This is a genomic window from Candidatus Stoquefichus sp. SB1, from assembly GCF_001244545.1.
GTDB lineage: Bacteria > Bacillota_I > Bacilli_A > Erysipelotrichales > Coprobacillaceae > Stoquefichus.
Map to the genome: position 1 here is coordinate 692,057 of NZ_LN852696.1, position 57,671 is coordinate 749,727.

Below are 57,671 nucleotides of genomic sequence, written 5' to 3' on the forward strand. Positions count from 1 at the left end.
GGTGGAAATGAGAATATTATAAGTATTATGAGTTGTTTTACACGTGTTCGTATAGAAGTAAAAGAAAAAGATAAAGTGAATGAGGATATGATTAAGAAGCTAGATGGTGTTAAAGGGGCAACCTTCTTTAACAATACTTATCAAATTATTTTTGGTGGAAAATGTAATGATGTTTATGATGCTTTGGCAAAGATTGTTACAATTAAGGAAGAACAAATTCCAGTAAAACAAAATGAAAAATTTGGTTGGAGAACAGTATTTGATTATATTACTGGTTCAATTCAGCCTATTATTCCTGTGTTAATTGGATGTGGACTCATCCAAGGAATCCTTGCATTGATGTCGTATATTGAAATAGATGCAACAACATATGGATATCAACTTATTAATGCGGCTGGAACTGCGGGATATTACTTTTTACCTATATTGTTAGGATTTAGTGCTGCTAAGAAATTGGGAGTAAATCCATATATTGGAGCAACTTTGGGAGGAATATTAGTTTATCCTACTGTTATTGAATTAGCAGGACAAGGAGCAACTGCATCCTTTTATGGATTACCAGTAAAACTTGTGACTTATTCTTCTACAATGACACCAATCCTTTTAACGATGCCAATCGTTTATTGGGTAGAAAAATTTGCTAAAAAGATTTCTCCAACACTGTTAAAGTCTGTATTGATTCCAGCAATTACAATTATTGTGAGTTTACCAATAATGGTTGTTGTAACGGCTCCAATTGCTCAAGTGATTTCAGAAGTTTTAGGTCAAGGGATTCAATATATCTATAGTCATTTTGCGATTCTAGGAGGTCTTATTATTGGTGCAACATGTCCATATTTTGTTTTAACAGGAATTCATCAAGCAACAGCTATTCCAATTGTTTTAAATGAATTAGCAACTGTTGGATATTCAGTTGTCTTCCCAATCTTAGGTTTTGGAAATGCTGCAGTTGCTGGTTCCGCCTTGGGGGTTGCTTTAAAAACAAAGAATAAAAGTTTAAGAAGTGAGGCATTCAGTTCTACAATTATTGGTGCGATTGGAATTACAGAGCCAGCTTTATATGGTGTATTATTACCAACAAAAAAATCTTTAATTGCTCCTGGAATTATGTCAGGTATTTGTGGTGCCCTTTCTTTAACATTTGTTGTTAAAGCAATGGGACTGGGATTATGTGGTTTAGGTGGTATTCCATTATTTTTAGGTGAGACATTCTTTATTTGGTGTATCTTAATGGTTGTTGCTTATTTAGGTGCAGCTGCTATCACTTATTTTATTGGTTTTGATGATATCCCAGAATAAAAGGGGGAATACATGATGAGTTTTTCTAAACAATATCCACATCTTTTTGAACCATTGCAAGTCAATCAGATGATGATACCAAATCGTATTATATCAGCTCCATTAGGGAGTTTAACAGATAAATCATTAAGTGGAATTGGGATGATTATTCGTGGAACGAGTGGTTCAGTACCTGGACCACGAACACGAATGGCACCAGGACCATATTGTTTTGCCAATATGAATGAGAGTCAGAAAGTTCGTGAACAAGTTGTGACAATTCAACAAAGAGGAGCAAAGGCTGAATTTGAACTTTGTCATGTTGGACAATATGCTTATGTTGAGTCAGGTGATTATGCTATTGGACCAGTTGGATTTATTCGTGAAGATGGGGTTGAAGTCAAAGCGATGGATGAAGAAATGATGAATGAAGTTGCTGATGCTTTTGCAAAAGGTGCAGTAGATGCCAAAGAGTATGGATTTGATATGGTCATGTTACATTTTGGACATGGTTGGTTGCCCACACAATTTCTTTCACCGCATTTTAATAAACGTACTGATGAATATGGTGGGTGTTTTGAAAATCGAGTGAAATTCCCAATACAAATTATTGAAAGAGTAAGGCAGGCAGTTGGAGAAAATTATCCATTAGATATGCGTATTAGTGCTTTTGAATATATTGAAGATGGGACACCTCCAGAGGAAATCATTCGTTTTATTCAACTTGTAGAAGATAAAATTGATATGGTTCATATATCATGTGGATTAGAAAGAGAACTGAAAGCCATGACCAAAATGTCTTCAACACCATATTTTGATCATAAAATAAATGTCAAATGGTCACAAAAGATTAAAGAAAAGGTTCATATTCCAGTAGCTGTTGTAGGAGCTATTATGACACCTGAGGAAGCAGAAGGTATTCTAGCAAGTCAACAGGCAGATGCAGTCGTGATTGGACGACAAATTATTGCTGATCCATTTTGGACAACAAAAGCAAAACAGGAAAAGAGTGAAGATATTGTTCCCTGCTTGCGATGTATGAATTGCTATAATCAATACGCTAGAAATAAGGATATGCATTATGGTATGAAAAGTATTACCTGTTGTGCTGTGAATCCTAGATATTTACATGAAGATTATGTTCCTGTCCACTTGGATAAAAGTGAAACTGTAAAGAAAGTCTATATTATAGGAGGAGGACCAGCGGGTTGTAAAGCTGCTTTGACCGCTTATGAACGAGGACACAAGGTTATTTTGATGGAAAAAAACAATTATTTAGGGGGGCAATTGTATTGTTCTGAGTTTGATGAAAGTAAACAGGATTTAAAAAGATATAAAGATTATTTGATAACGCAAATCCAAAAGTCAGATATTGAAGTGAGATTACAATGTGATGCACTTGAGTGTAAAGAAGAAATAAAAACTGGTGATAGTTTAATAATTGCAGTTGGAGCGAAACCAGTACCATTAAATATTGAAGGTATTCAGCAAGAACATGTTATGGATGCATTGTATGCATATGAACATCAAGATGAAATTGCTCATCATGTTTTAATTGTAGGTGGTGGTTCTATTGGTGCTGAATTAGCAAAATTATTATGTCATTTAGATAAGCAAGTGGCTATTGTGGAAAAGAGTAATCAATTATGTTCCAATGTTAATGAACATATTCAAACAGGGTTACTTGAAAAATTATCTGAATGTGAAAATTTAAAAGTTCTTATAAATTCTGAATGCCTTTCTATTCAAAATGAGACAGTTACTGTTAAAAATGGTAAAGTACAGCAGGAAATAAAAGCACAAAGTGTGATTATTGCAGTTGGTATGCAATCAAGGCTAGATATTGTTAATCAGTTTTATGGTCTTGTTTCAGATATTAATGTTATTGGTGATGCAAAACGTCCTGGAACAGTTGCACAAGCAACACATGATGGTTATTATGCGAGTGCATCTTTATAAACCTTTTACCAAATAAATATGATTTATTTTGATTTGTAATTATATATTTTATTATTATAATCAAGTTAATGAAATCGAATTTCATTAACTTTTTGTTTTAATGAAATCGAATTTCAAAACGCAATAATCATGTGTAATCGTTTTCTCAAATCGTATAAAATGAGAGTATCAAAAGGAGGAAATGAATATGTTAGTTGTTGCGTATATTGGATTTGGGAATAGTGTGTGTCGTTACCATTTGCCATATGTTGAAAGAAGAAAAGACACAATCAAGGTCAAATATATTTATCGAAGAAAGGAGGATAGAGTAGGGGATGAAGAAAGAGAAACATGGTATCCAAATATAACATTTACATCAGATATTGATAAAGTAATGAATGATTCAGAAGTGAATTTAATTGTTGTGAATACACCTGATGCTTTCCATGTAAGTTATACAATGCAGGCATTAGAACATGGCAAAAATGTTTTATGTGAGAAACCATTTGCGATGACAGCCAAAGAAGCAAAAGAAGTCTTTGCATATGCAAAATCAAAAGGCTTGGTTGCCATGTCTAATCAAAATAGACGTTATGATGCAGATATGAGAACGGTCAGAAAAGTGATTGAATCTGGTGTGTTAGGAGATATTGTGGAAGTAGAATCACATTATGATTATTATCGCCCTAGCATTGTGGAACATCAAGGATTTGGAATTCTATATGGTTTAGCAGTTCATCCAATTGATCAGATCATCGGACAATTTGGTCAACCTAAAAAAGTTGTTTATGATTGTCGTAGTATTGATAATCCTGGTCTTTCTGATGATTACTATGATATTGATTTCTTTTATGAAAATGGCATGAAAGCAATTGTCAAAACAAGTTATTATGTGAAATTAGATTATCCTAGATTTATTGTTCATGGTAAAAAAGGAAGTTTCTTAATGCCTGCTTTAGGACATCAAAGTGCATTGAAACCAAAACCTGGACCAATTGAAATTAGTTTTGATCCATTACCAGAAGAAAAATGGGGAACATTATCTTATATTGATGATGAAGGAAATGATGTAACTAAAAAAGTGCCTACTGAAATTGGAGATTATGGCATTATTTATGATAATTTATATGATGTTATTTTTAATAATGGAGAAAAGATTGTTAAAGATGAAGAAGTGGTAGAAGTCTTAAAAATTATTGAAGAAGCAACCAAGATAGCAAAGGAGGCTAAATAATATGAAATTAGGAATTACAGGATGTGGGATGATTGTTCATGATTTGTTTCGTTTTATACATGATGTCGAAGGTGTTGAATTAACAGCGATGGCTTCTATTCCTGCTGAATATGAAAAAGTACAAGCATTAGCAAAAGAAAATCATGTTCAAAAAACTTATGAATGTTATGAAGATATGTTAAAAGATGATGAAATAGAAGTGATTTATTTAGGTGTTCCTAATCATTTACATTATGTAATGTGTAAACAGGCATTAGAAGCACATAAACATGTGATTTGTGAAAAACCATTCACATCACATATTCAAGAATTAGAAGAATTAAATCAATTAGCTAAAGACAATCACTTACTTTTATTAGAAGCCATTTCAACACAATATTTACCTAATGTTTTAAAGATGAAAGAACTTTTAAATGAAGTCGGTAATGTTAAAATTGTAAGTGCTAATTATTCTCAATATTCATCACGTTATAATGCATTTAAAGAAGGAAATATTTTACCAGCTTTTGATTATACAAAATCTGGTGGTGCTTTAATGGATTTAAATATCTATAATATTCATTTATTAGTTGCTTTATTTGGAGAACCACAAAATGTTCAATATCAAGCTAATATTGAAAAAGGTATTGATACTTCTGGAATCATCACCTTAGATTATGGTCACTTTAAAGCAGTCTTAATTGGTGCAAAAGATTGTAAAGCACCTATTATGACAAGTATTCAAGGTGATCAAGGATGTATACTTGTGACGACACCGGCTAATGGTATTACTGATTTTAAAGTGATTAAAAATGATAATACTGAGACCCTTTATAATGAACAAAATGGGCAACATCGTATGTATTTTGAATTTGTTGAATTTGTTAAGATTATTGAAAATAAAGATTATCAAAAAGCTGATGAAATGATGAAGAAGAGTTTAGCAGCTATGAAAATTGCGACTAATGCAAGAAAGTCAGCAGGAGTTGTCTTTTTAGCAGATCAAAATATAAATAATGATTAAAAGTATGTTTTAAAATACGATTAAGGAAATAAATGGAGTTACATGAAGACATTCATGACAAGGAATAGATTTAAAAAGAAAACAATATTAACAAATATGTAAAAAGGGAGTGGATGAAATGAGTTTTCCTAATAATTTTTTATGGGGTGGAGATATAAGTGCTACACAGATTGAAGGAGGCTGGAATGAAGGTGGAAAATCACCAGTTGAACCGGATTATTATTTAGGTGGAAATAAGAATAAGTTAAGATATGCTTATTATCAAACAGAAGATGGTCAAATTGGTCAAGTGATGCAGTATAGTGGACAATTGCCTAAAGGTGCTAAGTATATATTAAAAGAGGGTGAAAATTATCCTAATCATTATGCATCAGATTTTTATCATCATTATAAAGAAGATATTGCAATGCTTGCTGAAATGGGATTTAAAGCACTCAATTTAACGATTTCATGGGCAAGAATCTTGCCTCATGGTATAGATGGTGGTGTCAATCAAGAAGGCATTGAATATTATCGAGATGTATTTAAAGAGTTAAAAAAATATCAAATTGAACCTATTGTCACAATGTATAAATATGATATGCCAGCATTTTATGTTACTGATTTAGGCGGTTGGTCAAATCGTTTATTAATTGATGAATTTGTTGAATTTAATCGTATTTGTCTTCAAGAATATCAGGGATTGGTTAAATATTGGATTACATTTAATGAATTAAATGTCTTAAAGATGTTTATGGATGGGAATCCTAAAATGACTCAAGATGATAAACAACGTATTTTTGAAGAATCACACAATCAAATGGTTGCTGCTGCAAAGGTTGTGAAAATGGCTCATGAAATTAATCAAACTTATAAAGTTGGTTGTATGATTGCTGGTCAATGTGTTTATCCTTTTACATGTGATCCTCAAGATGTCCATCTAGCACAAAAGAAAATGCAAGATAATTTTTATTTCTTTGGAGATACTATGGCAAGAGGAAAGTATCCATCATTTAGTCAAAGAGTTTTTGATGAATATGGTGTTCAACTTCATGTATCTCAAGAAGATAAAAAGATATTAAATGAAGGAAAAGCAGATTTCTTTGCTTTCTCGTATTATATGTCAAGTTGTGCAACAACACATCAGGATAAAACAGAACTAACTAATGGAAATTTATCATTAGGAGCAAAAAATCCATATTTAGATGCTACAGAATGGGGATGGCAAATTGATCCAACTGGATTAAAGTTCTATTTGCATGAATTGTATGATCGTTATCAGATCCCATTATTGATTGTTGAAAACGGTATGGGAGCGATTGATCAATTAGAAGAAGATGGAACAATTCATGATCCATATAGAATAGAATATCATCAAAAACATATACAAAAGATGAAAGAAGCAATTGAAGAAGGTGTTGATTTAATAGGATATACAATGTGGAGTTGTATTGATTTGGTTTCTTTTTCAACAGGTGAACTGCGTAAACGATATGGATTTATTTATGTAGATGTTAATGATGAAGGACAAGGAAGTATGAAGAGATATCGTAAAGATTCTTTCTATTGGTATCAAAAAGTTATTGCTTCTAATGGTGAGAATTTGGATTAAGATAAATAATTATAGAGAATATATTGTTATGTATATAAAAGATAAAAATAAACAAAGAAGCTGTACACTTGCAAAGTGACAGTTTCTTTGTTTTATAATTAATATTGATAATTTGACATTGGTATAATCATAAGAGAGAAAATATTTTGTTAAGCATTTTTTAATCACTTAGTTTTTTTAAAGTTAAAGTTGTTGTTACTCCCACTCCTAATGTGAGTGTTAAATCAACAGCTGATGAGACAACTAAATCTATCATATCCCCAGCATCTAAAAATTCAATAACACTACCAGAAAAAATGGATTGTGTAGCAACAGCTAATAAATGATTTTCTTCTGTACTAGGAATAAGCATTCCATTACGTCGAACAGCTAAATTTAATGAAGCACCAATAGATGCTGATGCATTGAACATATAATTAATTTCATAGACACCTGATTCAAATACTCTTAATGCATCAGTAGGAGTTAAATCCACATTCAACGAAGGCATATCTACTGTTAAAGGAAGAATTTCTTGTGAACCAAGAACAAGTGAGAGTGTCATAGGAATATCACTATATTTACCACCATATGTGGTAATATTGCCACCGCCACCTGGACCAGTATCACCACGTGGTATAACAAATTGTAGTTCGATTCCATCCGTCGTTTCATGATAAAAAACATCAGCTTCACTACCTGGCTCCGAAGTAATTGTCGGTCCAATTGTGACAGTTGGAGTTGCTCCTGTTGGACCAGTTTCGCCTGTTTCGCCAGTTGGCCCAGTCGGTCCAGTATCTCCAGTTTTGCCAGTTGGTCCGATTGCACCTGTTGGTCCAGTGATTCCAATGCCTGTTGGCCCAATAGGACCTGTGTCTCCTGTTTTGCCAGTTGGTCCAGTTGGTCCGATTGCACCATTAGCTCCAGTTGGACCTATTTGTCCAGTTGCACCTCTAGCCCCTGTTTCTCCTCTAGGTCCAGTAGGACCAGTTGCACCTGTTACGCCTATGGGGCCGGTTGGTCCAATATCTCCAGGAATACCTTGAGGACCGATAGGCCCTATCTCTCCAGTAGGACCAGGATATCCTTGTGGGCCCATTGGACCTCTGGGTCCTGTTGGCCCAGTTGCTCCAGTTGCGCAATTAATAATGATAGGAGGGCAGCATCGGCTACCAGGATACCACATACAACCGTGACAGTTACATTCATTTTGACAGTTATTTTGACAATTGTTTTGATGACTCATTGTATTCATATTGTTACACATATTTTCAAAAAAATTATTCATTGTTTTCACCTCCTTTCATTGTTCTAAAATAATATATGCACAAATAAAAAGGTGCTCTATGGATTTATCACTCCTCATGTGCATCATTTTTAATAAAAGAAATGATATATAAAAAAACCTATATTTTGATAATGAGTATCAAAAATAGGTTTAAAATATCCTAAAGGATTTTATTGAAATATTGCTTGTTATAGAGGTAAGCTTTATCATTAGGTTTACATTGACCAGCCATTTCATTATAAAAACGGGCTGTTTCATGATCGCCAATTGCATCATAGCATAAGCATAACTGTATATAAGGAATATAATCATAACATTCAGGCAATATAAATGCTCCAGATTGATCATTTCTTTGGCATGATAGAGCAGTTATATACCAAAATATAGCTTGTTCATAACATTTGAGTTCGAAAAAATATTTGCCAAGGTCACAACATATTTCAGCACGGGGAAGATCGTAGCATAGACTCGTTAATAGCCAACGAATGGCTTCCTGCATTTCTCTTTTATGATAATAACAGTATCCTAAAAACTGACAGGCAGAAATAGCATTTTCTTTCCAGCCTTTTTGTGAATTTAAAAATCTTTTGAATTCAGCAATAGCCTCATCAAAGTATTCATGGTTATACAATTCTCTTGCATAATAGAACATTTCACGGGGAGAAAATAAAACACCTTCAGCTTGCTTCTTTTGGAATATTTTTAAGTTACGATGAGGATTAGATTTCATTTTAAGATGTGTAATAGCAATTTCGCTATATACAATTTTTCCGCTGGGACTGATAACCTCATGAACAAATCCAACCCATTGAAAACAATCTATTCTTCTTAACAGTCTTTCACGATAATAAGTAAAAGTAGGTTGACCATTTTCATTAAAATTTGTATTATATCTCATCATAACAACAGACGTATCAGGAGACAATGTTGCTTTCAATTTTCTCAATTCATTTTGATCATCCTCTAATAGGACATCATCAGCATCTAACCACATACAGTAATCTTGAGTTGCTTTAGAAAAAGAATAATTTCTTGCTTTAGAAAAATCATCACACCATTCAAAATCATAAATCTTTTGTGTATACTTTTTAGCAATTGATTTCGTATTATCAGTTGAACCTGTATCAACAATAATGATTTCATCAGCAATATCTTGAATAGAAGAAAGTGCTCTTTCTAATACATCTTCTTCATTTTTGACAATCATACAAACACTTATTGTTATCATATATTTCACCAATATAATATATGATAACAATTCATTTGTGTTCTTATTAATATGGGAGTTTTATCTTTTTTTGCATGAGTGTAATAATTAATATATCTAGTATGTAATGAATAGATAACCCATATAACATGATACTACTAGGCAAATGATGCAAAGAAGCATCAATATATAAACTTTCATTACAGATCAATGATAATGTTGGATCAAGAATTCCAGTAATCGCAATGACTCTTGATCTCTTTTTTCGTAAATAATAAGCAGCATCAACCATTGTCTGGTTTTTACCTGAATGACTCACAACAAATGATAAAACATCTTGAGCTTTAAATGTTTCAACATAATGTTGACTAAGAGTATTAAAAGCTTGAGCATGTATCCCAATCGTATTTAATTTTAAACAGGCAGATTGAACTTCAGAATAATTATTATCATTAGCATAAAAATCAATCTGTTTTGCCTGTAACATATAATTAATTGTTCTTATAAATGTTTCTTTTTTCATTAATTGTTGTGTTTCTATAAATACATGATTATATATTTGTGGTAGAGCCTGAATAATATCATCAATGGAGCTATCTTGTGATAATTGAATATTACTTTGATGATGTAAATTATATTCTTTAACATAAGTTAATTGAAAATCTAGATATCCATCAAAACCAAGTTTTTTCGTTAATCTGATAATTGTTGGTGAACTCACAGAAGTAAGTTCTGCTAATTCTTTAGCATTATGATTAATAATACATTCAGGAAATTGTTGAATATATTCAACAATACGTTTTTCTTGATTTGTTAATGGGGTTGTTTCAAATAATTCTTTAATCATCCATCATCACTCCTTTTGTTTTATTTTATCATGTATTTCATATGAATGAAATTAGATTTCATATATTGTTTTGGGGAATGTAATGATTCATCACTCATTTTAAAAATGAGATGATATCATGCAATATCATCTCTGTTGTTTAAGTGTTTTCGAGTTTGAGAATTGTGAGAGTGACTTGTCCTTCAGTATGAGAAGTATTTGAACTAAAAGTGAGACTAAAAACTGTTGGTGTCTCTACTTGAATCATGAAAGTACAACTTCCCTCAGCTGTTTCTTTAGCTAATCCTGTACGTGAATATATCCCAAATTCAATATGAGCTGCTGAAAGGTAATAAGGGGTTATTTGCATATAACCATCAGTAGCTAAAAGTGCACTTGCTTCATAATTAATGAGATAATATCCAGGTTGTAATTGGATTCTTTTGATATCAAGTGGAGAAATATTTTGGGTTGGATCTACAATTGAAGGATATAAGGGGATTGTCTCATTGTTTGCAAATTGCATTGCATAATTGGCAAACGATGCAAATGACTGATTCGTTATTCCAGAGGAACCAGTTGGACCTGTGGCACCAGGAATTCCTTGAGGACCAGTAGGCCCAGTTGGACCTGTTGCTCCCGTTGCTCCCGTTGCTCCTGTAACGCCAGGAATTCCCTGAGGTCCTGTAGGACCGACTGGTCCTGTTGCACAGTTAACAATAATAGGAGGACAACAATTGTTTTTTGGATACCAACAATGACAAGCATCACAATTTCTATTTTGTTGTGAATTATTTTCAAAGAAACTATTCATATTATCACTTCCTTTACATAGTTTCTATTTAGTATATGATATATTGTCTTAAACGAATAGATAAAAAGCCTCTTATCCCTTATGATTTGAGGTTTCTCATGAACCCATGCAATTATAGATGTATTTTAGATAGTTGATTATATATAATAGAAAATAATGTATTTAAAAAGCATTTCAAAATCATACAAATGTATATATGAAATGCTTTTCTTTAAATTTTGGTGCAAACTTATAGATATTGATTAATTTAAGTTTTTTTTAATAATTTTTTTGTTTCTTGGAAAATAATTATGCATAAAAAGATTATTGTGAAAAATAGTAGTAATGCAGATAATTGTATTAATAGATTAGATTCATTTTCTAAAAAATAGAAATATCCAGAAATTGTCGTTATTTCTTTATTTGAAAATCCTAGACAAAGAATAAATGAAATGAGTGAAACAGAAAAATAAAAATCTGATCTTTTCATATGAAATTCAATATATCCAGTTGATAATGTTGAATTAATTTTATTTTTAAAATTTGTTTCACTAGAAAAATTCTTTGTTTTATTGCTTTATTATATCTGATTATTAAATTACTATGACTTTGTACTAATTGACTAGTAATATAATATTTTAAATTATCTGTTGTTGTTGGATACAAACCAAAACTCGATATAAATAACCTTGGTAAAATAGTTACAGAAATTTTTTTGTTTTTCATAAATAAAACTCCTCCCTTATTTTTTCTTTTTAATTAATATACCTATAAGCAATAGAAAAACAACAACTAAAATAATCACACCTATCCAAATATAAATAAAATTAGGCATAAATGAGCTCTCCTTTCAAACGATTTTCTAAAAGTCTATTTCACCTGGTTAAAAAGACTTATTAATAACACATCAAGCAATCTATTGTAAACGCTTTCTTATCTATTTTTAGTATATATGATTTTCGTACGTTTGTAAATAATTACATTTTAATTCTATGTATTGAAATTAAAATTATATATATTTATAATAAGAAATAGGAGGTGCATATGTCTAGACCAGCAAATAATTTCTTTAAATTAGAAATGTTGTTATTAAAAATTATAGATCAACAAGATTGCTATGGTTATCAAATTACACAATTAATCAGTCAATTATCCAATAAAAAAATAGAGATTAAAGAAGGAACTATGTATCCTGTTTTATATAGATTAATGGATAATGGATATATCAGTGATAAAAAGGTATTAGTTGGGAAGAGATTAACACGTGTATATTATCATATTGAACCTGAAGGTAAAAAATATCTTCAAGACTTATATGAAGAATATCTTCAAACAATTGATAATATTAATAGCATTATGCTGTGGGAGGGGAAATATGATGAATAATGATGTTACAAAATATTTAAAGGATTGTAAGAAAGTATTTCCATTTATTGGAGATAAAGAAAAAGAGTTTTTGAAAAGATTTCAGAATAGTGTTGAAAGTCATTTGGTTGAAAATGAAAATTTAACTTATGAAGATTTAGTGAAACAAATGGGATTACCAAAAGATGTCATGATTTCATATATTCAAGATTGTGATAATGAATACATTATTAATAAGATGAATACTAAAAAAGTCCTAAAAAGAGTATCTATTATTGTTTGTACTCTATTAATTATTGGTTTATCTATTATATCTGTTTTAGAATTAATCACTATTCAAAAGGTTCAAGAACAAAAAATCATTACTGAAGAAGTTATCATAGAACAAGATTAGGAGTAGAATATGAAGAAATAATAATAAGTATAGTTGTAGTGTAGTATGTCTTATCAAATATAAATACTTTATTTGCATATGAAACAACAGTAATAAATGATGGTTATATTGACACTATTTATGATGATGGATCATATATCGAGATAAGTTTAGAACAAGATAGTCATTTTACAAGAGCATCATCAACAAGTGGTAAAAAAACAAGTACTTATAAAGATTCAAATGGTAAGATTTTACGGAGTGTTCAAGTTGAGGGGAGTTTTACATACACAGGAAGTAGTGCTACTTGTACAAGTTCATCTATTACAACAACTTGTCCAGCAAGTAATTGGAAATTAAGTAATAAAACAAGTTCTAGCTCTGGTGCTACAGCTATTGCGTCAACTACAGCTAAAGAGTATACTTTTTTAGGAATATGTACGAAGACTATTAACGAAACTGTCAGATTAACATGTAGTTCTAATGGTAGATTGTCATAATAAAAATATATAAGTTGATTTCTTTAATGGTTTCTTATTTTTGTATAATAATGAAAAAGGAAGAATTAATGTTATTGATAAACTCAATACTTTTAAATCTTCCTTGTTTTTATTATATATATTAATGAATTGTATGAAAATTTAGTAATCATTAACTATTATGATATATCATTTTATTGTACTATAGATATGAAAATATAAAAAAACCCATGCTGTTACAAGGGTTTGATTAACTATATGGGGCGGTCGATGGGAATCGAACCCACGAATGCCAGAGCCACAATCTGGTGTGTTAACCACTTCACCACGACCGCCATATCTACCTTAATTAGGCAAGTAAGATTATATAAGATTTGCATGTTTTTGTAAAGATATTTTTTCAAAAATTTATAAATTTGTTAAAGAATGTTTTTACATAAAGTATTTATTTACAAACATACCTACCAATATTATACTATAAATGAATAAAGATGCTTATAATGATATGATTTCTAATACTGTCTTAAATTAACTTATCAGGTGTAAAAAATTATAGGAGGAGAGCATGAAAAAATATTTAAAAATTTTAATATGTTTTATAGTTTTTATCTTTATTGGTTCAATGATACTACATTCATTCAATCAAAAATCTTTTCCAGACAAATATGAAAGCATATGTAATTCTTTCTTTGAAGATTGGAAAATAGAAGAAATTGTACATGATGATATTGCCTTTCCTAAGAAATATCTTTCAAAGGTATGGAAAATAAATTTTGATGCTCAATTGAGTAAAGAGACTTTTATAGAAGATGAAATGGGGTTCTTCTTAGCATTACAAAAGACATATGTTCAACAAAATATGAAATATATTCAAGAAGAACTTGGCGATAAAAATATAAGAATAGATTTAAGAAATGCCTATGATCGTTTGCTTGATAAAACGTATGACAATGAGTATATTGCTGAAAATGATAATCAAATAATGAATAAGTATACACAATATTATCCAAAGAAATTTAATGTATATGAAGAAAATACAATTTTAAACTTATTTGAACAAGGGAATACTCCTCTCTATTATGTATTTATATGTAACAACCAGGAAACTGCGAATAAATTCATGAGTCAATGTAAAAATTTAAATGCGATTATTAGGATTATAGGAGAAAATGAAGATATTGATAGTATACAGATAGAAGATGCATATTTGGCAGATAATCCCAATGATTATATCTTTATATACAATGGGCAAATAATTAACAATGCAAGTACAATTATGTCTGTAAATTATGATGAAAAAGATGATAATGATAGTTACCAACATGGAACGATTATGTATAATTTTAATAAATTTATACAAGATCAATTAGAAAAATAATCATTGCTGTTAAAAATGATTGACGAGATTCCCACCTAAGTCTAAACAAAAGCATATCATTATATATATTTGTATATCGTGATATGCTTTTTAAATAACTTAAATATGTTATATTATATATAATTGACTATTTCAAATAATCAATCATGCTTTTACAATTCATTAGTAATAAGAGACTGATTTTATGTGTTTGATAGTGTTTTAATATTTTTAAATATATTATTTAATATTTTTTTAATATTGTTAAAGTTATATTGAATAATATTAAATACGATGATATAATAAAAATAGAAAAAGGTTAGCACGATAAGGTAATTATATGAACTTCATATAAGAATAAATTGGTAGTACCAATCAAGGGGGTATAACTTTTTTACATAAGTATTGTTATTTTGCTTTCTTACAATTTGAGATAAAACATTGGCATTAATAAGGCAAAGAGATTGGAGGTTTTAATAATTGAAAACTGAATATAATAGTGAATTACCTCAATGGGTGTTAAATATTGAAAAAGAAGATTTAGAATTTATTAAAGAATTTGTACTTGCATCTGGTTCACTTAAAGATATTGCAAAGTTTTATGATGTTTCTTATCCAACGGTTCGTTTAAGGTTAGATAGACTAATTGAAAAGATTAAATTAGTTGATCAAGAAAAAGATGATTCGCTGATTTCTTTAATTAAATATTTAGCTATAGAAGAAAAAATAGATATCACTGTAGCAAAATTATTGATAGATACATACAGAAAGGAGAAATAGAAAATTATGTTTTATACATTTGAAAATTTAATGATGATACTTATTATTTCATTGATTATTATAATATTGATGTCTCTTTTAAGACGGTCTTTTCAGAAATATTTAAGGTTTATTGTTATAGCGAGTATTCTTATCTCAATAGTTTTTCTGCTTAAAAATTTAAATGTTATGAATATATTATTTGATTCGAAGATGACTATTGAATTTATTGCAATATTTATGATTAATATATTCATTTCTTTGATTCCCATTGTTGTTTCTTTATTATTTTATTATCAGTATAAAAAGGACAATCAATATAAAAATGAATATAGTAAAATGAAAATTAAAGATTTATAAATCACATTTATTTCTTCTTTTTTATAAAAAAATGAAACAAAAGCATATCATGGTATACAAATCTGTATAATGATATGCTTTTTATTATATATGATGTTTGACACGATCATGTTCTTCAGCTTTTTTAGCGTCATTGAAACGATCAAGTGTTCCTACTAAATAACCAGTAATACGACGTATTCTTTCAATTGGTTGAGGTTTAAGATGATAATGCATATCTACATAATCTCCATCAATTGTTAATGTTAAAGAGAGGAGGGTTTCATCTGGATATTGTTCCTTGACATGGGAAATATAAGCTTTGATTTCTTCTTCATCCATCTCTCCATTTAAAACGTCTACATCTACATTGTCTATTCTCATAATTTGTTCACCTCTATTTCATTATAAAGAAAAGTAGGAATTAAGCAAATGATATGTATGATTCATGGTGATGAATGTATATCAAAAAATAATGGTTGATTTTATTGCTGGAGTGATTGGTAAAAAAGTTAGATTCTTTTATAATATATGAAAAATAACAGTCATAATGACCGTTATTTTTAGTAAAGATGATAATGTAAAATCATTAATAAAATGGTTAATAATAAAATCGAGAGAACACGATTTACTCTTTTAAACATATATTTCATCTGATCACCTATTTTCATTATATGCAAATGATGCAAAACTCTTTTCATCGTGATGAAAAAATGTTAATATATTGCAAGTGATGAGGTGATATCATGTTGAAATTGACTAAAATGGAAGGAATTGGCAATGATTATATCTATTTTGATGGAATTCATCAAAATATTCCTATGGATAAAACATTTATTTCTCGATTAAGTGATCGTCATTATGGAGTTGGCAGTGATGGTATGATTGTCATTTTGCCTTCAGAAAAATATGATTTTAAGATGCGTATGTTTAATTTAGATGGCAGCGAAGGAAAAATGTGTGGTAATGGGATTCGCTGTTTTGCAAAATTTGTTTATGATCATCATTTAACTGATAAAACTTATTTAGAGATTGAAACAATGGGTGGTATAAAAAAAGTATGGCTAACACTAAAAAATCATCAAGTTCAAAGTGTTAGGGTAGATATGGGAAAACCAATTGTAGAAACAGCATTGATTCCTTGTCTTTTTGAAAAGCAACAAATGATTAATGAGCCTATTGTTGTGAGGGGACAAACATATAATCTAACATCTTTGTCAATGGGAAATCCTCATACTGTTATGTATGTTGATCATCTTGATTTTGATATTTCTAAGATTGGTCCCTATTTTGAACATCATCCACTGTTTCCTGATTTAGTCAATACTGAATTTGTTGAAGTTGTGAATCGACAATATTTGAAAATGCGTGTTTGGGAACGTGGTTCAGGGGAAACGATGGCTTGTGGCACAGGTGCTTGTGCAGTGATGTATGCGAGTTATCTTAATGGATTATGTGATGAACATGTTAAAGTAGAATTATGTGGTGGTATTTTGGATATAAGTTATGAAAATGGTCATATTTATATGGAAGGACCAGCACGTACAATTTTTGAAGGAACAATCAATGAGGAGGATTTTTATGGATAAAACAGCTCAAGAGATTATTGAATATATTGGTAATGCGAAAAAACAAACCCCTGTTAAGGTTTATGTGAAAGGTCATGATTTACCAGAAAGTGATGAATTTAAATCATTTGGTGATGCATCGACGAAAGTATTAATTGGTGATTTAACAGTGATTCAAAAATATTTAGAAGATCATCAACAATTGATTATCGATTCTTATTTAGAACAAGATCGTCGTCATAGTGCAATTCCAATGTTGGATTTAACGAATATTAATGCACGTATTGAACCAGGCGCATTGATTCGTGATAATGTTGAAATTGGAGATAATGCAGTGGTGATGATGGGAGCGATTATTAATATTGGTGCCAAAATAGGTGAAGGTTCAATGATTGATATGGGAGCCATCTTAGGTGGACGTGCGCAAGTTGGTAAACGATGTCATGTTGGAGCAGGTGCTGTTTTAGCAGGTGTTATTGAACCACCAAGTGCAATGCCTGTTATTTTGGAAGATGATGTTTTAGTTGGTGCTAATGCAGTGATTGTTGAAGGTGTACATATTGGTCAGGGAGCAGTCATTGGCGCTGGAAGTATCGTTTTAAAAGATGTTCCAGCCGGGGCAGTTGTGGCTGGAAATCCAGCAAAAATTATTAAAACGGAAAAATCTGATCAAACCAAAGAAAAGACACAATTAATGGATGATTTAAGAAAATTATAAGGTGAGAATATGGAAGAGTTAAAAAAATGGCGAAGAGATTTACATCAGATTCCTGAACTCGGTTTACAGGAGTATCAAACGGCTGCCTATATACGTCATGAATTAGAGATAATGGGTTATCAATGGGAAGCCATTGTGGAAACTGGTACAGTTGTTTATATTGATTGTCATCAAAAGGAAACAATTGCATTTCGAAGTGATATTGATGGTTTGGCTATTCATGAACAAAATCAGATTGATTTTATATCCAAATATCCAGGTTATATGCATGCTTGTGGTCATGATGGTCATATGAGTGCTTTATTGGGACTGGCGAAACGTATTCAGGAATCCCATTTTAACTTTTCCTATAATATTCTGCTTATTTTTCAGCCGGCAGAAGAATCACCCGGGGCAGCACGACAAGTTGTGGCATCAGGGTTATTTGAAAAATATCATGTGAAAGCTATTTTTGGTATGCATTTAATGCCTTTTATTGAGGAAGGCAAAATTGCCTGTAAGAAAGGTCCACTAATGGCTATGTGTGGAGAAATAGATGTGCGTATTCAAGGAAAAGGGGCTCATGCTGGGTTGCCACAGGAAGGTATTGATAGTATTGTCATCGCAAGTGATGCCATTCATCAATATCAATCATTATTAACCCGACAAGTTTCACCTTTTGCACCAGTTGTTCTGAATATTGGCAGTATTCATGGTGGAACAGCGCGTAATAGTGTTGCGAGTGAAACGGTGATGCATGGGACATTGCGTTGCTATGATGAGCAGTTGTTTAAAGATATCACAGCGAAAATGGATGCTATTCATTTTGGTTTAGAGAAGAATTATGGCTGTCAGATTGAATGGTCTTGTCCGCCACTATATCCACCTGTTATTAATGATGAACATTTGTACCATAATTTTTGTTCATTGGTCAAAAAAGAAGATTTTATTTCATTAAAAGAACCATTCATGTTAGCAGAAGATTTTTCATTTTATCAAAAAGAAATACCAGGAATTTTCTTTTTCTTAGGTACCAAATGTCAGGACTATCAAAGTGGTTTACATACAGAAACATTTAATTTTCATGAAGAAGTATTAGAAAAAGCAGTGGATTTGTATTATACTATTGCATGTCATATGAAGGGAGTGTAAATGATGGATTTATATACAAGAGGGGAAAATGCTTTTTTAAAAGCTTATGGTAGATATGATATTCTTTTAGAAAAAGGTGAAGGTGTCTATTTATATGATACGAATGGTAAAAAATATTTAGATTTTTATTCTGGAATTGGGGTTAATTCCTTAGGACATGGGTATCCACCTTATGTCAAGGCATTACAAAAACAAATAGAAACACTTATGCATGTTTCTAATTATTTTTATACACCTGTTTCTATTGAAGCAGCAGAAGCGGTCAAAAAAGCAACTCAGTTAGATGCTGTATTTTTCTGTAATTCTGGTGCAGAAGCAACAGAAGGTGCATTAAAATTGGCAAGAAAATATTACTATTTAAAACATGGAAAAGCTGATAGTGAAATTATTTCATTTCATCATTCTTTCCATGGACGTTCTACAGGTTCCGTGAAATTAACAGGGAATCCTCATTATCAGGAAGCTTTTGGTCCTTTGATAGAAGGTGTTCAGTATGCTACGCTTAATGATTTACAAAGTGTTGAAGCACTACTTAATGAGCGTACATGTGCTATTATTGTTGAACCATTACAGGGTGAGGGTGGTTTAAATCCTTGTCAGCAAGACTTTTTAAAAGGTCTAAGACAACTATGTGATCAACATGATATTTGTCTGATATTAGATGAAGTGCAATGTGGAATGGGCAGAACAGGAACAATCATGACTTATTTCCAGTATGATATTTTACCTGATATTGTTTGTTTAGCAAAAGGAATCGGTTGTGGGGTACCCGTTGGTGCTTTTGTAGCCAATAAAAAATTTGCTGCAGCCATGCAGCCAGGTGATCATGGCAGTACTTATGGTGGAAATCCACTTGTTTGTGCAGCAGTTAAAACTGTTTTTGACATTATTGAAAAAGAAAACTTATTAGATCATGTTCAAAAAATGTCTCAATATTTATTAAAAAGGTTAGATGAACTGGTTAATGAATTTGATATCATTCAAGAACATCGTGGATTAGGTTTAATGCAAGGATTGGTTTTTGATCAAGATGTCAAACCGATTGTGAAAGCATTATTAGATGATGGTGTGATTGTGGTGACTGCAGGAACAAATGTTTTAAGAATGTTGCCTCCATTTATCATTAATGAGGCTAATATTGATGAATTTATTGATAAATTGAAAAAAATATTAAAAAATTACAAATAAAAAAAGAAAATCCTCTTATTTTTTCGTATATAGAAGTAAGGGGGTTTTTATATGCACAAATATCCAATAGAATTACAAGATGAAGAAAAGGCATGTGGAGCTTATTGTATTTTAATGTTATTAAAGTATTATGGTTTTAAAGAAGAAATCAAAACCATTAAACAAAAAGCAAGATTAAATCAAAATGGTATTTCCATCAAAGGAATGCTGGAATGTTTAAAAAGTTATCAGATAGAAGCCAAAGCCTATCAGGCTTCTTTAGATGACATTTCAAAAGAAGTCAAATATCCATGTATTCTTTATATGGTTTATGATGGCATTGGTCATTTTGTTGTTTTGTATGAAAGAAATGATGATGAATATGTGATTGGTGATCCAGCACGTGGGTTAATCACTATTTATCAGGAAGAAATGGATGAACACTATGCTTTAAGAATGATTGCGATTAAACATGTAGGGCGTGTTCCAGAACTTTCTTATAAATCTTATTATGATTTTTTAAAAGACACATTTTTAGCGTATCGTCAACATTTTATAATATTGCTTTATAAAGGCTTAGGAATTTCTATGTTGGGTTATTTAAGTAGTTATTTTTTTCAAATCTTTATTGATGATATTCAAAGAGAAACACAGTTTTTTTATATGGTTGTTTTATGTGTTGGTTATTGTTTGATTGAATTTATGAAAACAAAAATGGAAAAACAAAAAACAAAGGCTGTTATTCATCTTCAAAAGGCGATTGATGAAGATTATGTCTTTGATTCATCAATGAAAATGCTTCAACAACCCTATCAGTTTTTTTATCAGGATATGGGTTCACTGCAAAGTCAATTGTTAAGTTTATTTGATTTAAGTGAAATGAGTATTGCTTGTTTTGAAAGATTATTTCTTGATGGTTTGTCTTTGGTTGTGTTTTTAGCAGGAATGGCTATTTTAAATATTTATATGACGATGATTGTGATTATCATGTTATGTATTATCATGCTTTTTTCTTATCATCGCTTTACAGCATTACAAGACATTCATAAGAATTATTTAGAAGCCCATTTTATTTATCAGCATCATGTTTTAGAATTGATTGAAAATCAATTCTTGATTAAAACATTTTGTCTATATCAAAAAATGCGTGAAAGAAGTTATCATATCTATTTAGATGAAGCTTTATTGAAAGAAAAGCAGGCATTGTTTTTAAATCAATTACAAAGTACGATCCAATATATTATTTATTTTTTCTATGGAACAGTCTTACTTTTTGGTTTTTTCTTTTATCAGCAAAGTGTTTTATCCGTTGGACAGCTGATGATGTTTTATATGCTTGTGTCTTATTGTATTCAACCTGTTTTAAATATGGTGACATTAGTAAGTCAGTATAAGCAAATGAGTATTATTTATGAAAAATATAAGGCTTTTGAATTAGAACCAGAATTAGAAAAAACACCATTTCAAGAACAGATTACATCTATCACCTTTGATAACGTGACTTATGCTTATGGATATCAGCAACCAGTTATAGAGCATTTAGATTTATCGATTCAACAGCATCTTTTCTTAAAAGGTGAAACGGGGAGTGGCAAATCGACTTTACTCCGATTATTAATGGGCGTAGATATGAATTATCAGGGTGATATATATATGAATCAGCATGAGTTAAGAACCTTGGATTTAAAGTCTTTATATCAGCATATTGGTTATACAAATGAAACACCATCATTTTTACATATGAGTTTATGGAATAATTTTTTATGTCAGGATGAGAAACGCGTGAAAAAGTATTTAAAGCTGTTTGGTCAAAGTCATTTAGAAGATATGTTTTCTGTTGTTTTAAATGAAGAAGGAAATCCTTTGTCACTTGGACAAAGACAGGTTGTTGCGATTATTCGTTTATTGTGTCAGGATTATGATGTTCTTGTATTGGATGAAGCATTTTCACATATGGACAGTAAATTGGCGAATAAAATGATTCGATATTTGTTGAAAAATGATGAAGGAAAGATTTATATTATTGTGAATCATCAAACAAAAATAGTGAACAAGAATGTTGCTTGTGCTATAATTAATAAAGGAAAACTAGAAAGTAAGGGATAATAATATGACGATTGATTTTGTATATGAAGATGAAAAGAATTTAAGTGCAGTCAATTATGAAAGACAGTTTGTTGAAATTATTGAAACTGCGTTTGATTATTTAAAGATTACAGATGATGTGGAACTTTCATGTGTAATTATAGATGATGATGAGATTCATGCTATGAATCGTGATTATCGTCAGATTGATCGTTCAACTGATGTGATTAGTTTTGCTTTGGAAGATAATGATCAGTTTTATGTGCCGGGGATGCCAAGAAGCTTAGGTGATATTTTTATATCGTATGATCATGCACTTGCTCAAGCACAGGAGTATGGTCATTCCATTGAACGAGAAATGTGTTTTTTATTCACACATGGATTACTTCATTTGTTGGGATATGATCATATGAATGAAGAGGATGAAAAAGAAATGTTTGCTTTACAAAAAGCCATTTTAAATGAATTGGGAATAGAAAGAGGTTAGATTATGGATTATCAAAAATTAGTTGACGAAGCTTTTAAAGCCAGTCAAAATGCTTATGTCCCTTATTCACATTTTAAAGTAGGGGCATGTATATTATTGAAAAATGGTCAGTTGATACATGGGACAAATATTGAAAATGCAGCTTATGGTTCGACAATGTGTGCTGAAAGAAATGCGATTTATCAAGCTTATTGTCAGGGATATCGTCAAGATGATATTGAAGCTTTAGCAATTGTTGGTGATTGTACACCATTGATTTCACCTTGTGGTGCCTGTCGTCAGGTATTGGCAGAACTTTTAGATCCTTATACACCGATTGTATTAGGGTGTAAAGATTATTTTGAAGTGACAAATATGCAGGAATTAATGCCACGTGCATTTACAGGAGAAAGTTTATGACATTTAAATCAGGTTTTGTAAGCATTGTTGGTCGTCCTAATGTTGGAAAATCAACATTATTAAATTATATTTTACAGACAAAATTGGCGATTACATCAGCAACTGCTCAAACGACACGTAATACGATTCAAGGAATTTATACTGATGATGAAGCTCAGATTATTTTTATGGATACACCTGGTATTCATAAACCACAAGATGGCTTGGGTTCATTTATGAATACCAATGCGTTAAATAGTATTTATGGGGTTGATCTGGTTTTATTGATTGCACCAGCTGATGAAAAGATTGGTAAGGGAGATCGCTTTATTGTTGAAAGATTAAAAGATGCTGATGGTCCTGTTTATTTAATTTTAAATAAGATAGATTTATTAAGTAAAGATCAGTTGATTATGAAATTAAATGAATGGAAGGAATTGTTTGATTTTAAGGAGATTATTCCAATTAGTGCAATCAATGGTGATAATGTTCAGGATTTAATCACAACAATTAAAAATGATTTATCTGAAGGAGTTATGTATTATCCTAAAGATCATTTGACAGATCATCCTGAAAGATTTATCATGGCTGAATTTATTCGTGAAAAAATTCTTTATTTTACACATGAAGAAGTTCCTCATAGTGTTGCTATTGTCATTGAAAAAATGACAGAAGATGAAGAGGGAGTTCATATTATGGCAGCTATTGTTGTTGATCGTCCAAGTCAAAAATCTATTTTGATAGGAAAACAGGGGAGTATGATTAAAAAGATTAGACTCAATGCCAGAAAAGAGATGAAACGTTTCTTACAAGTTCCAGTGGAATTAGAATTGTTTGTAAAGGTAGAAAAAGATTGGCGTAATAAACAGAAGTATCTCAAGGAGTTTGGATACGATGAAAACGACTATTAATGAAGTCGTTGTGACAGGAATTATTTTAAAAACAACACCGTATAAAGAAAATGATATGATTTTACATATTTATACACGTGATTATGGCAAAATAGGTGTCATTGCAAGAGGCGTAAAAAAAATAACAAGCAAAAATGCCCGTGCTTGTCAGCAATTAATGATAAGTGAACTAACGATTCATTTAAAAAAAGGATTGAGTTCGTTAATGAAAGCAACTCCTATTGATTATCTTAGACATATTAAAGAGCGTCTTGAAAGTGAGATTGTGGCTGATTATATATTAGAATATTTTTATCGTTATATTGAGGAAAATGCACCTATAGAAAAAGAATATGATATTTTATATGATTGTTTAAAAGCTATTGACAATGGCTATGATCCTCTTGTTGTTTATCTTTTATTTAATGTTTTTATTTTAGACCATAATGGTGTCTCTTTAGATGTGGAAGGATGTGTTCTTTGCGGAGCATCTCAAGTTGTTTCTATTTCATTAGCTGATGGTGGCTTTTTATGTCAAGAACATATCAATGGACATCCGAAATATAGTGTTGAGGTGTTGAAAGGTTTTCGTCATATTCATAAAATTTCCATACAATCAATAGATTGTTTGCATTTATCACAAGATGTTATTCATACATTAGTCCCTATTATGGATGGGTTTGTAGAAGAATATACTGGAGTGACATTAAAAACATCGACATTTATGAAACAAATTGTGTAGATTTCTGCACAATTTTATTTTGCTTATGGAAAGTTTGGTGTATAATAGGTGCATAAAAGGGGAGACATTATGGGAAATTTTTTACCAACAACAAGAGAAGAAATGTTAGAAAGAGGTTGGCAGCAACCTGATTTTGTTTATATTAGTGGTGATGCCTATGTGGATCATCCTTCATTTGGTGCAGCTATTATTACCAGAACTTTAGAAAGTCGTGGTTTTAAAGTTTGTTTTTTAGCACAACCAGATTGGCATCATTTAGATGATTTTAAACGATTTGGTAAGCCAAAATTAGGTTTTATGATTTCAAGTGGAAATATTGATTCAATGGTGAATCATTACAGTGTTTCTAAGAAAAGAAGAAAAAAAGATAGTTATTCTAATAATGGTGAAAGTGGTCATCGTCCTGATCGTGCGGTGATTGTTTATAGTCAAAAAGTGCGTGAAGCTTATAAAGATGCAACGATTCTTATTGGTGGTATTGAAGCCAGTTTAAGACGTCTTTCGCATTATGATTATTGGGATGATAAAGTGAGAAAATCAATTTTAGTTGATGCTGGAGCTGATTTACTAATGTATGGAATGGGTGAAAATAGTGTTGTAGAAATTGCTGAAGCATTGGCAGCAGGAATTGATGCACAATATTTGACTTATCTTGATGGAACTGTTTTTAAAGTGAAAGATTTATCATTAATTCCTGAAGGATATGTGATGTTACCATCATTTGAAGAAGTATTGCAAGATAAACGTGCTTATGCTAAATCATTTGCCATTCAATATCGTAATACTGATCATTTTAATGCAAAAGTATTGGTTGAACCTTATGATGGTTTCTATATTGTCCAAAATAGACCCAATCGTCCATTGACACAAATGGAGTTTGATGATACATATGCTTTACCTTATCAAAGAACATTTCATCCAATGTATGATTATATTCCAGCCATTGAAGAAGTTCGTTTTTCGCTTATTAGTAATCGTGGCTGCTTTGGAGCATGTAATTTCTGTGCACTTAATTTTCATCAGGGACGTATTATTCAAACCCGTTCTCATGAATCACTTGTGGACGAAGCAAAGTTGATGATTTCTGAACCAGATTTTAAAGGATATATTCATGATGTTGGGGGACCAACTGCTAATTTTAGGCAACCAAGCTGTGACAAGCAGGAAAAACATGGAGCATGTCCAACAAAACAATGCTTATGGCCAAAGCCTTGTCAGAATTTAAAAGTTGATCATAGTGATTATTTATCACTGTTAAAAAAATTAAGATCGCTTGATGGTGTCAAAAAAGTTTTTGTGAGATCAGGGATTAGATATGATTATTTAATGTATGATAAAAATGATCAGTTTTTTAAAGAACTTGTTCAAAATCATATTAGTGGACAATTAAAAGTAGCACCTGAACATATCAGTGATCAGGTTTTAGATAAGATGGGGAAACCTCATCGTCAGCTTTATGAGAAATTTGTAGAGAAATATCAGAAACTCAATAAAGATTTAGGAAAAAATCAATATTTGGTTCCTTATTTAATGTCATCACATCCAGGCAGTGATTTACAAAGTGCGATTGAGTTGGCCGAATATTTGCGTGATATTCGCCATCAGCCTGAACAGGTTCAGGACTTTTATCCAACTCCAGGAACTCTTTCAACAGCAATGTATTATACAGAACTTGATCCTCGTGATATGACACCTGTTTATGTCGCAAAAACACCAAAAGAAAAAGCAATGCAAAGAGCACTTATGCAATATCGTCATCCTAAAAATTATCATCTTGTTTATGAAGCTTTAATGCTTGCAAAACGTCAAGATTTGATAGGGTTTGATCAAAAATGCTTGATTAAACCAAAAGGACAATTTCGTCCACTAAAGAGGAGGTTATAGATATGAAGAGAACAGAGACATATACATCTTGCATGCATGTTCATGTTCGATATCATGTTTATGAGCCAAAAGTTGTTTTAAGAGTGAAAGGCGTTGTTCAGATCCATCATGGTATTGGAGAACATGCTGATCGTTATGAACATTTTGCTTCTTATCTTTTAAATCAGGGATTTGTTGTGGTTGTCAGCGATTTTGCAGGACATGGAAAATCATTAATTGATTTTGAACAGGGTTATTTTGGTAAAGAAAATGGACCAGAAAACTTGGTTAAAGATATGCATCATTTACAGCAAATCATGCGTCGCCGTTATCCAGACGTTCCTTATTTTATGTTAGGAAGTGATTTGGGATCTGTTTTGATTCGTAAATATGTAAGTGAATATGGTGATTTTATTGAAGGCATTATATTATTAGGAACCCAAACTGAAGTAGAACATCGATATCTTAAAAAGATTTATTTGCAGTTGCTTAAAATATGGAAAGGACCATTATATAAAGCTAATCATTATTTTCGTTCTTTTCATCAGCGTTATAATCAAAGAATTCATCAGTCTGAAAGTGATGTTGATTGGTTGACGAGTGATGATGAAGAAAAAAGAAAATTTTTAGCCGATCCAATGACTCATTTTTCATATACTGTTCAAGGTTATCGAGATATTATTCATACAATTAATGAAGTGAATGGTGAAGAATCTATTTGTAAAATTCCACAGTATCTTTCGATATATATTGGAGTTGGAGAATTAGATCCAATGTGTAAAAAAACACAAAAATTGGTTGATCAATATAAAAAAATAGGGATTAGAGATTTAACAGTTCATGTTTTTAAAGGAAAAAGACATGCCTTGTTATTTGAAAAAGGGAAACAAGAGATTTATCAAAATATATTAAATTGGTTAAATGAAAGAACATATTTGTAGTATACCCTTATTGTTGGTTGACAAATAACCACTATAAGGGTATAACTACATACGATAATACATATTATAGGGAGATTATGACTTGGCGAATAGGCTAAGTCTTTCATACTTTATATAAGTGTATAAAATTTGTAAAAAGGGGTATAAATATGGCAAATAAAGATATGGATAAATTAATTGCACATGCAAAAAATTCAGGATTTGTATATCAAGGTTCTGAAATTTATGATGGTTTGGCAAACACATGGGATTATGGTCCTTTAGGTGTTGAAATGAAAAACAATATCAAAAAATTATGGTGGAAACGATTCATTCAGGAATCGCCTTATAATGTTGGATTGGATTCTGCTATATTTATGAATCCACGTGTATGGGAAGCCAGTGGGCATGTTGGTGGATTTAGTGATCCTTTAATTGATTGTAAAAACTGTAAAACGAGACATCGTGCTGATAAGTTAATTGAAGCTTATGATCCAGATGTGCATAGTGATGGCTGGGAACCAGAAAAAATGATGAACTATATTAGAGAACATCATATTCAATGTCCTGACTGTGGCAGTGAAGATTTTACAGATATTCGTGAATTTGAATTGATGTTTAAGACGTATATGGGAGTTGTTAAAGATGCAAAAAATACAGTGTATTTACGTCCAGAAACAGCTCAGGGAATATTTGTTAATTTTAAAAATATACAAAGAACATCACGTAAAAAAGTACCATTTGGAATTGGTCAAATTGGGAAATCTTTTAGAAATGAGATTACACCAGGTAACTTTATTTTTAGAACAAGAGAATTTGAACAAATGGAATTGGAATTTTTCTGTAAACCAGATACAGATTTAGATTGGTTCCATTACTGGAAAGATGGATGTATGCAATTCTTACTTGATCTTGGATTGTCAAAAGAAAATTTAAGATTTAGAGATCATGAAAAAGAAGAGTTATCTTTCTATTCTAAAGCAACAAGTGATATTGAATATTTATATCCATTTGGATGGGGTGAATTATGGGGAATTGCTGATAGAACTGATTATGATTTATCAAGACATCAGGAGTTTTCTAAAAAGAATTTGGAATATTTAGATCCAGAAACAAATCAAAAGTATATTCCATATGTTATTGAACCATCTGTAGGAGCTGATCGTTTATTCTTATCTGTTTTAGCAGATGCTTATGATGAAGAACAGTTAGAAAATGACACACGTACAGTCATGCATTTACATCCTGCTGTTGCACCTGTGAAAGCAGCTATTCTACCATTAACAAAGAAACAAAGTGATAAAGCAATGGAAATTTATACACTTTTAGCTCAAGAATTTAATGTTGAATTCGATGTGGCAGGACAAATTGGAAAACGTTATCGTCGTCAAGATGCTATTGGAACACCTTATTGTATTACTGTTGATTTTGATACAGATGCAAATCAATCAGTGACACTAAGAGATCGTGATACAATGGAACAAATTCGTTTGCCAATTGATGAGTTAGTGGCTTATATTCAACAAAAAATTAAATTTTAGTGAAAGGAGAGGACATTTATGGCACGTCTATCACAAGAGAAAATCAATGAAATAAGACAGAGCGTTGATATTGTTGATGTGATTGGACAGTATCTTTCTTTAGAAAAAAAAGGAAGAAATTATATAGCTTTATGTCCTTTTCATGATGATAGTCGACCTTCTATGTCGGTATCACCTGATAAACAGATATTTATGTGTTTTGTATGTGGAACTGGTGGAAATGTTTTTAGTTTTTTACAAAAATATCTAAAGATATCATACATAGAAGCAGTTAAAAAAGTTGCTGAAATGGGTCGAGTGGATTTAAGTGAGTATCATTTAGATGTCGAAAAAAGACCGGAGAACCCGCAACATGTCGCACTTTATCAAATGCACCAGGAAGCACAGAAAATTTATAGTTATTATTTAAATACAAAACTTGGTTTAGAAGCCAAGACATATCTTATGAATCGTCATTTTACTGATGAATTGATCAAAGAATTTCAAATTGGTTATGCTCCCATTGATCCCGTTTTGCATACGGCTTTTTCAAAATTAGGATATCATGAAATTGATATGGCTAAATCTGGACTGGTGATTGAGTCACAAAGTCATTTTGACCGCTTTAATGATCGTATCATGTTTCCTTTATATAATCAGCAAGGACAAGTTGTTGGTTTTAGTGGACGTATTTATAAGCCGACGCAAAGTGATAGTAAGTATATGAACTCTCCAGAGTCAGAAATCTTTATTAAAGGACAAACATTATATCACTATCATCAATGTCGTGAAGCAGTGAAACAAGCTGGCTTTGTATATCTGTTAGAAGGCTTTATGGATGTGATTGCAATGTATAAGGCTGGAATTGAAAATACAGTTGCGATTATGGGAACGGCACTTACAAAAGGTCATATTCAAGCGTTGCGTCGTTTGACCAATACTGTTTATTTGTGTTTAGATGGAGATCAAGCTGGACAGGCTGCAATGAGTAAAGCAGCCTATGAATTAGAAGCGGCTGGCTTTAAGGTTAAGATTATTATTTTACCTGATGGTCATGATCCTGATGAAATTTATGAAGAACATGGTAAGACAGGTCTTGAGGAAGCACTTCGTAGGACGTTAAAGCCAATTGAATTTTTAATGGAGTTTGAATATCGAATGGTTGATCCTTTGAATTATGATGATCGAAAAAACTATTTAGAAAAAATGTGTTTTGAAATTACACAATTGAATGATGATATTGATCGTGATTATTATATGCACATTCTTTCGTCAAAATCAGGTTTTTCTTATGAGGTGATTTTACAGCATGTTGCTGGTATGAAGCCTAAACATCAGGAAGAATATATTCATCGTGAAGTGAAAAAAACAATTCAACTGGTAGATAAATATAAAAAAGCTGAACATGATCTGCTCTTTTATATGTTAAACAATAAAGCTGTTGCTTTAAAGTATGAGGCGAAAGCAGGTTTTATGTATAATGACCAATATCGTGTTTTGGCTTCTTATATTGTTGACTATTATCGTCATCATAATCATATTGAGGTGGCAGATTTAATTGATAGTATACAAAAAGAAGAATTGATACAAACTGTGTTAGAAATATCACAATCAGCATTGCCATTACCTTGTGAAGAACAAGCGATTGATGATTATATTCAGACAATTGCTAGCAATGCTAGAAAAATGAAAAAAGAACAACTATTAGAACAGTTTAATTATATTTTAGATCCGAGTCAGAAGGCTCAGATTTTAAGTGAGATAGTCAAATTAGAGAGTGAAAAGGAGTCTATATGAAAAAAGAAACAAAAAAGAAAGCAGCACCAGTCACATTTGAGGATTTAAAAAATCTTATAAAAGAAACTGCCGATGCCTTAGGGGGAACATTGTCGCAAGATGATTTAGATGCTTTTTTAACAAAGTATGATTTAGATGATGAATCAGCAGAAGAATTATTAGAATTTATTACTGATAGTCATATTATTATCGAAGATGGTTTAGATGCCTTAGAAATTGATGATGAAGAATTATTAAAAGGTGTTGTTACTGACTTAGATGATTTAGAAGGACTTGAATCATTAGAAGGTTTAGAAGATCTTGAAGGGTTAGATGATGAACTTGGTGGTGATGTTCCTGAATTAGATTTCGTTGGTGATTTTGATATGTTGACTGGTGATACAGCTAATATGTATACAGATCATCATGATGACGATGAAAATCAATTAGGAAGCAATGTTAAGATTAATGATCCTGTTAAAATGTATCTTAAAGAAATAGGACGTGTTGAACTATTAAGTCATGATGAAGAAATTGATTTAGCAAAACGTATTCTTGATGGGGATGAAGAAGCAAAGAAGAAATTGGCAGCAGCCAATTTACGTCTGGTTGTTTCTATTGCCAAAAGATATGTAGGACGTGGAATGTTATTTTTAGATTTAATTCAAGAAGGAAATATGGGGTTAATTAAAGCTGTTGAAAAGTTTGATTATACAAAAGGATTTAAATTTTCTACATATGCGACTTGGTGGATTAGACAGGCGATTACACGTGCGATTGCTGATCAGGCAAGAACAATTCGTATTCCAGTTCACATGGTTGAAACGATTAATAAGTTAACACGTGTTCAAAGACAATTGATACAAGAACTTGGAAGAGAACCATCTGCTGAAGAAATTTCTGAAAAAATGGATGGTATGACACCAGATAAAGTAAGAGAAATCCAAAAGATTTCATTAGAACCTGTTTCATTAGAAACACCAATTGGAGAAGAAGATGATTCTCATTTAGGTGATTTCATTGAAGATGAAGGCGCAATGTCACCAGATGATTATGCTGCTAATGAATTATTAAAAGATGAGTTAAATGAAGTTTTATTAGAATTAACAGACCGTGAAGAAAAAGTTTTGCGTTTACGTTTTGGATTAGATGATGGTCGTACAAGAACATTGGAAGAAGTCGGAAAAGAATTTAATGTGACACGTGAACGTATTCGTCAAATTGAAGCCAAGGCTTTAAGAAAATTAAAACATCCTTCACGTTCAAAACGTTTGAAAGATTTCTTAGATCGTTAATATGAAACTATCAAAAAGATTACAAGCCATTGCTGACTTGATTATCAAATATAAAAAAGGGGAAATTTTAGCTGATATTGGTACTGATCATGCATATTTACCATGTTATTTGGTGAAAGAAGGTATCATTGAAAAAGCCTATGCTTGTGATATTGCCAGTGGACCGATTAATGCATCCATTGAAACTATTCAATATTATGAATTAGAAAAACAAGTCATACCACTTTTAGGAAGTGGTATGACACCTATTATTGATAAATCAATTGATATGATTAGTATTTGTGGAATGGGTGGTAAGTTAACTGTTGATATTTTAAATGAGCATCAGGAATTTTTAAATGGACATCGTTTTATTTTACAGGCTAATATTGGAATAGAAGTATTACGTGAGTATCTTTATCAACAAAATATGAAAATTATTGATGAAGCCATTGTTAAAGATGCTCATCATATTTATGAAATTATTGTTTGTGAAAAAACATCAGATGATGTTACTTATGATGAACGTGATATTTATTTTGGACCTTGTTTAAGAAAACATAAAAACGGTTTGTTTTATGAAAAATGGCACAGACAATTAGCGATTCAAAAGAAAATCTTAACTTCTTTAGAAGAGAATCATCCTAAAAGTCTGGAAGTGAAACATATGATAGCATTGATAGAAGGTGAAATAGATGCTGGCTAAAGATATTATAACTATTATGGAAAAATATTATCCCTTATCAAAACAAGAAGAATGGGATAAATGTGGATTACAAATTGGTGATACTCATACAGATGTTCAAAAAGTCATGATATCACTCAATGCTGATATTCCTACTTTAGATGAGGCGATAGAAAAAGGATGCCAAATGTTAATTACTCATCATCCTTTTTTATTAGATCCAATCGTTAATATTGATAGAGATGATTTTATGGGTGAATTTATATTTAAAGCGATTGAAAATCATGTTGTGGTCTATAGTTCGCATACTGCTTTAGATAATGTGTCTATGAATAGATGGTTAATTGAGGCATTGGGTGTCCATGATTTACAGGTCGCTGATCAATCAGGGATTAGTCAGATGGCAACGCTTAATAAAGCGATGCCTATGGATGAGTTTATTGATCATGTTGAGCAAACTTATCATTTGGAACATTTTAAATATGCTGGTCAAGTTGATACTGTTAGAAAAATAGCAGTATGTGGTGGAAGTGGTGCAGGATTTATGGATGAAATTTATGGCAAAGTTGATGCTTATTTGACTGGTGATACGAAATATCATCAAGCCAAAGCTGCTATAGATCATCATCTATTATTAATTGATATTAATCATCATGCAGAAAATATAATGATTGAAAAATTAAAAGAATTGTTAGAAAAGGAGTTAGATGTAGAAATCATTGCTGGAAGTTCACCTGATTACTACATGTATCGATAATATGATTTTAACGACAATGTGTTATTTAAAAAGACAGCATCAAACACTCATGTTGCATCGTACAAAAAAAGCTAATGATATCAATAGTGGTAAATGGATCGGTGTTGGTGGAAAGTTTGAAGCTGGAGAAAGTGCTGAAGAGTGTATGAAAAGGGAGATTTATGAAGAGACAGGTTTCATTGCACATGATTTAAAATTACATGGTTTTGTAATGTTTCCACAACTTTATCATGGTGAAGATGAGGGTATGTTTGTTTATACTTGTGATGATTTTAGTGGTCAGATGCATGAATGTGATGAAGGTGTTTTACAGTGGATTGATGATGAGGCTATTGCGTCTTTACCAATGTGGGAAGGCGATTATCATTTTTTTGACTGGATTAAGGATGGTCGTTTCCATAGTGCTAAAATATTTTATCAGGATGATCATGTTGTTGAATATCAGGATTGTGCATATTAGGATTTATCTTCGGATAAATCCTTTTTGTTAAAGAAATTGGCGTGATTGCCAAAAGATTTTGGTAGATAAAAGATATGTTTTCCTTTATACTAAAAATACAAAGGAGTGAATTTTCATGATTGGTGATAACTTAATTAAATTACGTAAAAAACAAGGCATGAGTCAATCGGAAGTTGCTGATTTATTAAAAGTCAGTCGACAAACGATTTCTAATTGGGAATTAAATCAGGGAGCCCCTACAATTGATAAAGCAAAAGAACTTGCTCAATTGTATGATGTGAGCTTAGATGATTTGGTAGGGCATAATGTTGAGATTATTAGTTCAAAAGAAAAACAAAGTTCAGAGATTTTAAAAAGATTAATTGGAAAGATTTGTAAGATAGATTGTAAAGAAAAATCACTTTATTTGGATTCGCCAACAAAAGAACAGTTTGTTATTTTGGATGTGAACAATCAATGGATAAAAGTGAAGTATTTTAGACGAACAGGGATCAGATTGAAAAAAGAGGAAGTTATTAAATTAATAGATTTAGATGATATTAATGGCTTTGAAGTGGTAGGTGAGAGTGATGAGTGATTTTTGGTTAGTGTTTATAGTTGGATTGTTAGTTTATCTCGTCTATGATCGGGAAAAAGAAAAAAGAACATCAGAAAAGAAAACCTTTGTGACTGACTCATTGCAAGATATGATTCATAAATATTGTGAAATTTCTTTAAAAGAATGGTTAGTTTATATTGATGGAGATTATATTCTATCTGGAGTTATTACTGATGTTGATGATGAATGGTTGGTTATCGAAACAGTCAAGAAAGATAAAAAAAGAACAAGAATCATTCGTAAAACACTGATTACTGGAGTTAAAGAAATTAAACAAAAATAATAGGGTTTGTCTATTGGGCAACCCTTTTCAATTTTAACCATTGAAAAGTGGAGTGTAATATATTTTTTTAAAAGATTGCATTAATAGTATGATGAATAAATATCTAAAAGCATTAAAAATAATTTCCTTTCTTGTATAATTATGAGTTATAATTGAACTATGGAGGGGATTTCATGGATATTGTAAAGCAAAATAAAAAGTGGCTGATTATAGCATTGATAGGAGTCATATTCATTGGTGCTATTATTTTCTGGTTCTTCTTACGTCCTGACGATAAAGAAGATCCGACAATAGATACAACTCTAGTTGGTGATGCAGCCATTGATCCAGAAAATATGGATGAGATGGAAGAAGGAACGGCTATTAATGCTAATCAATTAAATAATGTTCAAGGAAAAAGTAATGGAATTGATGTTTCTAAGTGGCAAGGGAAGATTGATTGGAATCAAGTTAAGAAGGATCAAATTGATTTTGCCTTTATAAGAATTGGTTATCGTGGTGAAAATGGTGTCATATATAAGGATGATAATGCGGATTATAATATTCAGCAAGCTAGCAAAGCAGGAATATTGGTAGGTGTTTATTTTTATTCAACTGCACTCAATGAAAAGGAGGCTATTGAAGAGGCAAAATGGACATTGCAGAGTATTAAAAGTTACAGTATATCATATCCCGTTGTTTATGATTGTGAAGGCTATAAACATTCATCAAGTCGTACATATCAATTGAATACAAATGAACGTACACAAAATGCAAAAGCTTTTTTAGATACAATTGCTAAAGAAAAGTATGAAACAATGTTTTATACATCATTAAGTGATATGGAATCACATTGGAATATGGATCAAATACAAGACAAACACAAAATTTGGATTGCCCAATATTCTTCATCAATTTATCCGCAGAAACAAAAACCAGATTATAATGGTCAATGCCATGCATGGCAATATACAAATAAAGGACAAGTGAAAGGTATTGAAGGTAATGTAGATATGGTTGTTTGTTATTTTAAAAATAACAAGGCATCACCTAAGGATACTCATGCAACATTACCTAAAACATCTGTTCCTTTAACAGAGGAAGATAAAATTTATTCATCAGTTAATGAGCAGGTTACAGCGAAAGATGAAACCAATTTAAGAGCATTAGCGACAACAAAAAGTGATATTGTGACAACTCTTAAAAATGGTGAAAAATTAACCCGTATTGGAATCGGAACAAATGGCTGGTCAAAACTGCGTTATAAAAATAAAACAGTTTATGCTATTACAAGTTATCTCACAACAGATTTATCAGTTAAAGAAAAAGAAACTGAAGATATTGTTTCTGGTCAAAAATTTTCACCTCAAAAAGATAAAGTCACTGCAAAAGATGAAGTTAATTTACGTTCATTGCCAACAACCTCAGGAGATATTGTTGGTACATTAAAGAGTGGGACATTTCTTGAACGTACTGCCGTCAGTGAACAAGGCTGGTCACGATTAACTTATAAGGGGAAGAGTGTTTATGCAATTAGTAGTTATTTAAGTCAGAAGGTTATTGATAAACCGGCAACAACAGAGCCTACGCAAACGGATGGCTTTGTCGCAGTTGATGAAAAAGTCACAGCAAAATCTGAAACCAATTTACGTGATCAACCTGTAATAGAAGGAAGTCAGGTGATTTATACACTTAAAAATGGTGAATATGTGAGACGAGTTGGTATTCATAACAATGGCTGGTCAAAAATAGAATATAATGGTCAAATTGTTTATGCTATATCTTCTTATTTAGAGAATTAATAAGATTATCAGAATTATGATAATCTTTTTTGTGTTTTTTTTGTTATTTTTATGTGATACGATTGTTATAAGAATAGGAGAGGATCAAATATGAAGAAAGATGAACTAGAAATTGCATATCGTAAGTACTATCGTTCTTTATTCTTATTTGCATTTTCTCTTACCCAAAATCGTGAAGATGCTGAGGATTTGGTAGAAAATGCTTTTGTCAAAGCAATTTTCAGCTTTCAAGAAGGTAACTTCCACGCATGGATGTATGTAGTTTTAAAAAATGAATTTTATAATGAATATAAAAAACGGCGAAGATTGGTTGATGAGGGAAAAATCAAACTTCATTCATTACCAAGTTCTTTAGATATCTTAAAAGATTATATTCATGATGATGAATTAAGATGGATATATGAACAAATCTACCACCTCAAACAGCGTGAAAGAGATATCATGTTATTGTCTTTACAAGATGAGTTAGATGATCAAACGATTGCTAATCTATTGAATTTAAGTGTTGAAAATGTCAGGATGATTCGTTATCGTGTGAAAAAGAAATTAAAAGCATTATGTCAAAAGGAGGGCTATTTATGAATGAAAAAGATTTTGATGATCTATTTCAACAAAATGATGAATTAGAAGAAATCAATGGAAAAAAAATTCAACAAGGTATTCGTAAGAATATTTATAAAAGAATTGTGATTTCTTTGATTGTGATTGCATTATTAGTAGCAGGTATGTATAAAGGGACATCTTATCTTTTGGATGTAATCTACTATAATCCTTTTCATGAGGAGAAATTGGTTGATGATAATGACAATTTTTCTAATGATGATGCAACGTTTCATATTGTTTTTCAGGCCTATTGTGAAATGTTTTTTCCAGGTAAAAATTATTTGATGGTAGAAAATATGAAATCATTAGGTTTTGGGAATTATGAAACTAGAATAAAAATTCATGATTTATTTGATCGATTATATATTGATGGTTTTAGTAATATGACTTTACAAATTCAACAATCGCATATGCACATGGAGACTAATGAAAATCATCTTTTTTCACTCATAATAGATGAATTTGCAAATCGAAAATCTTCAGTGTTTGATAATTCATCATATCAAATAACAAAAAATACTCTTAAAGAAATTGAAGATTTACCTGATTCTTCAAGACTCAATGTATCTTTCTCTTTCCCTAGAAATTATAATTTGAAAGAAACATTTGATTTGATCAATAAATATCCTGATATGACTGCATTATGGTTAGCAACTGATAGTTTTTTACGTGATTCATCAATTGCTGATGGTATGACTCTTTGGAAATCAACAATGTATGATTTATCTCCAGAAGCCAAAAAAAAATATCCTTATCTCTATATTGATAACAATACTCAACTCGATGATAAAACATTTCCACAGTATTATTTATCAAATCTCAAATTATTGTTAGATCATCCTAAGGAAGTCAATATGATTGCTGAAATAATGAATAGCACTGCAACAATTGAAAGTATTCAAAAAATTTATGATTATGTACAAAAAGGATTTCAAGTTGTTGGATTAAAAGTCAATATCTATAAAAAAGATTTATTAAAAATAATTGAGTTAGAAAATATTGATTATATGGTAATACATGATGTAAAGCTAAGTATATTACAAAAATAAAAAGAAGCTGCTGCTTCTTTTTAGATAAGTCCATGTTTTTTCATAGAATGATAAATGCCATCCTTTGCAATATCATCAGTCACTTCATCAGCGATAGCTTTGAGTTCATCTTTAGCATTTCCAACAGCAATTCCATATTGGCAATACTCTAACATATCAGCATCATTTAAACCATCACCATAAGCATAAGTATTTTCCTGAGGAATACCTAGATGTGTAATCAATTCATGGATAGCTGATGCTTTATTAACACCTGGAACAGATAATTCACCACTATTATCTCCAAAAATAGGAACAGTACAGTGAATGACCTGAAATTCGTTTTCAAATTCTTTTTTGATAGTATCAAAAAGAATGCCTTCTTTTTCTAAAAAACAGATCTTATTGACATCATCACGATGTAAATCACATCCCTCAATCAGTGATGGAATAAAATGACTTGGTTCTTCTTGCTTTTTCTGACGTGCAGCAGGATCGTTTTCTAAATCACCATACATAATCATTTCTAGCCTTTTGACTAGCTGTGAACTTGCATAAAGTCCACCATTACTTTCAATATAATAATCAAATCCATGTTTTTCAAAATAGTCAACAACATGATTGATAGCCTCACGAGAAACTTGTTTATGATATAACATTTCATTACCAATTTCAACAAATCCGCCGCCAGCACCAATCATTCCATCAAAACCAACCTCTAATATATGTGAATAAATTTCTGCTTTACTTCTGCCAGTACATAAAAAACAAAGATGACCATTTTTCCTTGCTTCCTGAACTGCTTTGATTGTTGATTCTGGAATATATTCTCTTGCAGGTCTGACATCTACAAGAGTTCCATCGACATCAAAAAAAATAATTTTTCTTTCCATAAATACCTCCGCTATTCCATTATATCGAAATATATATAAATCCAAAATAATTTTCATATTTTGGATTTATTCTTTTCTTTTTAAAGAATAGGAGTACAATATGCCTAGGTAAGGGGAAATGATTATGGGAAAAAGTGAATCAAATGATTTAATACATGGAAGTATTGCAAAATCAATCTTTTGGTTTTCAATACCTCTTTTGGTTGGGAATTTATTTCAACAATTATATAATACTGTTGATGCTTATGTTGTTGGTAATTATGTCGGCAAAGAAGCTTTGGCAGCGGTTGGCGCATCTTCACCAATTATCAATATGTTAATTGGTTTTTTCATGGGATTAGCCACTGGGGCAGGGGTTATTATTGCTCAATATTATGGTGCAGAAGATCATGGTCGTTTAAAAAAGGCTGTTCATAGTTCGGCTGCTTTAACATTGGTTATGTCTTTTTTATTAACAATTGTTGGATTAATAGGAACAAATCCGATGTTACATGCGGTAGGGATACCAGCAGATGTCTTTGGCGAATCATCGACTTATTTATTGATTTATTTTGCTGGTATTACATTTAACTTAGTCTATAACATGGGTTCTGGTATTTTAAGGGCTATTGGAGATTCAAAACGCCCACTTTATTTTTTAGTACTTGCTTGTGTTATCAATATTATTTTGGATTTTTTATTTGTTAAATATTTTCATTGGGGCGTAGCAGGGGCTGGATATGCAACATTAATTGCCCAGGCAATAGCGGCTGCATTAGTTGTTTATGTTTTGGTGAAAGCAGACGGGGCTCACCAACTGATTATCAAACAGATTGGATTTGATTTTCCAATTCTTAAAAAAATTATAATGATTGGATTACCTACAGGTATTCAACAAAGTATTGTATCGTTATCTAATGTAATTGTTCAATCTTATGTCAATGCTTTTGGTTCCAATGTTGTTGCAGGATACTCAGCATCGATTCGTATTGATGGTTTTGTCAATTTACCATTACAAAGTTTTAATATGGCTATTACAACCTTTGTGGGACAAAACATTGGTGCAAAACAATATGATCGTGTGAAGAAGGGAAGCCGTGCAGCTTTATGGATGTCGGCAGTTGTTATTGGGGTAATGGCTGTATCATTATTCTTCTTTGGAGAAGAGTTTATTGCTATATTTAATAGTGAACCAGCTGTTATTACAGCTGGAAGAACAATGCAGTTAGCATTTGTACCATTTTATATTGTATTACCTATTGTCCAAATTTATAATGGTGTTTTAAGGGGTGCAGGAAAATCATCTGTTCCAATGTATATTATGGTTTTTAATTTTGTTATTTTAAGACAAATCTATCTCTTCTTTGTCACACAGATAACGAGTGAGGTTTTCTATGTTTTCATGGGATGGCCAGTGACATGGATAACATGTGCAATCATGTTTGTGATTTATTATCATAAAGTGAAATGGTTACCTGATATATCATAAAACGTAAAAAAAGAATAGAAAAATTTCTATCCTAATATTTTGTCTTTATCTATTGTCGGTTTTTGATAGGTTTGGGGTAATGTTTCATCAAACTGTTTTAAAAATTCAATGACTTGATTGGTTAAATAAGTAGGCGTTGAAGCACCTGACGATACGGCTGCACATTGTTTTCCTTTAAGACAGTTTAAATCTAAATCTTGTAGGCTTTCAATCATATAGACATCTTTTTTAAAACTTGCAATAGAAGCAAGTTTTTTTGTGTTATTGGAATGAGGATCACCAATAATAAAAACAATATCTACATCTTCATCAATGTTTTGAATGGCTTCTTGACGAACTTTTGTGGCTGTACATGTTTCTTTTGCAATCTCAACATAAGGGAGTGTTTTTTTAGCATATTCACATAAATCATAAACATCATATAAGGACATTGTTGTTTGATTTGTGATGACATAATGTTGCCTGTTATCCATTTGGTCAATATCACTTTGACTAGAAATTAAATGGATATGCTCAGGATCAATTGAAATAGCACCTTCTGCTTCAGGATGTCCACTTTTACCAATATAGAGTATTTCATAACCATCTTGTCTTTTGGTCTGAATAAGTTGATGTGTTTTAATAACATCAGGACATGACGCATCAATGATATGAAGCCCTTTTTCTTTTGCTTTTTGAAAAACATTTTCACCAGCACCATGAGCTGTAATAATCACTGTACCATCATCAATTTCATCTAAAAGTTCTAATCTTGTTTTTCCTTTATGATCAATCGTGTGGACACCTAACTCTTCAAGAGCATTCACAATATATTGATTATGAACAATCATACCTAATATATAAACTGGCCCATTTTCTTGTGCGGCTTTTTTCGCAATTTCGATTGCTCTGACAACACCTTTACAATAACCTCTAGGAACAATTGCTTTGACTTCCATTATCTTCACCTCGTTACTTATTATAACACATAAGTGAGGATTGTTATTAAGAAAAAAATGGTATATAATCAAAAACATAGAAAAGGATGATGATGTCATGTATATTCAAGAAGTCACAAAAGCATTAAATATCACCAAAAAAGCTATCCATGTTTATGAAGAAAAAGGTTTGATTCATCCACAAAAAGATTCAAAAGGATATCGTGTCTATTCTCAAGAAGAACAGCAAATGCTTTTAAAAATCAAACAATTAAGAACTCTGAATTTTAGTATTCAAGAAGTCAAAGCCATCTTAATTGATAAAGATTATCATTATTTTGATTTCAAGAAAGAAGAATATCAAAAACAAATTTATGAATTAGATACTTCAATTCAATTTATTGATGATGTGAAAGATTGTATTATTCATGACAAAGATATGATTAATTTATCTCAAGATTTAGAAAGAATAATGGCTTTAAAAAAAGTAACACCTGTTAAAAATTTATCTATTGATTTTGATAAAGTGATTATGTGTTTATTTTGTGGAGGATTTTTTTTCGCTTTAAAAGCTGAAAACAATATTATATTTGAAGGAATTGCAACAGTATTATTTATTTTAATATTGGTTCTTTATTATTCATCTACAGTAAGATTATGGATTTTTAAATTTATTGAAAAGATGAAAAAAATCTCATAATTATTTTAACAATCATCTTTAGGTGTTTTGTCAAATTTAACTCATTTTTCTTTTTGAGTTATCTTATAGCATTATCAACACTTGATTTTTACTATTAACAATAAAATAAATGATGAAAAGATAAGAGGAAATGAAAAAAATTGTTGACAATCCCTAAGGGACTACCTCTAAGATGGCATTAAAGGGGGAAATAATAATGGTTATTTTTATATTTGTTATTATTGTTGTTGGTTTTATGTTAGCGGTTATTTGTGCACGTTATGTTCATAAATGGATTGTTGTAAGAAGATTAACACGTCTTTTTGGTTATCCTATTAATGATGATTCATTTCATTATCTTAATAAGGAGTACTATCATCAATTATCTCAAAAAGAGATTACATCGACAATTGTGGATGATTTTGAATTAGATCGTGTTTTTAATTTGATGAATAGAACTTATAGTGATGTTGGAAGAGAATATATGTATGCTCAGCTTTTTTCTTCGCAGCATCAACATGTTCTTTTAGAATCTATTATTTCAAACTTACAAGATCCAAAAAAATTTAAAAAAACATTATATGAACTTTATCGTTTAAGTCAAACTTATAGTGAATCATTAGAATTATTTGAACACTTACAATTTTTATCTCGTTTTGATTTTTTCATTGTTATTGTGTCATCACTATGCCCTTTGCTTTTTTTAGGGGCTGGTTTGATATATAGTGTCCAAGTTTTTCAATATGTTATTTTATGGATTTCTTTACAAGGTATGCTTTATGCACATTATACTAAGAAAACCAACCATGCACTCACGCAGGCATCAAGTTATTGTTATTTGGCATCTACTTTAAATAAGTTAAATAGATTGTCTATCTATCCACAGGCAGAAACAGAAAAAATTAAACGAATGACACATACAGCATTACGTTATACATGGATTAATAAGATTGATGATTTTGTTTCTGATATTGATGTGTTTTATATTATGGAACTGATAAAGGGAATCTTTTCTTTACCTATATATCAATGTTATTTTTTGAAAAAACATAGTGATGAATTGATTGATGATTTTTTAAAAATGTATGAATATGTAGGGATTGTTGACATGGCAATTGCAATTATGTCTATACGTCAAAGTTATGCAACTTGTATCCCTGAAATAAGAGTAGAAGAGGGAATATGCTTTCAGGAATGTTATCATCCTTTATTAGAAGAGCCAGTAAAGAATTCTTTTTCAACGCACTGTTCATGTCTGATTACAGGATCAAATGCATCTGGGAAATCAACTTTCTTAAAGACAATTGGAGTGAATATAATGATGGCAAAAGCCTATCATACATGTTTTGCTGATGAATTTTTCGTATTATCCCTACTATTTGTGTAGTTCGATTCATATGAAAGATGATATCGAATCAGGTGATAGTTATTATGTGAAGGAAATCAAAACATTAAAAACAATTTTAGATCATGTTAAGCAACAAAAATGTATTGTTTTTATTGATGAAATACTAAGAGGAACAAATGAAAAAGAAAGGGTAATGATTGCTAAAGCTATTTTACAGTTTCTATTTTCATCAGATTCATTGATTTTTGTGACAACCCATGATTTATCGATTGTTCAATCGTTTGATGATATTGATAAATATTGTTTTAATGATTATATTCACCATAATGAACTTTGTAGTGATTATAAAATTAAGCATGGTGTTTGTACAGTAGGTAATGCTATTGCATTATTGGAGGTCTATGGTTTTGATCAGGATGTTATTAGTGAATTAAAAAAGCCTATCTAGGCTTTTTCTTGTGGCATCATATTTTCAAAAACTGGAGTTGATTCATTAACACTATTATCAATTTCTTGATCGATATCATCAAAGTCAAATTGTTTTACTGCTTTTACAACTCTAAATGCTGTTTTTGCATTGTGTAAAACAGGTCTTAATTGATTAACAATGGGAATGATTTGATTCATTGTATAAAGTGTTTTTTGAGCTGTTCGGATAGTAGATGACATTGACATTTGATTCATAGAGTATTTCATTGATTGTAGGAGTGATGGTTTTTGAGGCATCATTGACATAGGATACATTGGCTGTTGAGAATAAAAGGGATAAGAATAAGGATCATTAGGAAATTGTGGATACATTATAACACCTCCTATTTTAATATATGTGATAATTATGAAAATGTTTATTGAAATGATTAATGAATAGATAATTGTCAATCATGAGAGTAATGATTTTATCTTAAATATGAAAAAAGTCACTATTCAAGCAAAGTATTTTGCAATTGTTCATGATTTATAGTATAATCATAAGGCTTGAAAGGAGGCGTTATTATGAAATTATTTGAACAATATCAATTTCATTCTTATGTTAAAAAAACATTAGAAGATTTAAAGTTTGAAATGCCTACAAAAATACAAAAAGAGATTATTCCACTCGTTTATAAACATCGAGATGTGATAGGTATCTCACAGACAGGAACAGGAAAAACACATGCTTTTTTAATTCCAATTATGGATATGATAGATGTAGAAGCTGATCATGTCCAAGCTGTTATTACAGCACCAACACGTGAATTAGCATCACAAATCTATGAACATGCAAAATTATTTGTTAAAAATAATGCAGACATTCGTGTTTCTTTAATTATTGGGGGTAGTGATAAACAAAAAGCAATTGATAAACTATCAGTACAACCTCATATTGTGATTGGAACACCTGGACGAATTAAAGACTTATCATTAGATGAACAGGCATTGCAAATTACAACTGCTGATATCTTTGTGATTGATGAGGCAGATATGACATTAGAATTTGGTTATTTAGAAGATATAGATGCAGTTTTAGGGAAAATGAAAGAACATTTACAAATGATGGTCTTTTCAGCAACTATCCCTCAGATGTTAAGACCATTTTTACAAAAGTATATGGAAAATCCGAAGTTAGTTGAAATTGATGAGAATCTATCAACTTCTCGTAATGTTTCTCATTATTTAGTTCCAACAAAACACCGTAATCGTTATCAAGTATTAAAAGATATTATGGGGATTATCGATCCATATATTTGTCTGATTTTCTGTAATAGACGTACAGAAGTGGAAGAGATTTCTCGTCAACTAAGAGAAGATGGTTATAAAGTTGGAGAAATTCATGGAAATCTTGAACCTAGAGAAAGACGTCAGATGATGCGTCGTATTAAGAACATGGAGTATCAATATATTGTTGCTACTGATATTGCAGCAAGGGGTATTGATATTGATGGAGCGAGTCATATTATTAATATGGAATTTCCATCAGAATTAGATTTTTATATTCATCGTAGTGGACGTTGTGGACGTGGTAAATATACAGGTGAATGTTACAGTATGTATGATACAACAAATCAAAATATTGTTCAGGCACTAGAGAAAAAAGGTATTCATTTTGAGATGAAAGAATTAAGAGGAAATCAGTTTGTTGATTCTAAAGAACGTGAAAAACGTAAATCAAGAGTCAAACATCAAACTGATTTAGAAAAAAAGATTAATTCAATTGTTCGAAAACCAAGCAAAGTGAAACCGGGATATAAGAAAAAAAGAAAAAGAGTTATTGAAAAAATGGTAAAACAAGAAAAACGTTCAATGATTAAACAAGATATTAAACGTCAAAAGAAAGAACGTGCAAAACAGGCACAGCGAGAAAAACGTGAAAGAGAGGCTCAAGATTAATGTTAAAAATTGGTAGTCATGTATCGATGAGTGGGAAAGAAATGATGCTTGGTTCAGTTAAAGAAGCATTATCATATCATTCAACAACTTTTATGTTTTATACAGGGGCACCACAAAATACAGCAAGAAAACCGATAGATCAATTACATATTGAAGAAGCAAAAGCATTGATGGCTGAAAATAATATTCATATTGATGATGTTGTTGTGCATGCTCCCTATATTATTAATTTAGCAAATACTATTAAACCTGAAACATTTGAATTAGCAGTAAGTTTTTTAAAACAAGAAATCCAAAGATGCGAAGCGATTGGGATAACACGTCTTGTTTTGCATCCAGGAGCCCATGTTAAAGCAGGAGATGAAGCAGGATTACAACAAATTGTGAAAGGCTTAAATGAAGTCTTAACACCTCATCAAAGTGTTCATATAGCATTAGAAACAATGGCTGGTAAAGGCAGTGAACTAGGTAGGGATTTTGATCAAATTCAATATATCATTGATCATGTTGAATTGAATCATCTGCTTGGTGTTTGTTTAGATACTTGTCATCTTCATGATGCTGGATATGATTTAACAAAATTTGATGAAATTTTAGATGAGTTTGATGAAAAAATTGGATTGGATCGTTTGTTAGTTGTCCATGTGAATGATTCTAAAAATGTGAGAGGTGCTCATAAGGATAGACATGAGAATATTGGTTATGGTCATATTGGTTTTACAACTTTAAATAGAATCGTTCATCATCCCAAATTAAAAGATGTTCCTAAAATTTTAGAAACACCTTATATTGGTGATCATGCACCATATAAAGAAGAAATTGAAATGTTTGTTGATCAAACTTTCAATAGTGGTTTAAAATAATTATTTAATAAAACAACAATCTTTTGACAAGTGAAATCACTTGTCATTTTTTTTATATAGTTTTCTATAATAAACTGATATTGGTCATGAACCAATGCAAATTGATTATTTTTAATAATAGATAACACCATTTCCTGTGTTTCATCATCTAGTTCAATATCAAATTCTTGTAATAGAATTTTAAAATCATCAAGTTTTAATTTTGATATATATTCATTGTTTTGATCGCGCATTATCTTTCCTCCTTACCTATAGAGTATGATAGAGAGTCATAAATAATGACTGAAAAGAAATAAATTTATAAAAATGATATTTGACAACTGTACTTATATAGTATATACTGTACTTGTACAACAAGTACAGATGGAGGTGCGCCCATGGAGATAATCTTGAGTAATAGTTCTCCAAAACCTATTTATGAGCAAATTACTTCACAGATTAAAGCGATGATTATGGATGGAACTTTAAAACCTGGTGATGCTTTACCATCAATGCGAGCACTTGCTAAATCATTGCATATTAGTGTGATTACCTCACAACATGCATATGAAGATCTTGTAAGAGAAGGATTTATTGAAACAGTTGCCGGTAAAGGGACATTTGTATCTCATCAAAATATGGATTTTATTAAAGAAGAACAGTTACGAATCATTGAAGAAAAAATTGAGGAAGTTGTTGAACAGGCAAAAATGAATAGTATTGAATTATCTCAGTTAATTGATATTATGACAATGTTCTATAAGGGAGAATAGTATGGATGCGATTTTAGAGTTAAAAAATGTAAATAAAGCGTTTGATGATTTTCAGTTAAGAAATGTTTCATTATCTTTACCAAAAGGATCTATTGTTGGTTTAATAGGTGAAAATGGGGCTGGAAAATCAACAATTATTAATATTATTGAAGGGTTATTAAAAGAAGATAGTGGAGAAATCTATGTTTTTCATCAAAATATGAGAGAACATGAAAAAGAATTAAAGCAGGATATTGGAATTATCTATGATACTTGTCATTATAATGAAAAATTCAAGGTCAAAGATGTAGGAAAGATGATGGGTCTTGTTTATCAAAATTGGGATCAGGATAAATATTTAGAATATATTGAAAGATTTCAATTACCAAAACAGAAAACCTTAGATAAGTTTTCTAAAGGTATGAAAATGAAACTATGTTTTGCTGCAGAGTTAGCACATCAGCCTAAGTTGCTTATTTTAGATGAAGCAACAAGTGGATTGGATCCAATAGTTAGAGACGAAATACTTGAGATATTACAGGAATTTATTATGGATGAAGAACATGGTGTATTGATTTCATCACATATCACAAGTGATTTAGATAAAATTGCTGATTATATTACTTTTATTCATAATGGTGAGATATTATTAACCAAAACATATGATGAAATTCATAATGATTATGGTATTATCAGATGTGGTCAAAAGATATTTGAAGCTTTGCCAAAAGATGAAATTTTGGCTTATAAAAAAGAAGAATTTGAATATAAGGTATTAGTTGCCAATCGACAGGATTTTGAAAAAGTTTATCAGGATGTTGTGATAGATAAAGCAACGATTGAGGATATTATGCTGTTATATGTAAGAGGGGTTAAACTATGAAAGCATTAATTTATAAAGATATGTTTATATTAAAACAAAAGGGACAGATATTTTCATTACTATCTAATGTTATTATGTCAATTGTGATTGGTCTTATATTTAAAAATCTCTATGGATTGGCTTTGATTGTTGTTTTGTCTATACCAGTTGGAGGAAGTGCATTTATCCAAGTTGTCATGGAGAAGGAAGAAAAAACAAATTTTGATAAAAGAATTATTTCTTTACCTGTTACAAAAAAAGAAATTGTTTTGGCAAGATTTATAACTTCTTTTATCAATCTTATGTTAAATATGTTTATTGCACTTATTTATACATTGATACATGTTTATTTTAATATTGTCAGTCTTGATGTTGCTTTGCTCCTATGGGTGATAGGTGTGTTAATTGGAATTTTCTTAATTGCTTTAAATTCCATTGGCTATCATTTATTAGGTGCTAAGAAAGGAACATTTGTCTATCTTGCAATTGCTGGTCTTTCTATTATTGTCTACTTATCTATCTTTCTGGGATTTGATGTAGAACAGTTTTTAAATCTTGGATCAACAATATTGTTAATGATTGGTTGTGTGTTTACATTCTTATGCTTATTCATAAGTTATTTTGTATCGCTTAAAATCTTTGAAAGAAAATATTCGTAATGAAAAAATGACAAGGACTAATCCCTTGTCATTTTTATAATTTCTTCTTTCAAGACTTTAACCATGTCTTCTTGTTTTACTTTTCTTACTATTTCACCTTTTTTTATTAACAAGCCTTCTTTAACACCTCCAGCAATACCAATATCAGCATGTTTTGCTTCACCAGGACCATTAACAGCACACCCCATAATAGCAACTGTAATATCAGCATGAATGGTATTTAAGAAGTCTTCTATTTCACTAGCAATAGGAATTAAATCATATTGTATTCTTCCACAAGTTGGACATGAAACTAAAGTTGGCACATGATCGATGAGTTCCAGTTCTTTTAATAAAGTTTTTGCTACTTTGATTTCTTCAACGGGATCAGCACTTAATGAAACACGGATCGTATTACCAATTCCCTGATATAATAAAGTGCCAATACCTAAACTTGATTTGATTGTTCCACCTAGTTTTGTCCCTGCTTCAGTCACACCAATATGTAAAGGACAGTCAAAAGTTTGACTTGCTAGAGTATAAGCTTCAATAGTTAATAGTGTATTGGATGATTTTAATGAGATGGCATAATCATGAAAATCGAGAGACTCTAAAATATCTATATGTTTTTGAGCACTTTCAATCATTCCTTGGGCAGTAGGTTTTCCATATTTTTCTAAAATATCTTTTTCCAAAGAACCACCATTAACACCAATACGAATAGGAATATGTTTTTGTTTGCAAGCTTCAACAACCGCTTTGACTTTATCAATCGAACCAATATTGCCTGGATTAATTCTAATTTTATCAATACCATTTTCAATTGCTGTTAATGCTAATTGATAATCAAAATGAATATCCGCAATTAAAGGAATATGAATGGCTTTCTTAATTTGAGAAATTGCTTTTGCATCTTCAGCATTTAAGACTGCAACTCTCACCATTTCACAGCCAGATTGTTCTAATTGTAAAATTTGCTTAACAGTCGCTTCCACATCTTTGGTTTTGGTATTACACATTGATTGGATAATTACATGATCATTTCCACCTAGTGTTAAGTTCCCGACTTGAAAAGAACGTGTTTGATTTCTTAACATAATATAACCTCATTTCTGTCTTTATTATACTTGAAAAAAAAGTGAATGTATAGTGAAATACCACGACAATCCAGAAACATATGTTATAATAAAAGTATCAAGGAGAGTGATAATTATGATGAGAGAAAAATCCATGAGATCGGCGCTTCTATTTTTGATAATTGGTTTTGCATTATCCTCTTTAACGATTAATATTGGCTTTATTGGGGAAATACAGGGATATCTGTCAGTATGGTGTTATTTATTAGGATTGTATTTATTAAGGAAAGAGGATCATTATTTTCGTATTTGTTTTTTTATTCAAATTTATTTGGTTCTAACATTTTTATTTTCTAAAGTATTATTGTATAGTACGCCTATTGAAGAAGTTGTGACATTAACGTGGATAAACTTTGCTGTAAAATCTATCCAGGATTTGTTGATTATTTATGCTTGTCATCAGTACTTTCAGGCTATGAACTGGCCGTTAACAGTCTTATTGAAATCACTTTTAATTATGATGGTCATCTTTTTTAATGGCGTAGAAAGTAGTTTTGTGGTTATTATTGCTTTCATTGCTGGTGCTGGTGTTATTGTTTATCAATTGATAAATTGTTTAAAGGAAGCTGAAAATCATAAAATTCAAGGATCATTACAAAAAATTCCAATATTTAAAATGTTAACAATCTTTTTTGTGAGTGGATTGATTATAGGTATCATAACACTCTATGTTTGGCCTTATACAACTTATAATTATACAGGTGAAGTAGAGCCATTACAAATCGATATGCCAATGCGTGATTCAATAGTACTATCAAATGGTTGTCAGGGTAATATTTATGAGTATGATGAAACCACAGACTTATATGTTATTCATTATCAGGGAAAACTTTCCCAGAAATGTGCTTTTGTAGATGTGACATTACCTACTGATGTTTTTGGACGTTTAGAAATGAATCATATTATGTTTGGCAATGGGAAGCAGAAATATGATTATAAAGAATTAAATGATAATCAAGAGAATATGATGATATTTGGATATAGTCAACCTCGTTATCGTGTTTATTTAAATCCAGATGATAGTGATTTTGAAATAACAATTCAGTTAACCAAACAAAATAATCAGGAAAATACTTTAGGTGAACTGGTTTTTAACTTGGTTTATTATCCATATGGAGAAATATACTCAGATGGTCGTGGGGAACTTCAACAGATTGTTTTTTCAGTCCAAGATGGGAAGTGGCTACCGGAAACAAAAGTATAAATAATGGTTTCATTTGTTATATTATGATTGTTTTTGTCATAATATGTATAGGTGATTGTAGATGATTTGGATTGTAACTTTCATTGAATTTCTAATTGGGGCAATATTGCATTTTGGCTATGATATTTTTCCATCTGCTTTTATGGCGATTATTGCACCAGTGAATGAAAGTATTTTTGAACATTTGAAGCTGGTGTTATATCCGATGCTATTGATTGATATTATTTTATGGTATCGCTATTATCATAAAGATAAGCGTCTTTTGACACCAATGTTGATTGGGATTGTGGTAGGAATGATGAGTGTTGTTTTGATTTATTATTTTTATCATTATGGTTTAGGAATTGATAGTCTTATTGCTGATATTATTTTATTGTTTGTGGCTATTTTGATAGGGAATAAAGTGATGTTAGTTGCCAATCTTCATCATTGGCAAATTGATGAAAGGCAAGTTATTGTGCTTGTGCTTATCATGATTATTCTTTTTAGCATTTTGACTTTTTTACCACCAGATATCCCAATTTTTATTGAAAAAAAGCAATGATCTACATTGCTTTTGTTAAGTCTTCAAATTCATTTAATATTTTTTCAAAATAATGGAAAGCATCATCATAAAGCTGATCTTCTAATGGATCCACTAGAGCATCTTTTAAAAGGTCAACAGGATCTTTGCTACCACCTGATTTTAAGAAGCTAAGATAAGCTTCTTTTTGTTTTTGATCACCATTTAAAATACGAGAAACAATAGCTAATGCTACAGTCATACCTAGTGTGTATTTATAAACATAATAATTATAATAGAAGTGAGGAATATAGAAACAAGAATGTCCAACATATTCATCCATTGTAATATCTGGTCCATAATACTCAGCATTTTTTTGATAGTATAAATCTGTAATCATCTGAGCAGACATTGGTTTGCCTTCTTTAGCCCAAGTGTGTAATATATGTTCAAAATCTGCATAAAGAGGTTGTCTAAAAATTAAACCAACACAGTTTTCTAATAATTCATATAGGAAATAAGCTTTTTCTTCTTTTGAAGATGCATGGTCTAACATGTAATTAATCAATAATGTTTCATTCACTGTAGATGCAACTTCAGCAACAAAAATACGATAATCACAATTGATAGGCGATTGATAATGACAAGATAAATAAGTATGGGCACTATGTCCCAATTCATGAATCATGGTAGATAATGAGTTATAGTCACCAATAAAATTCATAAGGATATAAGGATTGGTATCATAACAGCCACTTGAATAAGCACCAATACGTTTACCAGCATGAGGATAATAATCAATCCATCTTTCATCACGGGCTTTTTTGATGATATCAACATACTCATCTCCAAAAACCTTAACAACATCTAAAATAATATCAAAGCATTCTTCAATTGTATATTTTTTTGTTTGGTAGTGTAGTAAAGGAACATTGAGATCGTAATTATACATACAATCTAAATTGAGAATCTTTTTCTTTAAAGCATTGTATCGATGGAATAAAGGTCGATATTCCTGATTAGCTTTTTCTAAAATCTTAAAGAATAATGATGTTGGAACATTATCATCAAAAAGACTGGCTTGTAAAGGATCATCAAATTTTTTAACATCAGCATAAAAAGCATCTTTTTTCATAACACCAGATAATGTGGCTGCAAAAACATTTTCAAATTTTTTATAGACTTTAAAGAAATGATGATAAGCTTCTTGTCTCACTTTTGGATCTTTATTTTTTAAGAATTCTGTTAATGTTGCACTATTTAAGAATTTTTCTTCACCATCAACATGAACTGGTTCATAGTCTAAACGTAAAGCATCAAAGACTTGTGATGAAATATCAGCAATTGGTGATGTTTTTGAAATCAATGTTTCCATTTCTTGTGAAAGGACATGTTTCTTTTGACGAAGAATTTCTGAAATTGAATAACGATAATCAGCAAATTCTTCTCCCTGGATATATTCTTGTACTTTTTCGCTTTCATCAATCATCATGACAGTATAGAAATCTAAAGAAGATGAGACCTGATCATAAAATGTGAGAATGGCAGAATACATTGTTTGATAATCTTGATTATTAGGTTCTACATCACAATGTAAATGTGCAAAACAATGTAACTTTTGAATATAACGAGAGAGTAAAAGATAGTCTTCATGAAATTTTAAGAAATTTTCTTTATTTTGTAAAAATAAATCTTTTTGTTGAATTAAATTTTTTAATAATTCTTTGGCTTTATCAAGGTCTTTATAAAAATCTTGTGAACATTTATAAATAAGAGATAAATCCCAAGTATCTTTTAAATCAATATTTTTTCTTTCCATAATTACCTCCTTGGTTTCTTTTATGATATGTCTTTCTTTTCACTTTGTCAATAATGTTTGCATTTGCTTTTGGTAAATAAAAATGAATAAAGATATCTCTTTATTCATAGGTTATATTGAATAGATGGTGAACCAAAAGCATAATGAGATGATGAATAAAAGTGGTGCCATGAATTGTTTCTTTTCTGCTGTATGTGATTGATAGTTATAAAAGGTAATAACTGTTAGTAAGAAAGCATAAACAATACATAAAATATGTATAATCATATGAGGAAGAGGTAAAGAAATAATATGACCTTCATTAAGGATAGTGAAAATAGCTATGATTTGTAAACAAAATGCGAAAATATAACCTTTCTTTAATGGAATGAGAAGATGGGGAATAATAATCATAAAATCACGTAAAGGATATTCAAGAATATTCATAAATGTAATGACACATACATAAACTAATAAAAAAGCCCCAATCAGACTACAAAGCATTTGTATCCCTCCTTGGTGCTATTTTATCATTATGTTTATATAAAATTTGTCAAAAAAACTCTACCACTAATTAAGCGATAGAGTTTACTAATTTAGCTAATCTTGATTTTTGTCTGCTAGCATAGTTCTTATGATGAATTCCTTTGCTTACTGAAGCATCTAATTTAGATGCAACAACATTGTAAGCAGCGATAGCAGCTTCTTTATCTCCAGCTTCAACTGCAGCTCTTACATTTTTGATTGCTGTTTTTAAAGCACTTTTATAAGAATTGTTGATTGCACGTTTTTTGTTATCATTTTTATAACGTTTGATTTGTTGTTTCATGTTTGCCATTGTTCTTTCACCTCGCTTTTGTCTTTCGCCTAGTTATTCTACCAAAAATAGACGATAAATGCAATGTTTTATTGTGAAATGATTATTTTTTTTTATTTTGTCAATGCTTAATGTGGTGAGAAAATGAAAAAGTATTATACAAGAAGTGATTTAGCAATTGAATCTTTAGCTCATGCTATACAGGATAAAGATTATAAACATGATGAAAAAAAGGATGGAGATATTACAATAGAGACCTTTGAAATATTACAAAAGAGTGATCTCTATCCACATGAAGTTGGACAATATGTTGAAATAAGTTTCCCGGATTATCAAAATGTTTCAACAATTGCCAAACATTTTGAACAGCAGTTATCTTTATTTATTAAAGAAAAAACAAAAAAAATAGATCCAATGATTTTATTTGTAGGTTTAGGTAATGAAACATTAACAAGTGATGCGATTGGACCAAGAACAATCAAACATCTTCGTGCCACTCATCATTATCCTTTAGATGAAAGACATCATCAGCAATATTATGATAGTTTGTGTATTGCTCCAGGAGTGATGGCTCATACAGGAATGGAAACGGCTGATATTATTAGTTGTCTTGTCAGTGAATATCATCCTGATTTAATTATTGCAATTGATGCATTATGTGCACAAAGTTATGAAAAAATTTGTCATGTGATTCAAATGAATAATGTTGGTATTTATCCAGGCAGTGGTATTGGAAATCATCGTAAGAGTATTACTGAATCATCAATGGGTGTACCTGTTATTGCAATCGGTATTCCAACTGTTATTCATGTATCTAGTTTAGTCAGTGATGTTTATAATTTATTAGAAGGATATTTTAAAGAATCATTAGATCCTTCAACAGCATTGAAAGTAGGCAAGCGAAAAAGATATGAAGGACGATTAAATGAGGTACAAAGACGACTTATCTTAGGAGAAATAGGGCAACTAGATGAACAAAAACGTGTTCAACTATTAAATGAAGTTTTAAATCCAATAGAAAATCAATTTGTGATGAGTGATAAACAAATCGATTTTGATATTGAAATGATATCTAAAATTTTATCAACAAGCATAAACAATTTAAGGTACTAAAAAGGTGTTCATGAGTGAACACCTTTAATTATACAGATTAATTTCGCAGAACTTCTTATTCTGCGAAAAAATTATAACACATATAGGTTAAAAATCAACCGCAAACGTTATATTTATCATCTAAAACTGTCATAAAAATATCATAATTTGTTTGAAATATGATGATTTTGTCTAAAATCAGGATGGCTATACTGAGTTTTATTTATTTGAAATACATATTAAATAATCTGTATTTTCTTAGAATAAGAAGTTCTGCGAAGTAAAATACAGGGAGGAATGACATATGAATTGGTACATTGTGCATGTCAAGTCAGGAAAATGTCAGGAAATTATTGATTATTTGAATACTGATCAGAATATTTATGCCTTTTTACCAAAAATGGAAAAATGGTTCTCTAATTCTCATATTAAAGAATTTCAGACTTCCTATATGTATCCTGATTATATTTTTATAAGAACATCTTTAAATCAAGAAGAGTTTAAAATGAAGTATGATGATTTCTTTCGCTCAATTCGCCAGATGGCTGATTTATTAGAATATGATGGAATGATTGCATTAACATCAGTTGAACAAATGCTTTTAGAGAAGATGTTTGATAATCAGGATGTGATTAAACATTCTACAGGACATATTGTTGATTCTCATTTAATGATCAATGAAGGACCTTTAATTGGTTTGGAAAAAAGAATCAAGAAAATAGATAGGCATAAAAGAGTAGCTATTCTAGATTGCAATATTTTTGGTAGGATCATGAAAGTTCCTTTAGAGGTTATCAGCAAATCATGAATTGGTATGTTTTATATTGTCAAAGTTTAAAAGCAGAGAGATTATGTCAAACCTTTAATAAGAAACAAGATATTTATGCTTTTATACCTCAATATGAATATTATCGGAGAGATATAAAGGATTATGCGATTAAACCTATGTTCCCTGGATATATCTTTGTACAGACAAAACGGAATCAGATAGAATTTGATTCCGTCATATTACATATGTATGAAGAAAAAGATGGTCTTATTAAACAATTAAGATATGATGGTACAACAGCTTTAAGTCATGAAGAAATTCATATGTTTCATCAATTACTAGATGATGAAGGAATCTTAAGAATGTCCCAAGCATTTATAAAAGAGAAAAAAGCAGTTGTTTATAAAGGACCATTAATGAATTTTGAAGAAAATATTATTAAAGTAGATAAGCATAACCAGTTTGCCTATTTAGATTTAAAATTCTTAAATCGAAATATAAAAGCAGGATTATGTGTAGACATGCAAAATAATGAAGTATAGAGTTTGATTTATCACCTATGTGGATTATTTGAATATAGTTTCCTTTACTTGGGGTAGGGGAAACTATATTCTTTTTTTGTGTTTGAAGGGAGGAAATACAATGTCACATATCTTTTTGGCTTCACCACATATGAGTGATGAAGGCTATGAAAAAGAATTTATTCAGGAAGCATTTGATACCAACTGGATTGCTCCTTTAGGTAAGAATGTCAATGAGTTTGAAAAAGAAATGGTTGAGAAGCTTCATGCTAAAGCGGCAGTCGCCTTGTCCTGTGGAACAGCTGCTATTCATATGGCTTTAAAAAGTATAGGGATTAAACAGGATGATATCGTTTTTTGTCAGAGTCTGACTTTCAGTGCTTCGGCTAATCCTATCACCTATGAAAAGGCAATTCCAGTATTCATTGATAGTGATGAATCTTGGAATATGTCTCCAAGAGCATTAAGAAAGGCTTTTGAGAAATATAGGAATCATCTGCCTAAGGCAGTCATTGTTGTTCATCTTTATGGATTAGCAGCAAA

General features: G+C 30.7%; 60 protein-coding genes and 1 tRNA gene (2 of these 61 running past the window's edge). 46 read left to right on the plus strand and 15 right to left on the minus strand.

Annotation, left to right across the window (positions count from 1 at the left end; translation table 11 throughout):
- The 5 genes from BN1865_RS15865 to BN1865_RS15885 all read left to right on the plus strand — a co-directional run.
- A protein-coding gene (locus BN1865_RS15865; protein WP_232780420.1) for a PTS transporter subunit EIIC crosses the window boundary here: on the plus strand, positions 1-1,299 show its 3' portion. 84 nt of this gene lie to the left of the window's left edge; 1,299 of the gene's 1,383 nt are visible here — the last part of the coding sequence; its start codon lies beyond the left edge, outside the window; the stop codon is at positions 1,297-1,299.
- 15 nt (positions 1,300-1,314) lie between these two features.
- Positions 1,315-3,237, plus strand: a complete 1,923-nt coding sequence (locus BN1865_RS15870; RefSeq protein WP_050638615.1) for an oxidoreductase — start codon at positions 1,315-1,317, stop codon at positions 3,235-3,237.
- A gap of 187 nt (positions 3,238-3,424) precedes the next feature.
- Complete coding sequence (locus tag BN1865_RS15875) at positions 3,425-4,450, plus strand: Gfo/Idh/MocA family oxidoreductase (protein WP_050638227.1); 1,026 nt, start codon at positions 3,425-3,427, stop codon at positions 4,448-4,450.
- A 1-nt stretch (position 4,451) separates the two neighbouring features.
- Positions 4,452-5,453, plus strand: a complete 1,002-nt coding sequence (locus BN1865_RS15880; RefSeq protein ID WP_050638228.1) for a Gfo/Idh/MocA family protein — start codon at positions 4,452-4,454, stop codon at positions 5,451-5,453.
- Between the two features lie 118 nt (positions 5,454-5,571).
- A complete protein-coding gene (locus BN1865_RS15885; RefSeq protein ID WP_050638229.1) occupies positions 5,572-7,044 on the plus strand; it encodes a glycoside hydrolase family 1 protein in 1,473 nt (490 codons plus the stop codon).
- 160 nt (positions 7,045-7,204) lie between these two features.
- Here the strand turns inward: BN1865_RS15885 and BN1865_RS15890 are convergent, their stop codons facing one another.
- The 5 genes from BN1865_RS15890 to BN1865_RS15910 form a co-directional block, all read right to left on the minus strand.
- The gene (locus BN1865_RS15890) at positions 7,205-8,311 is read right to left on the minus strand and encodes a BclA C-terminal domain-containing protein (protein ID WP_050638230.1); all 1,107 of its coding nucleotides are present in this window, start codon (positions 8,309-8,311) and stop codon (positions 7,205-7,207) included.
- 160 nt (positions 8,312-8,471) lie between these two features.
- The gene (locus BN1865_RS15895; protein ID WP_050638231.1) at positions 8,472-9,539 is read right to left on the minus strand and encodes a tetratricopeptide repeat-containing glycosyltransferase family 2 protein; all 1,068 of its coding nucleotides are present in this window, start codon (positions 9,537-9,539) and stop codon (positions 8,472-8,474) included.
- 46 nt (positions 9,540-9,585) lie between these two features.
- Entirely contained in the window at positions 9,586-10,365 is a 780-nt protein-coding gene (locus BN1865_RS15900; RefSeq protein ID WP_050638232.1) for a MurR/RpiR family transcriptional regulator, read from the minus strand.
- Between the two features lie 139 nt (positions 10,366-10,504).
- Positions 10,505-11,158 (minus strand): hypothetical protein, encoded by a 654-nt coding sequence (locus BN1865_RS19020; RefSeq protein WP_050638233.1) that lies wholly within the window; start codon positions 11,156-11,158, stop codon positions 10,505-10,507.
- Positions 11,159-11,623: 465 nt separating this feature from the next.
- A complete protein-coding gene (locus BN1865_RS15910) occupies positions 11,624-11,863 on the minus strand; it encodes a hypothetical protein (protein ID WP_050638234.1) in 240 nt (79 codons plus the stop codon).
- 318 nt (positions 11,864-12,181) lie between these two features.
- Here BN1865_RS15910 and BN1865_RS15915 point away from each other — a divergent pair, with 318 nt between their 5' ends.
- Together BN1865_RS15915 and BN1865_RS15920 are read left to right on the plus strand one after the other, a co-directional pair.
- Entirely contained in the window at positions 12,182-12,523 is a 342-nt protein-coding gene (locus BN1865_RS15915; protein ID WP_050638235.1) for a PadR family transcriptional regulator, read from the plus strand.
- Positions 12,513-12,896 (plus strand): DUF6120 family protein, encoded by a 384-nt coding sequence (locus tag BN1865_RS15920; protein WP_050638236.1) that lies wholly within the window; start codon positions 12,513-12,515, stop codon positions 12,894-12,896. Before BN1865_RS15915 ends, BN1865_RS15920 begins: the two co-directional genes overlap by 11 nt.
- A gap of 717 nt (positions 12,897-13,613) precedes the next feature.
- Here BN1865_RS15920 and BN1865_RS15925 read toward each other — a convergent pair.
- Positions 13,614-13,689: transfer RNA gene (locus tag BN1865_RS15925), tRNA-His, on the minus strand.
- A gap of 230 nt (positions 13,690-13,919) precedes the next feature.
- Here BN1865_RS15925 and BN1865_RS15930 point away from each other — a divergent pair.
- Together BN1865_RS15930 and BN1865_RS15935 are read left to right on the plus strand one after the other, a co-directional pair.
- Positions 13,920-14,732, plus strand: a complete 813-nt coding sequence (locus BN1865_RS15930; protein WP_050638237.1) for a hypothetical protein — start codon at positions 13,920-13,922, stop codon at positions 14,730-14,732.
- Between the two features lie 459 nt (positions 14,733-15,191).
- Positions 15,192-15,491 carry a DUF2089 family protein gene (locus BN1865_RS15935; protein ID WP_050638238.1) on the plus strand — a complete coding sequence of 100 codons (300 nt, stop codon included), beginning with the start codon at positions 15,192-15,194 and terminating at the stop codon, positions 15,489-15,491.
- 423 nt (positions 15,492-15,914) lie between these two features.
- On the opposite strand, the gene nrdD is transcribed toward BN1865_RS15935, so the two are convergent.
- Positions 15,915-16,193, minus strand: a complete 279-nt coding sequence (nrdD, locus tag BN1865_RS15945) for an anaerobic ribonucleoside-triphosphate reductase (protein ID WP_050638240.1) — start codon at positions 16,191-16,193, stop codon at positions 15,915-15,917.
- 362 nt (positions 16,194-16,555) lie between these two features.
- On the opposite strand from nrdD, the gene dapF reads away from it, so the two are divergent.
- The 22 genes from dapF (at position 16,556) to BN1865_RS16055 (ending at position 38,544) form a co-directional block, all read left to right on the plus strand.
- Positions 16,556-17,398 carry a diaminopimelate epimerase gene (gene dapF, locus BN1865_RS15950; RefSeq protein WP_050638241.1) on the plus strand — a complete coding sequence of 281 codons (843 nt, stop codon included), beginning with the start codon at positions 16,556-16,558 and terminating at the stop codon, positions 17,396-17,398.
- The gene (dapD, locus tag BN1865_RS15955; RefSeq protein ID WP_050638242.1) at positions 17,391-18,095 is read left to right on the plus strand and encodes a 2,3,4,5-tetrahydropyridine-2,6-dicarboxylate N-acetyltransferase; all 705 of its coding nucleotides are present in this window, start codon (positions 17,391-17,393) and stop codon (positions 18,093-18,095) included. Before dapF ends, dapD begins: the two co-directional genes overlap by 8 nt.
- 9 nt (positions 18,096-18,104) lie before the next feature.
- Complete coding sequence (locus BN1865_RS15960; protein WP_050638243.1) at positions 18,105-19,226, plus strand: M20 metallopeptidase family protein; 1,122 nt, start codon at positions 18,105-18,107, stop codon at positions 19,224-19,226.
- A 3-nt stretch (positions 19,227-19,229) separates the two neighbouring features.
- Positions 19,230-20,414, plus strand: coding sequence for an aspartate aminotransferase family protein (locus BN1865_RS15965; protein WP_050638616.1), 1,185 nt, complete (start codon positions 19,230-19,232; stop codon positions 20,412-20,414).
- A 51-nt stretch (positions 20,415-20,465) separates the two neighbouring features.
- The gene (locus BN1865_RS15970) at positions 20,466-22,499 is read left to right on the plus strand and encodes a cysteine peptidase family C39 domain-containing protein (RefSeq protein ID WP_050638244.1); all 2,034 of its coding nucleotides are present in this window, start codon (positions 20,466-20,468) and stop codon (positions 22,497-22,499) included.
- A gap of 4 nt (positions 22,500-22,503) precedes the next feature.
- Positions 22,504-22,965 carry an rRNA maturation RNase YbeY gene (gene ybeY / locus BN1865_RS15975; RefSeq protein WP_050638245.1) on the plus strand — a complete coding sequence of 154 codons (462 nt, stop codon included), beginning with the start codon at positions 22,504-22,506 and terminating at the stop codon, positions 22,963-22,965.
- 3 nt (positions 22,966-22,968) lie between these two features.
- Positions 22,969-23,364 carry a cytidine deaminase gene (gene cdd, locus BN1865_RS15980; protein WP_050638246.1) on the plus strand — a complete coding sequence of 132 codons (396 nt, stop codon included), beginning with the start codon at positions 22,969-22,971 and terminating at the stop codon, positions 23,362-23,364.
- On the plus strand, positions 23,361-24,254 hold the full coding sequence (gene era / locus BN1865_RS15985; protein WP_050638247.1) for a GTPase Era: 894 nt from the start codon (positions 23,361-23,363) through the stop codon (positions 24,252-24,254). The genes cdd and era overlap by 4 nt, the downstream gene beginning before the upstream one ends.
- The gene (gene recO, locus BN1865_RS15990; protein ID WP_050638248.1) at positions 24,238-24,975 is read left to right on the plus strand and encodes a DNA repair protein RecO; all 738 of its coding nucleotides are present in this window, start codon (positions 24,238-24,240) and stop codon (positions 24,973-24,975) included. The genes era and recO overlap by 17 nt, the downstream gene beginning before the upstream one ends.
- A gap of 69 nt (positions 24,976-25,044) precedes the next feature.
- Complete coding sequence (locus BN1865_RS15995; RefSeq protein ID WP_050638249.1) at positions 25,045-26,859, plus strand: YgiQ family radical SAM protein; 1,815 nt, start codon at positions 25,045-25,047, stop codon at positions 26,857-26,859.
- 2 nt (positions 26,860-26,861) lie between these two features.
- The gene (locus tag BN1865_RS16000; RefSeq protein ID WP_050638250.1) at positions 26,862-27,779 is read left to right on the plus strand and encodes an alpha/beta fold hydrolase; all 918 of its coding nucleotides are present in this window, start codon (positions 26,862-26,864) and stop codon (positions 27,777-27,779) included.
- Between the two features lie 149 nt (positions 27,780-27,928).
- Positions 27,929-29,299, plus strand: a complete 1,371-nt coding sequence (locus BN1865_RS16005; RefSeq protein ID WP_050638251.1) for a glycine--tRNA ligase — start codon at positions 27,929-27,931, stop codon at positions 29,297-29,299.
- A gap of 18 nt (positions 29,300-29,317) precedes the next feature.
- Positions 29,318-31,075, plus strand: coding sequence for a DNA primase (dnaG, locus tag BN1865_RS16010; RefSeq protein WP_050638252.1), 1,758 nt, complete (start codon positions 29,318-29,320; stop codon positions 31,073-31,075).
- Positions 31,072-32,349, plus strand: a complete 1,278-nt coding sequence (gene rpoD, locus BN1865_RS16015) for an RNA polymerase sigma factor RpoD (protein ID WP_050638253.1) — start codon at positions 31,072-31,074, stop codon at positions 32,347-32,349. The genes dnaG and rpoD overlap by 4 nt, the downstream gene beginning before the upstream one ends.
- 1 nt (position 32,350) lies before the next feature.
- Complete coding sequence (locus tag BN1865_RS16020) at positions 32,351-33,034, plus strand: tRNA (adenine(22)-N(1))-methyltransferase (protein ID WP_050638254.1); 684 nt, start codon at positions 32,351-32,353, stop codon at positions 33,032-33,034.
- Positions 33,024-33,770 (plus strand): Nif3-like dinuclear metal center hexameric protein, encoded by a 747-nt coding sequence (locus BN1865_RS16025; RefSeq protein WP_050638255.1) that lies wholly within the window; start codon positions 33,024-33,026, stop codon positions 33,768-33,770. The genes BN1865_RS16020 and BN1865_RS16025 overlap by 11 nt, the downstream gene beginning before the upstream one ends.
- A 1-nt stretch (position 33,771) precedes the next feature.
- The gene (locus BN1865_RS16030) at positions 33,772-34,230 is read left to right on the plus strand and encodes an NUDIX hydrolase (protein ID WP_050638256.1); all 459 of its coding nucleotides are present in this window, start codon (positions 33,772-33,774) and stop codon (positions 34,228-34,230) included.
- Between the two features lie 115 nt (positions 34,231-34,345).
- Positions 34,346-34,807, plus strand: coding sequence for a helix-turn-helix transcriptional regulator (locus tag BN1865_RS16035; RefSeq protein ID WP_050638257.1), 462 nt, complete (start codon positions 34,346-34,348; stop codon positions 34,805-34,807).
- Positions 34,800-35,111 carry a hypothetical protein gene (locus tag BN1865_RS16040; RefSeq protein ID WP_050638258.1) on the plus strand — a complete coding sequence of 104 codons (312 nt, stop codon included), beginning with the start codon at positions 34,800-34,802 and terminating at the stop codon, positions 35,109-35,111. Before BN1865_RS16035 ends, BN1865_RS16040 begins: the two co-directional genes overlap by 8 nt.
- Positions 35,112-35,284: 173 nt before the next feature.
- Positions 35,285-36,892, plus strand: a complete 1,608-nt coding sequence (locus tag BN1865_RS16045; RefSeq protein WP_050638259.1) for a GH25 family lysozyme — start codon at positions 35,285-35,287, stop codon at positions 36,890-36,892.
- Between the two features lie 90 nt (positions 36,893-36,982).
- A complete protein-coding gene (locus tag BN1865_RS16050; RefSeq protein WP_050638260.1) occupies positions 36,983-37,474 on the plus strand; it encodes an RNA polymerase sigma factor in 492 nt (163 codons plus the stop codon).
- Positions 37,471-38,544, plus strand: coding sequence for an anti sigma factor C-terminal domain-containing protein (locus BN1865_RS16055; RefSeq protein ID WP_050638261.1), 1,074 nt, complete (start codon positions 37,471-37,473; stop codon positions 38,542-38,544). Before BN1865_RS16050 ends, BN1865_RS16055 begins: the two co-directional genes overlap by 4 nt.
- Positions 38,545-38,564: 20 nt before the next feature.
- Here the strand turns inward: BN1865_RS16055 and BN1865_RS16060 are convergent, their stop codons facing one another.
- A complete protein-coding gene (locus tag BN1865_RS16060) occupies positions 38,565-39,416 on the minus strand; it encodes a Cof-type HAD-IIB family hydrolase (protein WP_050638262.1) in 852 nt (283 codons plus the stop codon).
- A 124-nt stretch (positions 39,417-39,540) separates the two neighbouring features.
- Between BN1865_RS16060 and BN1865_RS16065 the strand changes: the two genes are divergently transcribed.
- A complete protein-coding gene (locus tag BN1865_RS16065; RefSeq protein WP_050638263.1) occupies positions 39,541-40,884 on the plus strand; it encodes an MATE family efflux transporter in 1,344 nt (447 codons plus the stop codon).
- A 26-nt stretch (positions 40,885-40,910) separates the two neighbouring features.
- Here the strand turns inward: BN1865_RS16065 and BN1865_RS16070 are convergent, their stop codons facing one another.
- A complete protein-coding gene (locus tag BN1865_RS16070) occupies positions 40,911-41,822 on the minus strand; it encodes a 4-hydroxy-3-methylbut-2-enyl diphosphate reductase (protein WP_050638264.1) in 912 nt (303 codons plus the stop codon).
- A gap of 97 nt (positions 41,823-41,919) precedes the next feature.
- Here BN1865_RS16070 and BN1865_RS16075 point away from each other — a divergent pair, with 97 nt between their 5' ends.
- From BN1865_RS16075 to BN1865_RS18835, 3 genes are all read left to right on the plus strand, one after another.
- A complete protein-coding gene (locus BN1865_RS16075; RefSeq protein WP_050638265.1) occupies positions 41,920-42,501 on the plus strand; it encodes a MerR family transcriptional regulator in 582 nt (193 codons plus the stop codon).
- 196 nt (positions 42,502-42,697) lie between these two features.
- A complete protein-coding gene (locus BN1865_RS16080) occupies positions 42,698-43,867 on the plus strand; it encodes a P-loop NTPase family protein (protein ID WP_232780421.1) in 1,170 nt (389 codons plus the stop codon).
- A complete protein-coding gene (locus BN1865_RS18835; RefSeq protein WP_232780422.1) occupies positions 43,833-44,276 on the plus strand; it encodes a MutS-related protein in 444 nt (147 codons plus the stop codon). The genes BN1865_RS16080 and BN1865_RS18835 overlap by 35 nt, the downstream gene beginning before the upstream one ends.
- Here BN1865_RS18835 and BN1865_RS16085 read toward each other — a convergent pair.
- Positions 44,273-44,629: a hypothetical protein gene (locus BN1865_RS16085; RefSeq protein WP_050638266.1), complete on the minus strand. Its 357-nt coding sequence runs from the start codon at positions 44,627-44,629 to the stop codon at positions 44,273-44,275. The two genes, BN1865_RS18835 and BN1865_RS16085, sit on opposite strands and share 4 nt — an antisense overlap.
- A gap of 192 nt (positions 44,630-44,821) precedes the next feature.
- Between BN1865_RS16085 and BN1865_RS16090 the strand changes: the two genes are divergently transcribed.
- Both BN1865_RS16090 and BN1865_RS16095 read left to right on the plus strand, forming a co-directional pair.
- Positions 44,822-46,195, plus strand: coding sequence for a DEAD/DEAH box helicase (locus BN1865_RS16090; RefSeq protein ID WP_050638267.1), 1,374 nt, complete (start codon positions 44,822-44,824; stop codon positions 46,193-46,195).
- Entirely contained in the window at positions 46,195-47,058 is an 864-nt protein-coding gene (locus BN1865_RS16095) for a deoxyribonuclease IV (protein WP_050638268.1), read from the plus strand. Before BN1865_RS16090 ends, BN1865_RS16095 begins: the two co-directional genes overlap by 1 nt.
- Here the strand turns inward: BN1865_RS16095 and BN1865_RS16100 are convergent.
- Positions 47,031-47,291 carry a hypothetical protein gene (locus BN1865_RS16100; RefSeq protein ID WP_050638269.1) on the minus strand — a complete coding sequence of 87 codons (261 nt, stop codon included), beginning with the start codon at positions 47,289-47,291 and terminating at the stop codon, positions 47,031-47,033. The genes BN1865_RS16095 and BN1865_RS16100 overlap by 28 nt on opposite strands.
- A 144-nt stretch (positions 47,292-47,435) precedes the next feature.
- On the opposite strand from BN1865_RS16100, the gene BN1865_RS16105 reads away from it, so the two are divergent.
- Genes BN1865_RS16105 through BN1865_RS16115 form a run of 3 tightly spaced genes read left to right on the plus strand, consistent with a single transcriptional unit; the run spans position 47,436 to position 49,310 of the window.
- A complete protein-coding gene (locus tag BN1865_RS16105) occupies positions 47,436-47,810 on the plus strand; it encodes a GntR family transcriptional regulator (RefSeq protein WP_050638270.1) in 375 nt (124 codons plus the stop codon).
- Position 47,811: 1 nt separating this feature from the next.
- The gene (locus BN1865_RS16110) at positions 47,812-48,672 is read left to right on the plus strand and encodes an ABC transporter ATP-binding protein (protein WP_050638271.1); all 861 of its coding nucleotides are present in this window, start codon (positions 47,812-47,814) and stop codon (positions 48,670-48,672) included.
- Complete coding sequence (locus tag BN1865_RS16115) at positions 48,669-49,310, plus strand: ABC-2 transporter permease (RefSeq protein WP_050638272.1); 642 nt, start codon at positions 48,669-48,671, stop codon at positions 49,308-49,310. Before BN1865_RS16110 ends, BN1865_RS16115 begins: the two co-directional genes overlap by 4 nt.
- A 17-nt stretch (positions 49,311-49,327) precedes the next feature.
- Here the strand turns inward: BN1865_RS16115 and ispG are convergent, their stop codons facing one another.
- The gene (ispG, locus tag BN1865_RS16120; RefSeq protein WP_050638273.1) at positions 49,328-50,386 is read right to left on the minus strand and encodes a flavodoxin-dependent (E)-4-hydroxy-3-methylbut-2-enyl-diphosphate synthase; all 1,059 of its coding nucleotides are present in this window, start codon (positions 50,384-50,386) and stop codon (positions 49,328-49,330) included.
- A gap of 115 nt (positions 50,387-50,501) precedes the next feature.
- Between ispG and BN1865_RS16125 the strand changes: the two genes are divergently transcribed.
- Both BN1865_RS16125 and BN1865_RS16130 read left to right on the plus strand, forming a co-directional pair.
- Positions 50,502-51,629 (plus strand): hypothetical protein, encoded by a 1,128-nt coding sequence (locus BN1865_RS16125; protein ID WP_050638274.1) that lies wholly within the window; start codon positions 50,502-50,504, stop codon positions 51,627-51,629.
- Positions 51,630-51,690: 61 nt separating this feature from the next.
- A complete protein-coding gene (locus tag BN1865_RS16130; RefSeq protein WP_050638275.1) occupies positions 51,691-52,173 on the plus strand; it encodes a DUF6512 family protein in 483 nt (160 codons plus the stop codon).
- Position 52,174: 1 nt separating this feature from the next.
- On the opposite strand, the gene pepF is transcribed toward BN1865_RS16130, so the two are convergent.
- From pepF to rpsT, 3 genes are all read right to left on the minus strand, one after another.
- Positions 52,175-53,950 (minus strand): oligoendopeptidase F, encoded by a 1,776-nt coding sequence (pepF, locus tag BN1865_RS16135; RefSeq protein WP_050638276.1) that lies wholly within the window; start codon positions 53,948-53,950, stop codon positions 52,175-52,177.
- Positions 53,951-54,061: 111 nt separating this feature from the next.
- Complete coding sequence (locus tag BN1865_RS16140; protein WP_050638277.1) at positions 54,062-54,433, minus strand: hypothetical protein; 372 nt, start codon at positions 54,431-54,433, stop codon at positions 54,062-54,064.
- Between the two features lie 70 nt (positions 54,434-54,503).
- The gene (gene rpsT / locus BN1865_RS16145; protein WP_050638278.1) at positions 54,504-54,767 is read right to left on the minus strand and encodes a 30S ribosomal protein S20; all 264 of its coding nucleotides are present in this window, start codon (positions 54,765-54,767) and stop codon (positions 54,504-54,506) included.
- 123 nt (positions 54,768-54,890) lie between these two features.
- Here rpsT and gpr point away from each other — a divergent pair, with 123 nt between their 5' ends.
- The 4 genes from gpr to BN1865_RS16165 form a co-directional block, all read left to right on the plus strand.
- The gene (gene gpr, locus BN1865_RS16150; protein WP_050638279.1) at positions 54,891-55,859 is read left to right on the plus strand and encodes a GPR endopeptidase; all 969 of its coding nucleotides are present in this window, start codon (positions 54,891-54,893) and stop codon (positions 55,857-55,859) included.
- A gap of 283 nt (positions 55,860-56,142) precedes the next feature.
- Positions 56,143-56,646 (plus strand): transcription termination/antitermination NusG family protein, encoded by a 504-nt coding sequence (locus BN1865_RS16155; protein ID WP_050638280.1) that lies wholly within the window; start codon positions 56,143-56,145, stop codon positions 56,644-56,646.
- Positions 56,643-57,149: a transcription termination/antitermination NusG family protein gene (locus BN1865_RS16160; protein WP_050638281.1), complete on the plus strand. Its 507-nt coding sequence runs from the start codon at positions 56,643-56,645 to the stop codon at positions 57,147-57,149. Before BN1865_RS16155 ends, BN1865_RS16160 begins: the two co-directional genes overlap by 4 nt.
- A 100-nt stretch (positions 57,150-57,249) precedes the next feature.
- A protein-coding gene (locus tag BN1865_RS16165; protein WP_050638282.1) for an aminotransferase class I/II-fold pyridoxal phosphate-dependent enzyme crosses the window boundary here: on the plus strand, positions 57,250-57,671 show its start. Its footprint extends 712 nt past the window's final position; the window shows 422 of its 1,134 coding nt (coding positions 1-422); its start codon is at positions 57,250-57,252; its stop codon lies beyond the right edge, outside the window.

Coding starts and splice junctions, on each gene's coding strand:
- BN1865_RS16045 (WP_050638259.1), top strand. CDS start 35,285: ATGGATATTGTAAAGCAAAATAAAAAGTGGCTGATTATAGCATTGATA.
- BN1865_RS18835 (WP_232780422.1), top strand. CDS start 43,833: ATGAATTTTTCGTATTATCCCTACTATTTGTGTAGTTCGATTCATATG.
- BN1865_RS15960 (WP_050638243.1), top strand. CDS start 18,105: ATGGAAGAGTTAAAAAAATGGCGAAGAGATTTACATCAGATTCCTGAA.
- BN1865_RS15930 (WP_050638237.1), top strand. CDS start 13,920: ATGAAAAAATATTTAAAAATTTTAATATGTTTTATAGTTTTTATCTTT.
- dnaG (WP_050638252.1), top strand. CDS start 29,318: ATGGCACGTCTATCACAAGAGAAAATCAATGAAATAAGACAGAGCGTT.
- BN1865_RS15870 (WP_050638615.1), top strand. CDS start 1,315: ATGAGTTTTTCTAAACAATATCCACATCTTTTTGAACCATTGCAAGTC.
- BN1865_RS16055 (WP_050638261.1), top strand. CDS start 37,471: ATGAATGAAAAAGATTTTGATGATCTATTTCAACAAAATGATGAATTA.
- BN1865_RS16100 (WP_050638269.1), bottom strand. CDS start 47,291: ATGCGCGATCAAAACAATGAATATATATCAAAATTAAAACTTGATGAT.
- BN1865_RS16025 (WP_050638255.1), top strand. CDS start 33,024: ATGCTGGCTAAAGATATTATAACTATTATGGAAAAATATTATCCCTTA.
- BN1865_RS16030 (WP_050638256.1), top strand. CDS start 33,772: ATGATTTTAACGACAATGTGTTATTTAAAAAGACAGCATCAAACACTC.
- nrdD (WP_050638240.1), bottom strand. CDS start 16,193: ATGAGAATAGACAATGTAGATGTAGACGTTTTAAATGGAGAGATGGAT.
- BN1865_RS15885 (WP_050638229.1), top strand. CDS start 5,572: ATGAGTTTTCCTAATAATTTTTTATGGGGTGGAGATATAAGTGCTACA.
- BN1865_RS15915 (WP_050638235.1), top strand. CDS start 12,182: ATGTCTAGACCAGCAAATAATTTCTTTAAATTAGAAATGTTGTTATTA.
- BN1865_RS15900 (WP_050638232.1), bottom strand. CDS start 10,365: ATGATTAAAGAATTATTTGAAACAACCCCATTAACAAATCAAGAAAAA.
- BN1865_RS15965 (WP_050638616.1), top strand. CDS start 19,230: ATGGATTTATATACAAGAGGGGAAAATGCTTTTTTAAAAGCTTATGGT.
- rpsT (WP_050638278.1), bottom strand. CDS start 54,767: ATGGCAAACATGAAACAACAAATCAAACGTTATAAAAATGATAACAAA.
- BN1865_RS15895 (WP_050638231.1), bottom strand. CDS start 9,539: ATGATAACAATAAGTGTTTGTATGATTGTCAAAAATGAAGAAGATGTA.
- ispG (WP_050638273.1), bottom strand. CDS start 50,386: ATGTTAAGAAATCAAACACGTTCTTTTCAAGTCGGGAACTTAACACTA.
- BN1865_RS16155 (WP_050638280.1), top strand. CDS start 56,143: ATGAATTGGTACATTGTGCATGTCAAGTCAGGAAAATGTCAGGAAATT.
- BN1865_RS15920 (WP_050638236.1), top strand. CDS start 12,513: ATGATGAATAATGATGTTACAAAATATTTAAAGGATTGTAAGAAAGTA.
- BN1865_RS15890 (WP_050638230.1), bottom strand. CDS start 8,311: ATGAATAATTTTTTTGAAAATATGTGTAACAATATGAATACAATGAGT.
- BN1865_RS16160 (WP_050638281.1), top strand. CDS start 56,643: ATGAATTGGTATGTTTTATATTGTCAAAGTTTAAAAGCAGAGAGATTA.
- BN1865_RS16000 (WP_050638250.1), top strand. CDS start 26,862: ATGAAGAGAACAGAGACATATACATCTTGCATGCATGTTCATGTTCGA.
- BN1865_RS15910 (WP_050638234.1), bottom strand. CDS start 11,863: ATGAAAAACAAAAAAATTTCTGTAACTATTTTACCAAGGTTATTTATA.
- BN1865_RS16115 (WP_050638272.1), top strand. CDS start 48,669: ATGAAAGCATTAATTTATAAAGATATGTTTATATTAAAACAAAAGGGA.
- BN1865_RS16105 (WP_050638270.1), top strand. CDS start 47,436: ATGGAGATAATCTTGAGTAATAGTTCTCCAAAACCTATTTATGAGCAA.
- BN1865_RS15880 (WP_050638228.1), top strand. CDS start 4,452: ATGAAATTAGGAATTACAGGATGTGGGATGATTGTTCATGATTTGTTT.
- BN1865_RS15875 (WP_050638227.1), top strand. CDS start 3,425: ATGTTAGTTGTTGCGTATATTGGATTTGGGAATAGTGTGTGTCGTTAC.
- BN1865_RS16050 (WP_050638260.1), top strand. CDS start 36,983: ATGAAGAAAGATGAACTAGAAATTGCATATCGTAAGTACTATCGTTCT.
- BN1865_RS16040 (WP_050638258.1), top strand. CDS start 34,800: ATGAGTGATTTTTGGTTAGTGTTTATAGTTGGATTGTTAGTTTATCTC.
- dapF (WP_050638241.1), top strand. CDS start 16,556: ATGTTGAAATTGACTAAAATGGAAGGAATTGGCAATGATTATATCTAT.
- BN1865_RS16020 (WP_050638254.1), top strand. CDS start 32,351: ATGAAACTATCAAAAAGATTACAAGCCATTGCTGACTTGATTATCAAA.
- BN1865_RS19020 (WP_050638233.1), bottom strand. CDS start 11,158: ATGAATAGTTTCTTTGAAAATAATTCACAACAAAATAGAAATTGTGAT.
- era (WP_050638247.1), top strand. CDS start 23,361: ATGACATTTAAATCAGGTTTTGTAAGCATTGTTGGTCGTCCTAATGTT.
- BN1865_RS16080 (WP_232780421.1), top strand. CDS start 42,698: ATGGTTATTTTTATATTTGTTATTATTGTTGTTGGTTTTATGTTAGCG.
- BN1865_RS16085 (WP_050638266.1), bottom strand. CDS start 44,629: ATGTATCCACAATTTCCTAATGATCCTTATTCTTATCCCTTTTATTCT.
- BN1865_RS16035 (WP_050638257.1), top strand. CDS start 34,346: ATGATTGGTGATAACTTAATTAAATTACGTAAAAAACAAGGCATGAGT.
- BN1865_RS16075 (WP_050638265.1), top strand. CDS start 41,920: ATGTATATTCAAGAAGTCACAAAAGCATTAAATATCACCAAAAAAGCT.
- BN1865_RS16125 (WP_050638274.1), top strand. CDS start 50,502: ATGATGAGAGAAAAATCCATGAGATCGGCGCTTCTATTTTTGATAATT.
- BN1865_RS16070 (WP_050638264.1), bottom strand. CDS start 41,822: ATGGAAGTCAAAGCAATTGTTCCTAGAGGTTATTGTAAAGGTGTTGTC.
- BN1865_RS16005 (WP_050638251.1), top strand. CDS start 27,929: ATGGCAAATAAAGATATGGATAAATTAATTGCACATGCAAAAAATTCA.
- BN1865_RS16090 (WP_050638267.1), top strand. CDS start 44,822: ATGAAATTATTTGAACAATATCAATTTCATTCTTATGTTAAAAAAACA.
- BN1865_RS16130 (WP_050638275.1), top strand. CDS start 51,691: ATGATTTGGATTGTAACTTTCATTGAATTTCTAATTGGGGCAATATTG.
- BN1865_RS16140 (WP_050638277.1), bottom strand. CDS start 54,433: ATGCTTTGTAGTCTGATTGGGGCTTTTTTATTAGTTTATGTATGTGTC.
- ybeY (WP_050638245.1), top strand. CDS start 22,504: ATGACGATTGATTTTGTATATGAAGATGAAAAGAATTTAAGTGCAGTC.
- rpoD (WP_050638253.1), top strand. CDS start 31,072: ATGAAAAAAGAAACAAAAAAGAAAGCAGCACCAGTCACATTTGAGGAT.
- BN1865_RS16065 (WP_050638263.1), top strand. CDS start 39,541: ATGGGAAAAAGTGAATCAAATGATTTAATACATGGAAGTATTGCAAAA.
- pepF (WP_050638276.1), bottom strand. CDS start 53,950: ATGGAAAGAAAAAATATTGATTTAAAAGATACTTGGGATTTATCTCTT.
- gpr (WP_050638279.1), top strand. CDS start 54,891: ATGAAAAAGTATTATACAAGAAGTGATTTAGCAATTGAATCTTTAGCT.
- BN1865_RS15995 (WP_050638249.1), top strand. CDS start 25,045: ATGGGAAATTTTTTACCAACAACAAGAGAAGAAATGTTAGAAAGAGGT.
- BN1865_RS16095 (WP_050638268.1), top strand. CDS start 46,195: ATGTTAAAAATTGGTAGTCATGTATCGATGAGTGGGAAAGAAATGATG.
- BN1865_RS16060 (WP_050638262.1), bottom strand. CDS start 39,416: ATGGAAAGAAAAATTATTTTTTTTGATGTCGATGGAACTCTTGTAGAT.
- BN1865_RS16110 (WP_050638271.1), top strand. CDS start 47,812: ATGGATGCGATTTTAGAGTTAAAAAATGTAAATAAAGCGTTTGATGAT.
- cdd (WP_050638246.1), top strand. CDS start 22,969: ATGGATTATCAAAAATTAGTTGACGAAGCTTTTAAAGCCAGTCAAAAT.
- BN1865_RS15970 (WP_050638244.1), top strand. CDS start 20,466: ATGCACAAATATCCAATAGAATTACAAGATGAAGAAAAGGCATGTGGA.
- dapD (WP_050638242.1), top strand. CDS start 17,391: ATGGATAAAACAGCTCAAGAGATTATTGAATATATTGGTAATGCGAAA.
- recO (WP_050638248.1), top strand. CDS start 24,238: ATGAAAACGACTATTAATGAAGTCGTTGTGACAGGAATTATTTTAAAA.